This is a genomic window from Pseudomonas sp. D2002 (assembly GCF_013385735.1).
Lineage (GTDB): Bacteria > Pseudomonadota > Gammaproteobacteria > Pseudomonadales > Pseudomonadaceae > Aquipseudomonas.
The window spans coordinates 1009688-1067358 of record NZ_JACAPL010000003.1 but is presented as its reverse complement, the minus strand read 5'-3'; the positions used below and the strand labels follow the sequence as shown (position 1 = coordinate 1067358).

General features: G+C 59.8%; 46 protein-coding genes and 1 pseudogene (1 of these 47 cut by a window edge). 23 read left to right on the top strand and 24 right to left on the bottom strand.

The genetic code is table 11. The features are described from left to right. Positions 1-165: 165 nt before the first annotated feature. The 3 genes and pseudogenes from HX783_RS30225 to HX783_RS08145 form a co-directional block, all read left to right on the top strand. A pseudogene (locus tag HX783_RS30225) lies at positions 166-1257 on the top strand (methyl-accepting chemotaxis protein); the annotation flags it as partial. After that, positions 1234-2163 (top strand): methyl-accepting chemotaxis protein, encoded by a 930-nt coding sequence (locus HX783_RS30220; protein WP_371317666.1) that lies wholly within the window; start codon positions 1234-1236, stop codon positions 2161-2163. The pseudogene HX783_RS30225 and the gene HX783_RS30220, both read left to right, overlap by 24 nt. Before the next feature lie 127 nt (positions 2164-2290). Beyond that, complete coding sequence (locus HX783_RS08145) at positions 2291-2716, top strand: hypothetical protein (protein ID WP_177016542.1); 426 nt, start codon at positions 2291-2293, stop codon at positions 2714-2716. On the opposite strand, the gene HX783_RS08140 is transcribed toward HX783_RS08145, so the two are convergent. Together HX783_RS08140 and cra are read right to left on the bottom strand one after the other, a co-directional pair. Next, entirely contained in the window at positions 2666-3442 is a 777-nt protein-coding gene (locus HX783_RS08140; RefSeq protein WP_177016541.1) for a TatD family hydrolase, read from the bottom strand. The two genes, HX783_RS08145 and HX783_RS08140, sit on opposite strands and share 51 nt — an antisense overlap. Before the next feature lie 2 nt (positions 3443-3444). Next, on the bottom strand, positions 3445-4440 hold the full coding sequence (gene cra, locus HX783_RS08135) for a catabolite repressor/activator (protein WP_177016540.1): 996 nt from the start codon (positions 4438-4440) through the stop codon (positions 3445-3447). A 294-nt stretch (positions 4441-4734) separates the two neighbouring features. Here cra and ptsP point away from each other — a divergent pair, with 294 nt between their 5' ends. The 4 genes from ptsP to HX783_RS08115 all read left to right on the top strand — a co-directional run bounded on the left by ptsP (position 4735) and on the right by HX783_RS08115 (position 11998). Continuing rightward, the gene (ptsP, locus tag HX783_RS08130) at positions 4735-7593 is read left to right on the top strand and encodes a phosphoenolpyruvate--protein phosphotransferase (RefSeq protein WP_177016539.1); all 2859 of its coding nucleotides are present in this window, start codon (positions 4735-4737) and stop codon (positions 7591-7593) included. Continuing rightward, positions 7594-8535: a 1-phosphofructokinase gene (gene pfkB / locus HX783_RS08125; protein ID WP_177016538.1), complete on the top strand. Its 942-nt coding sequence runs from the start codon at positions 7594-7596 to the stop codon at positions 8533-8535. A gap of 11 nt (positions 8536-8546) precedes the next feature. Continuing rightward, positions 8547-10262 (top strand): PTS fructose-like transporter subunit IIB, encoded by a 1716-nt coding sequence (locus HX783_RS08120; RefSeq protein ID WP_177016537.1) that lies wholly within the window; start codon positions 8547-8549, stop codon positions 10260-10262. A 194-nt stretch (positions 10263-10456) separates the two neighbouring features. Then, positions 10457-11998 (top strand): alkaline phosphatase, encoded by a 1542-nt coding sequence (locus HX783_RS08115; protein WP_177016536.1) that lies wholly within the window; start codon positions 10457-10459, stop codon positions 11996-11998. A gap of 171 nt (positions 11999-12169) precedes the next feature. Here HX783_RS08115 and HX783_RS08110 read toward each other — a convergent pair whose 3' ends face one another. Beyond that, positions 12170-14695, bottom strand: a complete 2526-nt coding sequence (locus HX783_RS08110) for a sulfite reductase flavoprotein subunit alpha (RefSeq protein ID WP_177016535.1) — start codon at positions 14693-14695, stop codon at positions 12170-12172. Between the two features lie 208 nt (positions 14696-14903). On the opposite strand from HX783_RS08110, the gene HX783_RS08105 reads away from it, so the two are divergent. Together HX783_RS08105 and HX783_RS08100 are read left to right on the top strand one after the other, a co-directional pair. Then, positions 14904-15584 carry a Fe2+-dependent dioxygenase gene (locus HX783_RS08105; protein ID WP_159954203.1) on the top strand — a complete coding sequence of 227 codons (681 nt, stop codon included), beginning with the start codon at positions 14904-14906 and terminating at the stop codon, positions 15582-15584. 1 nt (position 15585) lies between these two features. Next, positions 15586-16395: a tetratricopeptide repeat protein gene (locus tag HX783_RS08100; protein WP_177016534.1), complete on the top strand. Its 810-nt coding sequence runs from the start codon at positions 15586-15588 to the stop codon at positions 16393-16395. 55 nt (positions 16396-16450) lie between these two features. On the opposite strand, the gene HX783_RS08095 is transcribed toward HX783_RS08100, so the two are convergent. The 5 genes from HX783_RS08095 to HX783_RS08075 all read right to left on the bottom strand — a co-directional run bounded on the left by HX783_RS08095 (position 16451) and on the right by HX783_RS08075 (position 21516). Continuing rightward, entirely contained in the window at positions 16451-17614 is a 1164-nt protein-coding gene (locus HX783_RS08095) for a type III PLP-dependent enzyme (protein WP_053254366.1), read from the bottom strand. A 449-nt stretch (positions 17615-18063) separates the two neighbouring features. Next, positions 18064-19221, bottom strand: coding sequence for a betaine/proline/choline family ABC transporter ATP-binding protein (locus HX783_RS08090; RefSeq protein WP_177016533.1), 1158 nt, complete (start codon positions 19219-19221; stop codon positions 18064-18066). After that, positions 19218-19871 (bottom strand): ABC transporter permease, encoded by a 654-nt coding sequence (locus tag HX783_RS08085; RefSeq protein WP_027604864.1) that lies wholly within the window; start codon positions 19869-19871, stop codon positions 19218-19220. Before HX783_RS08085 ends, HX783_RS08090 begins: the two co-directional genes overlap by 4 nt. Before the next feature lie 11 nt (positions 19872-19882). Beyond that, the gene (locus tag HX783_RS08080) at positions 19883-20779 is read right to left on the bottom strand and encodes a glycine betaine ABC transporter substrate-binding protein (RefSeq protein WP_177016532.1); all 897 of its coding nucleotides are present in this window, start codon (positions 20777-20779) and stop codon (positions 19883-19885) included. 20 nt (positions 20780-20799) lie between these two features. Then, positions 20800-21516, bottom strand: a complete 717-nt coding sequence (locus HX783_RS08075; protein WP_025856261.1) for an ABC transporter permease — start codon at positions 21514-21516, stop codon at positions 20800-20802. A 332-nt stretch (positions 21517-21848) separates the two neighbouring features. On the opposite strand from HX783_RS08075, the gene HX783_RS08070 reads away from it, so the two are divergent. From HX783_RS08070 to HX783_RS08060, 3 genes are all read left to right on the top strand, one after another. Further along, positions 21849-23432, top strand: coding sequence for a peptide chain release factor 3 (locus tag HX783_RS08070; protein WP_177016531.1), 1584 nt, complete (start codon positions 21849-21851; stop codon positions 23430-23432). Positions 23433-23690: 258 nt separating this feature from the next. Further along, entirely contained in the window at positions 23691-23945 is a 255-nt protein-coding gene (locus HX783_RS08065) for a hypothetical protein (RefSeq protein ID WP_177016530.1), read from the top strand. A 97-nt stretch (positions 23946-24042) separates the two neighbouring features. Then, positions 24043-24303, top strand: a complete 261-nt coding sequence (locus tag HX783_RS08060) for a hypothetical protein (RefSeq protein WP_177016529.1) — start codon at positions 24043-24045, stop codon at positions 24301-24303. A gap of 74 nt (positions 24304-24377) precedes the next feature. Here HX783_RS08060 and HX783_RS08055 read toward each other — a convergent pair whose 3' ends face one another. The 12 genes from HX783_RS08055 to HX783_RS08000 form a co-directional block, all read right to left on the bottom strand. Continuing rightward, positions 24378-25514 (bottom strand): hypothetical protein, encoded by a 1137-nt coding sequence (locus HX783_RS08055; RefSeq protein WP_177016528.1) that lies wholly within the window; start codon positions 25512-25514, stop codon positions 24378-24380. A 252-nt stretch (positions 25515-25766) separates the two neighbouring features. Next, positions 25767-26738, bottom strand: coding sequence for a peptide ABC transporter ATP-binding protein (locus HX783_RS08050; RefSeq protein ID WP_064450678.1), 972 nt, complete (start codon positions 26736-26738; stop codon positions 25767-25769). Then, on the bottom strand, positions 26738-27706 hold the full coding sequence (locus tag HX783_RS08045; RefSeq protein WP_017739469.1) for an ABC transporter ATP-binding protein: 969 nt from the start codon (positions 27704-27706) through the stop codon (positions 26738-26740). Before HX783_RS08045 ends, HX783_RS08050 begins: the two co-directional genes overlap by 1 nt. Positions 27707-27716: 10 nt before the next feature. Continuing rightward, positions 27717-28628, bottom strand: a complete 912-nt coding sequence (locus HX783_RS08040; RefSeq protein WP_159954214.1) for an ABC transporter permease subunit — start codon at positions 28626-28628, stop codon at positions 27717-27719. 10 nt (positions 28629-28638) lie between these two features. Then, positions 28639-29649 (bottom strand): ABC transporter permease subunit, encoded by a 1011-nt coding sequence (locus tag HX783_RS08035; RefSeq protein ID WP_078740765.1) that lies wholly within the window; start codon positions 29647-29649, stop codon positions 28639-28641. A 76-nt stretch (positions 29650-29725) separates the two neighbouring features. Continuing rightward, complete coding sequence (locus HX783_RS08030; protein ID WP_177016527.1) at positions 29726-31324, bottom strand: ABC transporter substrate-binding protein; 1599 nt, start codon at positions 31322-31324, stop codon at positions 29726-29728. A gap of 80 nt (positions 31325-31404) precedes the next feature. After that, the gene (locus HX783_RS08025) at positions 31405-32802 is read right to left on the bottom strand and encodes an OprD family outer membrane porin (protein ID WP_177016526.1); all 1398 of its coding nucleotides are present in this window, start codon (positions 32800-32802) and stop codon (positions 31405-31407) included. 170 nt (positions 32803-32972) lie between these two features. Next, complete coding sequence (locus HX783_RS08020) at positions 32973-34517, bottom strand: ABC transporter substrate-binding protein (protein ID WP_371317665.1); 1545 nt, start codon at positions 34515-34517, stop codon at positions 32973-32975. A 363-nt stretch (positions 34518-34880) separates the two neighbouring features. Beyond that, positions 34881-36509: an ABC transporter substrate-binding protein gene (locus HX783_RS08015; RefSeq protein ID WP_159954219.1), complete on the bottom strand. Its 1629-nt coding sequence runs from the start codon at positions 36507-36509 to the stop codon at positions 34881-34883. A gap of 258 nt (positions 36510-36767) precedes the next feature. Further along, positions 36768-38369 carry an ABC transporter substrate-binding protein gene (locus tag HX783_RS08010; RefSeq protein ID WP_177016524.1) on the bottom strand — a complete coding sequence of 534 codons (1602 nt, stop codon included), beginning with the start codon at positions 38367-38369 and terminating at the stop codon, positions 36768-36770. A gap of 100 nt (positions 38370-38469) precedes the next feature. Beyond that, positions 38470-41853, bottom strand: a complete 3384-nt coding sequence (locus HX783_RS08005) for a dermonecrotic toxin domain-containing protein (RefSeq protein WP_177016523.1) — start codon at positions 41851-41853, stop codon at positions 38470-38472. Positions 41854-42045: 192 nt separating this feature from the next. Beyond that, entirely contained in the window at positions 42046-42759 is a 714-nt protein-coding gene (locus tag HX783_RS08000) for an SIMPL domain-containing protein (RefSeq protein ID WP_159954222.1), read from the bottom strand. Between the two features lie 205 nt (positions 42760-42964). Between HX783_RS08000 and HX783_RS07995 the strand changes: the two genes are divergently transcribed. From HX783_RS07995 to HX783_RS07985, 3 genes are all read left to right on the top strand, one after another. After that, a complete protein-coding gene (locus tag HX783_RS07995) occupies positions 42965-44227 on the top strand; it encodes an ATP-binding protein (RefSeq protein WP_159954223.1) in 1263 nt (420 codons plus the stop codon). Then, positions 44220-44780 carry a response regulator transcription factor gene (locus HX783_RS07990; protein WP_003171731.1) on the top strand — a complete coding sequence of 187 codons (561 nt, stop codon included), beginning with the start codon at positions 44220-44222 and terminating at the stop codon, positions 44778-44780. The genes HX783_RS07995 and HX783_RS07990 overlap by 8 nt, the downstream gene beginning before the upstream one ends. A 99-nt stretch (positions 44781-44879) precedes the next feature. After that, a complete protein-coding gene (locus HX783_RS07985) occupies positions 44880-46604 on the top strand; it encodes an ABC transporter ATP-binding protein/permease (protein WP_177016522.1) in 1725 nt (574 codons plus the stop codon). A 194-nt stretch (positions 46605-46798) separates the two neighbouring features. On the opposite strand, the gene HX783_RS07980 is transcribed toward HX783_RS07985, so the two are convergent. After that, complete coding sequence (locus tag HX783_RS07980) at positions 46799-47236, bottom strand: YhcB family protein (RefSeq protein WP_003171734.1); 438 nt, start codon at positions 47234-47236, stop codon at positions 46799-46801. 147 nt (positions 47237-47383) lie between these two features. Between HX783_RS07980 and HX783_RS07975 the strand changes: the two genes are divergently transcribed. From HX783_RS07975 to zapE, 3 genes are all read left to right on the top strand, one after another. Beyond that, positions 47384-48013: an alpha/beta hydrolase gene (locus tag HX783_RS07975; RefSeq protein WP_177016521.1), complete on the top strand. Its 630-nt coding sequence runs from the start codon at positions 47384-47386 to the stop codon at positions 48011-48013. Positions 48014-48037: 24 nt separating this feature from the next. Beyond that, positions 48038-49393: a tryptophan--tRNA ligase gene (locus HX783_RS07970; protein ID WP_177016520.1), complete on the top strand. Its 1356-nt coding sequence runs from the start codon at positions 48038-48040 to the stop codon at positions 49391-49393. Between the two features lie 79 nt (positions 49394-49472). Next, positions 49473-50567, top strand: a complete 1095-nt coding sequence (gene zapE / locus HX783_RS07965; protein WP_177016519.1) for a cell division protein ZapE — start codon at positions 49473-49475, stop codon at positions 50565-50567. Positions 50568-50630: 63 nt separating this feature from the next. Here zapE and HX783_RS07960 read toward each other — a convergent pair whose 3' ends face one another. After that, complete coding sequence (locus HX783_RS07960; RefSeq protein ID WP_177016518.1) at positions 50631-50900, bottom strand: hypothetical protein; 270 nt, start codon at positions 50898-50900, stop codon at positions 50631-50633. A 259-nt stretch (positions 50901-51159) separates the two neighbouring features. Next, positions 51160-52080, bottom strand: coding sequence for a GlxA family transcriptional regulator (locus tag HX783_RS07955; protein WP_174245663.1), 921 nt, complete (start codon positions 52078-52080; stop codon positions 51160-51162). 220 nt (positions 52081-52300) lie between these two features. Here HX783_RS07955 and HX783_RS07950 point away from each other — a divergent pair, with 220 nt between their 5' ends. Further along, complete coding sequence (locus HX783_RS07950; RefSeq protein ID WP_177016517.1) at positions 52301-53437, top strand: acyl-CoA dehydrogenase family protein; 1137 nt, start codon at positions 52301-52303, stop codon at positions 53435-53437. A gap of 127 nt (positions 53438-53564) precedes the next feature. Here the strand turns inward: HX783_RS07950 and HX783_RS07945 are convergent, their stop codons facing one another. After that, a complete protein-coding gene (locus tag HX783_RS07945) occupies positions 53565-54605 on the bottom strand; it encodes an NADP(H)-dependent aldo-keto reductase (protein ID WP_177016516.1) in 1041 nt (346 codons plus the stop codon). Between the two features lie 248 nt (positions 54606-54853). On the opposite strand from HX783_RS07945, the gene rplM reads away from it, so the two are divergent. From rplM to HX783_RS07925, 4 genes are all read left to right on the top strand, one after another. Beyond that, positions 54854-55282, top strand: coding sequence for a 50S ribosomal protein L13 (gene rplM, locus HX783_RS07940; RefSeq protein ID WP_003171742.1), 429 nt, complete (start codon positions 54854-54856; stop codon positions 55280-55282). A 14-nt stretch (positions 55283-55296) separates the two neighbouring features. Continuing rightward, positions 55297-55689, top strand: a complete 393-nt coding sequence (gene rpsI, locus HX783_RS07935) for a 30S ribosomal protein S9 (RefSeq protein WP_003171743.1) — start codon at positions 55297-55299, stop codon at positions 55687-55689. Positions 55690-55954: 265 nt separating this feature from the next. Further along, complete coding sequence (gene petA, locus HX783_RS07930) at positions 55955-56551, top strand: ubiquinol-cytochrome c reductase iron-sulfur subunit (protein ID WP_053254389.1); 597 nt, start codon at positions 55955-55957, stop codon at positions 56549-56551. After that, positions 56551-57671 carry the 5' portion of a cytochrome bc complex cytochrome b subunit gene (locus HX783_RS07925; protein ID WP_159954232.1) on the top strand. 91 nt of this gene lie beyond the right edge of the window, so only the first 1121 of its 1212 coding nucleotides appear in the window; its start codon is at positions 56551-56553; its stop codon lies beyond the right edge, outside the window. The genes petA and HX783_RS07925 overlap by 1 nt, the downstream gene beginning before the upstream one ends.

The following is a 57671-nucleotide window of genomic DNA, read 5'->3' as shown; positions in this document are numbered from 1 at the left end:
GGACCTGAGGTCCGTTAACCTTACGTTACAAAACTCCCTTTCAAATTGAGCTATACAGACAGAGCGCCAAATAGTGGCTATCTGCCGTATTTCCCTGCGCCTCAATAAAAATAATAGAAAGGGAGTTCACCTGTGAAGAGCTTGCTCTATCCCGCCGTCGCGCTGATGAACCGCCTGAGTTTCGGCATGAAATTCAGCCTGATCAGTGTGCTGTTCCTGCTGCCGATGTTGGCGACCAACTACTTCCTGGTGCGCGACTCCTGGTCTGAATTCCAGGGCACGCGGATCGAACTGCAAAGCCTCGACCTGCTGGGCAGCAGCCTGGCGCTGCGCCGCGACCTGGAAACCCTCAATAACCAGGTTCAGATCAACGCGGTGCTCGGCCAATCCGGCAAGGCCGGTGAGCTGGAAGGCAGCATCACCACCCTGGAACAGAGCGTACTGAGCCGCCTGCAAAGCCTTGAAGCAATGGCCGGCGACCCGGAACGCGTCAGCGCGTTTAACGGCAAGCGCGACGAGATGATTACCGCGTTCAAAGCCCAGCAACAGGAAACCTCGCTGCTGAGCAAAAGCGCGTTGATCGGCAAATTGCTTAACCAGGCGCAGATGCTCAGCCAGATCATCGCCAGCCAAGCCGGCTTGAGCCGCGACGCCCAGAGCGATGTGCGGCAACTCAGCGAGTTGGTCACCAGCGTCACCCCGCAGGTCACTCAAACCTTGGGTGAAGGGCGGGCCATGGGCGCGTATTCCCTGGGCCAGGGCTTTCTCAATTCAGCCTCCAGCACGCGCTTTGACGAACTGTTGCAACAGTTGGAAAAACTCCAGGCTGAGTACGCCTTGAAGTTGCAGGATGCACTGGGTGCCAGCCAGGCCGCGCATGCGGCGCTCGACAACCTGGCCAAAGCCAGCAGTGCGAGCCTCAAAAAAGGCAGTGAAGTGTTTGAAGAGCAGGTCGTGATGGTCGATACCCTCGATGCGCCTTGGCAGCCCTTTTACGAAGACGTCAGCAAGTTGATGGCCCAGACCTATCAGCTCAACGAAGCCACCCTGATGTTCATCCAGCAGCAACTCGAGCAACGCCTGGCGCAAAACCGCACGCACATGCTGGTGCTGGTCTGTGCCCTGGCGGCGGTGTTTTTTCTGATCTTCTATTTGTATGCCGGGTTCTATGCCTCCACCCGCACCACCTTGCGCCGCCTGGGGGCGACGATGGACAAGGTCGCGGCCGGCGACATGACCGTGACCTTTGTTGCTCACAGCCGCGATGAACTCGGGGATTTGGGCCAGGTGTTCAACGCCACCGTGGCCAAGATTCATGACTTGATCGAACGTGTCGGGCATACCGTCAGCCAGGTAGAACAGCAGGCCGGGCAGGTGCAGACGGTGTCGGCGCACAGCAATCAGGCGGTGGCCGGGCAGCGCAGCCAGATCGAACAGGTGGCGACGGCCATGAACCAGATGTCATCCACGGCCCAGGAAGTGGCGCGCAGCGCGGCGGCGGCGGTCAGCAGTGCCCACAGCGTGAATGATGAAACCGTGAGCGGCCGTGGCCTGGTGCAGTCCCAGCAGGGCAGCATCGCGCGCCTCGCCACCGAGATTGATGAGTCGGTGCGCGTCATCAATCAATTGGCCATCGACAGCCAGTCGATCAGCAGTGTGCTGGAAGTGATCAAGAGCATCGCCGAACAGACCAACCTGCTGGCGCTGAACGCTGCGATCGAGGCGGCGCGCGCGGGTGAGCAAGGCCGGGGTTTTGCGGTGGTCGCCGACGAGGTGCGCACCCTGGCCCGGCGCACCCAGCATTCCACCGAAGAAATCGAACAGATGATCAGCCGGCTGCACAGCGGAGTCGGCGCAGCGGTAAAAGCCATGGGCACCAGCCATGCCATGGCAAACGGTACGGTTGGGCAGTCGGAGAAGGTCCAGCAGGCCCTGGAAAATATCCTCGGCGCCGTCGGCATGATCGTCGACCAGAACCAGCAGATTGCCGCGGCCGTGGAGCAGCAGACCGCTGTGGCCCACGATATCGACCAGAACATCGTGGCGATCAACCGCGCGGGCGAGCATGCAGCCCAAGGCGCGCATCAGACCGAAACGGCCAGCCGCTTGCTGTCGATGCAGGTCATCGAGTTGAAGCAATTGATCGGAGCGTTTCGCGTGTAGGCCGGGCGCGTAGGAATTTACCCTGGCGTGATGTGGTGCCTGTCCTGATTTACCTGTGGATCTTTTCTGAGTACGTGAATGGGGGAGAATTTGTTTCAACCAGTCACGGACCCGGAGAGGCACGGCGATGACCGCTGTTATCGGCATCAAAGGGCACTGCGCCCATTGCGACATCACGTTTTCACTCAAGCCTTGGCAGCTGAACGCCATTGCCATCCATGAGCCCTTTGGTTGCACGTACTGTCAGCGCATCTTGCAGTTGAGCTGCCCACGACAGCTGCGCCAATTCAAGTCGCTGGACCACTGGGCCATGGTGCACCCGAGCATGATGGTGCTGACCAGTGTGGTGTTGATTGTGGCGATGGTGGCCGAATGGCTTGGGCTGCTCAGCGTGATAGGGCAACTCAATGTGTCACTGGTGGTCGTGCTGGTGCACTTTCTGGTGCTGCGTTATGCCCGGCATCGGCAGCGACTCACCTTGGACTTGCAGGCCGTCAACCCACTACCAATTGAACAACTCGCACGCATTGCGTGTGCTCGCCTCAGCCAATAGCAACGGGCTGATACCCATGCGTTCGGCCAGGGCGGTGCAGATGTCCGGCAAGTGTTGCGGGCTGTTGCGCTGGCCGGGGTACATGGCGGGCGCCATGTCCGGCGAATCGGTTTCCAGCACCACCGCATCAAGGGGCAATTGGGCGAGCACCTTGTGCATGCGCAGCGCCTGGGGCCAGGTGGCAGCGCCGCCCAGGCCCAGCTTGAAGCCGAGCTTGATGTACTCGCGGGCCTCTTCAACGCTGCCGGCGAATGCGTGGATGATGCCGCCGCGCGGCAGGCGGATGCGCTTGAGCGTGGCGATCACCGCTGCGTGGCTGCGGCGCACGTGCAGCAGCGCGGGGAGCTGGAAGTCCACCGCCAGTTTCAGTTGAGCCTCAAACAGGCTTTGCTGGCGCTCGCGGTCCAGATGTTCAAGAAAGTAGTCCAGGCCGATCTCACCCACAGCGCACAGTTGCCGGTGCCCGTGCAGGCGGGTCAGCCAGTCGCCCAACTCAGTCAGGTCGGCGGGGCGATGGTCATCGAGGTACACCGGGTGCAGGCCGAAGGCGGCGAACAAGCCTTCATCGTCTTGCACCAGGTCCCACAGCCGTTGCCAATTTTGCTGATACACGCCCAGCACCACCATGCGCCGCACGCCGAGTTGGCGGCTGTTGGTGAGGACTTCCCAGCGATCATCATCGAAGTCCGGGAAGTCCAGGTGGGTGTGGGTGTCGATCAGCTCCACGCTCAGGCCTCGTGAATACGCCGCTTGAAGGTCCGGCCAATGGCATGCACGCCCGGTTGGTACTGTTCTTCCTCGATGGCGGCCAAGGCCAGGCGCAGGGCGGTGTCGGCAATCAGTTGATGTTGCTGGGCCATGGCGTTGACCGGCAGCGGCAGGAAGTCCAGCAGCTGGGTGTCGCCAAAGGTGCCCAGGCGCAACGGCCGGGACTTGAGCGGGAAGTCATGCAGCGCGTCAAACACGCCCTGCAGCAGCACGTAGGATGTAGTCACCAGGGCGTCAGGCAAATGCCCTAGTTGCTGCAGAAGTTGCTCCATCAGCTGTCGGCCGCAATCACGGCTGAAGGCTTCACCCTGTTCAATGATGACGTCGCCCGTGAAGCCTTGCAGGGCTTCACGGAAACCCGCCGCACGCTCCTGGCTGATGCTCAGCTCAGGCCGTGCGCCGATCAGCACGATCTGCTTGGGCAACGGCTGCAACAGGCTGCTGGTCAGTTGCTGGCAGGCCTGGCGGTCATCGCTGACCACCGAGCAGAATTGCCCAGGCTCCATGACCCGGTCGATGGCGATCACCGGCAGGCCTTTGGCTTGCAGCTCGCGGTAGCTGTCATCGCTGGCCGGCAGGCAGCTGGCGACAAACAACGCATCGCAGCGCCGCGCGCGAAACAGCTGCAGCAACTGGCGCTCGCTGTCGGCCTCGTCGTCGGAGCTGGCAATCAGCAACTGATAGCCGCGCGCTCGTGCACCTTGCTCCAGCAGCTTGGCGATGCGTGCATAACTGGGGTTTTCCAGGTCCGGCAGGATGAAACCCAACGTACGCGTATGCCGGCTGCGCAGCCCGGCTGCCTGAGGGTTGGGCGTAAAACCATGGGCTTCGACCACCGCACGCACCCGCTCGACGGTGGCGTTGCTGATGCGTTGCTGTTCGGCCTTGCCATTGATGACGTAGCTTGCGGTGGTTACGGACACACCGGCCAGACGTGCGATATCACTGAGTTTCAAACCGGGATTTCCTTGTTTTTTAGAGCGTGCCCCGACATTTTGTCCAATCGTAACCGATTCCTGCACACGACTATTGTCTGAGCTCAAGCGCCGAGTGGTTCTTCAAGCTTGCATAATTAGCGCGTAATCTGCCATAAATTCTAGATTAAACGTTTCAGCAGGCGTATTTTTGCGATGTTCGCCACTGAGTGGCTACTGCCAATTGACCACTCGGTCAGTTATTTTTGAACACCGCCACGCTGATTTATTCAAAACAATACCTAGTGCGCACACCGCACTAACTAGGAGAACGGCATGCTTGAGCTCACTGTAGAGCAGATTTCCATGGGCCAGAGGGCTGTGGATAAATCTGCTGCCTTGCACCTGCTCGCTGACAAATTGGTGGCCGATGGCCTGGTCGCCGAGGGTTACCTCAGTGGCTTGCAAGCCCGTGAAGCCCAAGGCTCGACCTTTCTCGGCCAAGGTATTGCCATCCCCCACGGCACCCCGGAAACCCGCGACCAAGTCTTTTCTACCGGCGTGCGTCTGCTGCAGTTCCCCGAAGGCGTGGACTGGGGCGACGGCCAGATCGTCTACCTGGCCATCGGCATTGCCGCCAAATCCGATGAACACTTGCGCCTGCTGCAACTGCTCACCCGCGCCCTCGGCGAAACCGACCTGGGCCAGGCCCTGCGCCGTGCCGGTTCCGCCGAAGCCTTGCTGAAACTGCTGCAAGGCGCGCCGCAGGAACTGGCGCTGGATGCGCAGATGATCAGCCTTGGTGTGTCCGCCGATGATTTTGAAGAGCTGGTCTGGCGTGGCGCTCGCCTGTTGCGCCAGGCCGATTGTGTGAGCAATGGTTTCGCTGCCGTATTGCAGCAAGTCGACGCGCTGCCGCTAGGCGATGGCCTTTGGTGGCTGCACAGCGAGCAGACGGTGAAGCGCCCCGGCCTGGCTTTTGTAACGCCGGATAAACCCATGCGTTACCTCGGCCAGCCCCTCAACGGTTTGTTCTGCCTGGCCAGCCTCGGCGAAGCGCACCAGACCTTGCTGGAACGCCTGTGCGCATTGCTGATTGAGGGCCGCGGCCAGGAGCTCGGCCGCGCCACCAGCAGCCGTGCCGTGCTTGAAGTGCTCGGTGGCGAACTGCCGCCGGACTGGCCGAGTGCGCGCATCACGTTGGCCAACGCCCATGGGTTACATGCGCGGCCGGCGAAGATCCTTGCGCAATTGGCGAAAAGTTTTGACGGCGATATTCGCGTGCGCATCGTCGATGGCCCGGTGGGCGCGGTGTCGGTAAAAAGCCTGAGCAAGTTGCTGAGCCTCGGCGCGCGGCGTGGCCAGGTGCTGGAGTTCGTCGCGGAACCGACGATTGCCGGCGATGCATTGCCGGCTTTATTGGCGGCGGTGGAAGAAGGTCTCGGCGAAGAGGTCGAGCCGCTGCCGACCGTCAGTGCCCAGCCCGCAGCCGTCGACATCGAGCCGGTGATCAGCGCCCCCGCCTCCGGCAGCCAGATCCAGGCCATCGCCGCCGCGCCGGGCATTGCCATCGGTCCGGCGCATATTCAGGTTCAGCAGGTCTTCGATTACCCACTGCGTGGCGAATCCTCAGGCGTTGAACGCCAGCGTCTGCACGCAGCACTCAGCGATGTACGCGGGGATATCCAAGGCCTGATCGAACGCAGTAAATCCAAAGCCATCCGCGAGATTTTCATCACCCACCAGGAAATGCTCGACGACCCGGAACTGACCGACGAAGTCGACACCCGCCTCAAGCAGGGCGAGAGCGCCGAAGCCGCGTGGATGAGCGTGATCGAAGCCGCCGCCAAGCAGCAGGAGTCGCTGCAGGACGCCTTGCTCGCCGAGCGCGCCGCCGACCTGCGCGACATCGGCCGCCGGGTGCTGGCGCAACTGTGCGGCGTCGACACCGCCGAGGAACCGAGCGAACCTTACATTTTGGTGATGGACGAAGTTGGCCCTTCCGACGTTGCGCGTCTGGACCCGGCGCGCGTCGCCGGCATCCTCACCGCGCGTGGCGGCGCCACCGCACACAGCGCCATCGTCGCGCGTGCCCTGGGCATTCCGGCGTTGGTGGGCGCAGGTGCAGCAGTGTTGCTGTTGGCCGCCGGCACGCCGTTGTTGCTCGATGGCCAGCGCGGCCGCCTGCACGTCGACCCCGACGCCGCCACCTTGCAGCGCGCCAGCGTCGAGCGCGACACCCGCGAACAACGCCTGCAAGCCGCCTCGGCCCAGCGCCACGAGCCCGCCCTGACCCGTGACGGTCACGCCGTGGAAGTGTTCGCCAATATCGGCGAAAGCGCCGGTGTTGCCGCGGCGGTGGAGCAGGGCGCGGAAGGCATCGGCCTGCTGCGCACCGAGCTGATTTTCATGGCCCACCCGCAAGCGCCGGATGAAGCCACCCAGGAAGCCGAATACCGCCGCGTGCTCGACGGCCTCGGCGGCCGTCCGCTGGTGGTGCGCACCCTTGACGTCGGTGGCGATAAACCGCTGCCGTATTGGCCGATTGCCGAGGAAGAGAACCCCTTCCTTGGCGTGCGCGGTATCCGCCTGACCTTGCAACGCCCGCAGATCATGGAAGCGCAATTGCGTGCGCTGCTGCGCTCGGCGGATAACCGGCCGCTGCGCATCATGTTTCCCATGGTCGGCAGCGTCGATGAGTGGCGCGCGGCCCGCGATATGACCGAGCGCCTGCGCCTGGAAATCCCGGTGGCCGACTTGCAGCTGGGCATCATGATCGAAGTGCCGTCCGCTGCCCTGCTCGCGCCGGTGCTGGCCAAGGAAGTCGACTTTTTCAGCGTCGGCACCAACGACCTGACCCAGTACACCCTGGCCATCGACCGTGGCCATCCGACCTTGTCGGCCCAGGCTGATGGCCTGCACCCAGCCGTGCTGCAACTGATCGACATCACCGTGCGCGCCGCCCATGCCCATGGCAAATGGGTCGGTGTGTGTGGCGAGTTGGCGGCGGACCCGCTGGCGGTGCCGGTGCTGGTCGGCCTGGGTGTGGATGAGTTGAGTGTGTCGGCCCGCAGCATTCCTGAAGTGAAGGCGCGGGTGCGTGAATTCAGTCTGAGCGAGGCCCAGGGCCTGGCGCAAAAGGCCCTTGCGGTGGGTTCGCCCGCGCAAGTGCGAGCCCTAGTGGAGGCCGTGTAAATGGCGAAGATTCTGACCCTGACGCTGAACCCGGCGTTGGACCTCACCGTACGTCTGGCGCACTTGGAGCCCGGCGCGGTGAACCGTAGCGAAACCCTGCTGACCCACGCCGCCGGCAAGGGCGTGAACGTGGCACAGGTGTTGGCCGATCTCGGCCATTACGTGAGCGTGGGCGGTTTTCTCGGTGGCGCAAACCCCGAGGCTTTTGAAGCATTGATCGCCAGCCGTGGGTTTGGCGACGCGTTCGTCCGCGTGCCCGGCGAAACCCGCAGCAATATCAAGATTGCCGAACAGGATGGCCGGGTCACCGACATCAACGCGCCGGGGCCGGTGGTGAGCGAGCAGGCGCAAAAACAACTGCTGAAGCTGCTGGCGGTGATCGCGCCTGAATTCGATGTGGTGGTGGTCGCCGGCAGCTTGCCGCGTGGCGTCAGCGTGCAGTGGTTCCAGGCATTGCTGGAGCAACTTAAATCGCTCGGTTTGAAAATCGCCCTCGACACCAGCGGCGAAGCCTTGCGTGCAGGCCTCAAGGTGGGCCCGTGGCTGATCAAACCCAACGCTGAAGAACTCGCCGAAGCCCTGGATTGCCCCACCGATTCCATCGCACAACAGGCCCTGGCTGCCGAGCGCTTGCACGCTCAAGGCGTGGAGCATGTGGTGATCTCCCACGGCGCTGACGGTGTGAACTGGTTCAGCCCGGGCACGGCGCTGCATGCCACGCCGCCCAAAGTCAGCGTCGCCAGTACCGTGGGCGCGGGCGACTCGTTGCTGGCCGGGATGCTCCACGGTTTGCTCAGTGCTGATCTGCCGGAAACCACCCTGCGCCGCGCCACGGCGATTGCCGCGATGGCGGTCACGCAAATTGGCTTCGGTATCAGCGATGACGCGCAATTAGCGCGTCTCGAAAGCGGCGTTCACGTGCGCGCGCTGACAGAACAATAAGAGGGTTTGTGATGAAGTTAGCCATTGTTACCGCCTGCCCGAACGGCATGGTCACCAGTGTGCTGTGCGCCCGCTTGTTGGACGCCGCCGCGCAACGCCAAGGCTGGAGCACCAGCGTCGAAGTGGTGGACGTGCAGCGCCCGGAACGCCAGTTGTCCCAGGCCACGCTCGATGACGCCGAATGGGTGTTGCTGGTCAGCAGCACGCCGGTGGACATGCAGCGGTTTGTCGGCAAGCGCGTGTTCCAGAGCACGCCGGCCCAGGCGCTGGCGGATGTCGAAGCCGTGCTGCGTCGGGGCGCTGAAGAGGCTGCGGTGTATGCAGCAACTGAACAGGCGGTGAAAAACGCTCCGCGTATCGTCGCGATCACGGCCTGCCCAACGGGCGTCGCCCACACCTTCATGGCCGCCGAAGCCTTGCAGCAAACCGCCAAGCGCCTGGGCTATGACTTGCAGGTCGAGACCCAAGGCTCGGTCGGCGCACGCACGCCGTTGAGCCCGCAAGCGATTGCCGAGGCCGACGTGGTGTTGCTGGCGGCCGACATTGAAGTCGCCACCGAGCGCTTCGCCGGCAAGAAGATCTACCGTTGCGGCACCGGCATTGCGCTCAAGCAATCCGAAGCCACGCTCAACAAGGCCCTGGCCGAAGGCGCGGTGGAAAGCGCAGCCAGTGGTACGACGGCCAGGAAGTCGGAAAAAACCGGCGTGTACAAACACCTGCTCACTGGCGTGTCGTTCATGTTGCCGATGGTGGTGGCGGGCGGGTTATTGATCGCCTTGTCGTTTGTGTTCGGCATTCACGCCTTTGAAGAAAAAGGCACCCTGGCGGCGGCCCTCAAAACCGTCGGCGACCAGGCCTTTATGCTGATGGTGCCGCTGCTGGCGGGTTACATCGCCTACTCGATTGCTGATCGGCCTGGGCTGGCGCCCGGCATGATCGGCGGGTTGTTGGCGGGTACATTGGGGGCGGGTTTTATCGGCGGCATCCTCGCCGGTTTTCTCGCCGGTTACTGCGTCAAGCTGATCACTCGCGCGGTGAAACTGCCGCAGAGCCTGGAGGCGCTCAAGCCGATCCTGATCATTCCGTTGCTGGCGAGTTTGTTCACGGGCCTGGCGATGATCTACCTGGTCGGCCCACCGGTTGCGCGGTTGCTCACCAGCCTCACGGACTTTCTCAGCACCATGGGCACCACCAACGCGGTGCTGCTGGGCATTCTGTTGGGCGGCATGATGTGCGTCGACTTGGGCGGGCCGATCAACAAAGCGGCGTACGCGTTTTCGGTCGGCTTGCTGGCGGCTTCCAGCGGTGCGCCGATGGCCGCGACCATGGCCGCTGGCATGGTGCCGCCGATTGGCATGGGCATCGCCACGTTTCTGGCGCGCCGCAAGTTTGCGCAGACCGAGCGCGAAGCCGGCAAGGCTGCGATGATTTTGGGGCTGTGCTTTATCTCCGAGGGCGCGATTCCGTTTGCGGCCAAAGACCCGCTGCGCGTCATCCCGGCCAGCATCGCCGGTGGTGCGCTGACCGGCGCATTATCGATGTACTTCGGCTGCAAACTCGCCGCGCCGCACGGTGGCTTGTTTGTGCTGGTGATCCCGAATGCGATGAACCATGCGTTGCTGTACTTGCTGGCGATTGTCGCCGGTAGCCTGTTGACGGGGTTGGTGTATGCGCTGATCAAGCGTCCGGACGCAGTGGAGTTGGCAGTGACGCCAACTCACGCCTGACACCGTTCAAAAATGTGGGAGCGGGCTTGCTCGCGAATGCAATCTGTCAGTCACTCTATTCGGTGACTGACACTGCGCTTTCGCGAGCAAGCCCGCTCCCACATTTGGATCTCCACGGTTGCTGAAACGGGTGTCATCACTGCTTCATCCCGCCATGCTTTAGTTGTCCTTTTGATCCTCAAGAGGGCACCTGCATGAGCCACTTCGATCTCGGCCGTCGCCGTGTGATGCAAGCCGTCGGCGCCGGGTTGTTACTGCCGGGCCTGGCGCCGGCGGTGATCGCCTCGGTCAAGGACCGGCCGCAACTCACCGACGGCGTGCAGTCCGGCGACCTGCTGGGCGACCGCGCGATGATCTGGAGCCGCAGCGACCGCCCGGCAAAAATGGTGGTGGAGTGGGACACTCGCAGCGTATTCAGCAACCCGCGCAAATTCATCTCGCCACTGGCCGACAGCCGCACCGACTTTACCGCCCGCGTCGAACTCACCGGGCTGCCCGTCGACCAGGCGATTTTCTACCGCGTGCATTTCGAAGATGCCCAGACCGGCGTCGCCAGCGAGCCGTGGTTCGGCCACTTGCGCAGCGTGCCGCAGCAACGGCGCGACATCCGTTTTGTGTGGAGCGGCGACACCGTCGGCCAGGGCTTCGGCATCAACCCGGACATCGGCGGCATGCGCATCTACGAAGCCATGCGCCTGCGCCTGCCGGACTTTTTTATCCACAGCGGCGACACCATCTACGCCGACGGCCCGGTGCCGGCCCAGTTGACCGTTGAAGACGGGAGGATTTGGCGCAACATCACCACCGAGGCCAAGAGCAAAGTCGCCGAAACCCTGGACGACTATCGCGGCAATTACCGCTACAACCTGCTTGACGAAAACGTGCGCCGCTTTAATGCCGAGGTGCCGCAGATCTGGCAGTGGGACGACCACGAGGTGGTGAATAACTGGTCGCCGAGCAAGCAGCTTGATGAGCGTTATCAGACCAAAGACATCAACACCCTGGTCGGCCGTGCGCGCCAGGCCTGGCTGGAATATTCACCGATGCGCCGGCAAAGCGCCGACGGCGGCGGGCGGATTTATCGCAAGCTCAGCTACGGGCCATTGCTGGATGTGTTTGTGCTGGATATGCGCAGCTATCGCGGCCCCAACGATGACAACCTGGGCGGCGAAAAGCCCTTTCTCGGTCGTGAGCAATTGGACTGGCTCAAGCGCGAACTCAAGGCCTCCCAGGCGCAATGGAAAGTGATCGCCGCCGACATGCCCATCGGCCTTGGCGTGCCCGACGGTGAGGTCAGCCCCGGCGTGCCGCGCTGGGAAGCCATCGCCAACAATGACCCAGGTCCGGCGCAAGGCCGCGAATTGGAAATTGCCGAGCTGTTGGGCTTTTTGCGTGCCCAGCAGGTGCGCAACCATGTGTGGCTGACGGCGGATGTGCACTACTGCGCGGCGCATCACTACCACCCGGATCGGGCGGCGTTTCAGGATTTCGAGCCGTTCTGGGAGTTTGTGGCCGGGCCGTTGAATGCCGGCAGTTTCGGGCCTAATCCACTGGACAAGACGTTTGGCCCTGAAGTGGTGTTCGAGAAGGCGCCACCTGCGCAAAACACTTCACCGTTCGCCGGATTTCAGTTTTTTGGTGAGGTGCAGATTGATGGGCAGACGGCGGAGATGACCGTGATATTGCGCGACTTGGATGGGGTCTCCGTGTTCGAGCAAAAACTGCAGCCCGTCTGACCTGAAATGCATTCAAACCTGTGGGAGCTGGCTTGCCTGCGAATGCGGTGTGAGACGATCGTTCCCACGCTCTGCGTGGGAATGCCGCTATGGACGCTCTGCGTCCGCTTTTAAAGTCGTGACGCGGAGCGTCACAAGATGCATTCCCACGCAGAGCGTGGGAACGATCAATCAGTAGACGTCGCGACGATAACGCCCTTGCTCGATCAACCGCTCCACCGCCTCGCTGCCCAGCACCTCGTGCAACACCTGATCCACGCCGGTCGCCATGCCCTGCAAACTGCCGCAGACATAAATCGCGGCGCCTTCCGCCAGCCATCGGCGCAGCACGTCCGCCGACTCGCGCAGGCGATCCTGCACATAGATCTTCTCTTCCTGATCCCGCGAAAACGCCAGGTCCAGCAGGGCCAGATCGCCGCTGGCCAGCCAGCCTTGCAGTTCGTCCTGGCACAAGTAGTCATGGGCGATATTGCGCTCGCCGAACAGCAACCAGTTGCGCTGCTGGCCATCGGCAATGCGCGCCTTGAGCAAGCTGCGCAGGCCGGCAAGGCCGGTGCCGTTGCCCAGCAGGATCAGCGGCATCGGCGCGTCCGGCAAATGGAAGCCGCTGTTGCGGCGCAGGCGCAGGCTGATGCTGGAGCCGAGGGCGGCGTGTTCCGTCAGCCAGCCCGAACCCAGGCCCAGGCTGCCGTCGGGGTGCCGTTCCTGGCGCACGATCAGCTCCAGAATGCCGTCGCTGGCAATCGAGGCGATGGAGTATTCGCGCATGCCCAAGGGTACCAAGGCGTCCACCAGTGCTTGGGCATGCAGGCCGACCAAGTGCGCGCGGTTTTCCGGCAGTTGGCGGGTGGCCAGGGCTTGGCTGAGGGTTTGCGCCAGGCCGTCGATCAGCACGCCATCGCTGCCGGCCAGGCCCAGGCCTTCGAGGAAGTGTTCGATGGCCCAGGGGCAATTGCGCGGCAGCACTTCGACCAGGTCACCGGCCAGCCAGCTGTGCGGCGAGGGCGGGGTTAGGCCGAGCAAGTAAATATCTGAACCGACACTGCCACGGTTGAGCAAGCGGCGCTGAGTCAGGGTCCAGTTTTCATACTGGGCGCTCTGCCACGCCGCTGCTGGCGCGTGACCGGTGAGCTGGCCCAGTTGCTGTTGCCAGGTGAGCAAGGCGTCGGTGTCACCGCTGTCGACTTCCACCGGCGCGAACAACGGGTTGCCGCCTTGGTGAGTCAGCCAGAAATGCAGGCGCCGGGCAAAGCCGCAAAAGTGTTGGTATTGGCGATCACCCAGGGCCAGTACCGAGTAGTTCAGGCCTTTGAGCGACAGGTCTTGGCCGAGCACACTGCGCTCAAACCCACGGGCGCTGTCGGGGGCTTCACCGTCGCCGAACGTGCTGACCACGAACAGCGCGTTTTCTGATTGGCGCAGGTCGTCCTGGCTGACAGTGCCCAAGGGCTGCACCTTCACCGGCAAGCCGGCGGCCTGTAATTGCCCTGCCGTCTGCCACGCCAGTTGCTCGGCAAAACCACTCTGGCTGGCAAAGCCGATCAGCCAGGCCGGGGCATCGCCGGGGTTGGCGCCGAGGCCTTTGCGTGCATCGCGTACCTGGCGTTTTTTGCGTCGACGGTCGAGGTACAGCAGCCAGCCGGTGATAAAAAACAGCGGCATGCACAGCGCGCTGACGGTGAGAACGATGCGCCCGATCAGGCCGAAATAACTGCCGGTGTGCAGCGCATAAATACTGGTCAGCCATTGCGACTTGAGGGTCTTGCTGGCGTAGCGGTCGTGGAAGTTGACCTCGCCGGTGGCCGGGTCGAGGTTGATCTGGTTCAGCGCGCGGTCGTGAGGCGAGGTTTTGAGCAGGTAATAGACAATCGCCGGTTGCCCGGCGACGGCCGGCATGCGGATGTTGTAAGCGCTCAAGCCGGGGCCGGCGTTGGCGTAGATGCTGCTCCAGATGGCGTCGTAATTGGCCACCGGCGCAGGGCCTGCGGGTGGTGGGCCGCGTTTGCGCATGCGCTCGTTGTTCGGGGCGTCGGACAACAGCTTGGTCAGGCCCTGGTTGTACCAATCGTAGGACCACGACAAGCCGGTCAGCGCCGCGAACAGATAGAACAGCAGGCACCAGGTGCCGAACACCGAGTGCAAATCCCAGTTGAAGCTGCGGCCCTTTTTGCGCCAGTCCAGGGTCAGCCAGGCGCGCCAGCTTGCCACTTGGCGCGGCCAGCGCAGGTACAGGCCCGAGAGGCAGAAAAACACCAGGATCAGCGTGCAGGCGCCGGTGATTTGCCGGCCGGTGTCGCCCATGGCCAGGAAGCGGTGCAGTTGCAGCACAAAACCGAAGAAGTCCTGGCCGACGGCGTCGCCCAGGTAGTCGCCGGTGTAGGGGTCGAAGTAGCGCATCTGGCCACGACGCTCGCCGGGCGGTGCGGTGAAGAACACGCGCGCGGCGTTGCCGCTTTCGCTTTCCACCCACAGCATTGACACGGTCTTGCCTTCGGTGGCTTCCAGCTTGCGCACCAGCTCCGCAGGCGGCAGCACGCCGGCTTCGCGTTTTTCGACATGCAGTACCGTGGGGTTGAGTGCGCGCAGAATTTCATCCTGAAACGAGACCGTGGCCCCGGTGATCCCCATCAATGCCAACACCAGCCCGGCGGTAATGCCGAAGAACCAGTGCAACTGGAACAGGGTTTTCTTCAACACGTCGGACGGCCTCGCTGAGCTGGATAGTAGGTCACGGCGCGCATTATGCCGTGGGTTAACGAGAAATATTCTGTTTTACATGTAAATCTCTCGCGCATCCGATGCGTGGGTTTGGGCCGGGCGTTTTTGCGCGCGTCTGTCTGCTGTGTTTTACACAGCGGATAGGAATCAATACCATTGGCGCCTCTCTGATTTCAGGTGACGCCCCATGCTGCTGCACATTCCCGGCCTGTTCTCTCGCGAGGAGGTGCTGCGCATTCGCCAAGCCCTGGAAACCACCGAGTGGGCCGACGGTAAAATCACCGCCGGGCACCAGTCCGCCAAAGCCAAACACAACCTGCAATTGCCCGAAGGCCACCCGCTGGCCAAGGAAATCGGCGCGGCGATGCTCGAACGGTTGTGGAAAAACCCCTTGTTCATGTCAGCGGCGCTGCCGCACAAAGTCTTCCCGCCGCTGCTTAATTGCTACACGGCGGGCGGCAGTTTCGACTTCCATATCGATAATGCCGTGCGCCAGGCGCGAGGCAGCCATGAGCGGGTGCGCACTGATCTGTCGTCCACATTGTTTTTCAGCGACCCGGATGAATACGACGGCGGCGAGCTGGAGATCCAGGACACTTTCGGCCTGCAGCGGGTAAAACTGCCGGCCGGCGACATGGTGCTGTACCCAGGCTCCAGCTTGCATAAGGTCAACGCCGTAACCCGCGGTGCGCGCTACGCCTCGTTCTTCTGGACCCAAAGCCTGGTGCGCGAAGACAGCCAGCGCACCTTGCTGTTCGAGATGGACGGCGCGATCCAGCAACTGACTCGCGATGTGCCGGACCACCCGGCGCTGATCCAGCTCACCGGCACCTACCACAACCTGCTGCGCCGCTGGGTTGAGGTCTGACGTGGGCTTTTTATTGCGCCGTGAAGAAGTGCTCAACGTCGAACAATTGCAGTCCATGCTCGACGACTCGCCGGTGCGCGCCGCCCAGGCGATCCTGATGGCGGCGAAGGAGGGCGTGATCGACGCCCAGGCCTTGCTCGGGCAAATCCTGCTGGAAGGGCGCGGCATTGCGCGTGATCAAGCGCTGGCATTGCGCTGGTTCCAGATTGCGGCCCAAGGCGGGCATTTAATTGCGCGCAATATGGCGGGGCGTTGCCTGGAACATGGCTGGGGTTGCGCAGTGGACGAAGCGGCAGCGGCGCGCGAGTTTCGCCTGGCGGCAGAGGCTGGGCTGGATTGGGCGCAATACAACTACGCCAATTTGCTCGCGGCCGGTCGCGGTGTCGCTGAAGACCGACCGCAGGCGCTGGCGCTGTACCGCCAGGCGGCCGAGCAGGGCCACGCCAAGTCGATGAACCTGCTGGGTCGTTATTTGGACGACGGTCAGTATTGCCCAAGGGATCTGGATGCGGCTGTGCAGTGGTACCGACGTTCAGCCGAAGGTGGGGATTTTCGCGGGCAGTTCAGTTATGCGGCGGTGCTGGCCGATAAAGGGCAGGTCGACGATGCCCTGGAGTGGTTGCGCAAAGCCCTGGCAGGCGGGAATTTGAAGTTTTTGCGAACAGCGTATACCGCGCTGGCGGCGGCGGGTGATCCGCAGATTCGGGCAATGGCCGCGGTGTACCAGCAGCGTGCTACCGAACTTGATCGTTCCCACGCTCTGCGTGGGAATGCCGGTCTGGACGCTCTGCGTCCGTACTTGAAGGCGTGACGCGGAGCGTCACCGGATGCGTTCCCACGCAGAGCGTGGGAACGATCACTCAGCGTTAAACGTAGTAGGACTTCAACGGTGGGAAGCCATTGAACTCAACTGCGCTGTAGCTGGTGGTGTAGGCACCGGTCGACAACCAGTACAAACGATCACCAATCGCCAGGTTCAGCGGCAGGCCGTACTTGTAGTTTTCGTACATGATATCGGCGCTGTCGCAGGTTGGGCCGGCGATGACCACTTCTTCCATCTCGCCTTTCTTCTCGGTCCAGATCGGGAACTTGATGGCTTCGTCCATGGTTTCGATCAGGCCGGAGAATTTGCCCACATCGGTGTACACCCAACGCTCGACAGCGGTACGGGATTTACGCGCAACCAATACCACTTCACTGACCAGGATGCCGGCGTTGGCGATCAACGAACGGCCCGGCTCCAGGATGATTTCCGGCAGGTCGTCGCCGAAATCTTCCTTGAGGAAGCGGATGATTTCTTCGGCGTAGGTTTCCAGGCTGTTGGTGCGGGTGATGTAGTTGGCCGGGAAGCCGCCGCCCATGTTGATCAGCTTCAGATGAATGCCATCTTCTTCTTTCAGGCGCTCGAAGATCACTTTGACCTTGGCGATCGCCGCGTCCCACACGCTGATGTCGCGCTGCTGCGAGCCGACGTGGAAGGAGATGCCGTACGGCACCAGGCCCAGGTCGCGGGCAAGGATCAGCAGGTCCATGGCCATGTCGGTCTGGCAACCGAATTTGCGCGACAAAGGCCAGTCAGCCGTGGTCGAGCCTTCGGTGAGGATACGCACGTAGACTTTCGAGCCTGGCGCAGCCTTGGCGATGTTGCGCAGGTCGGCTTCGGAGTCGGTGGAGAACAGACGCACGCCCTTCTCATAGAAGTAGCGGATGTCCTTGGATTTCTTGATGGTGTTGCCGTAGCTGATACGGTCGGGGCTGACGCCGCGATCCATGACCTTGTCCAGCTCGTAGATCGAGGCGATGTCGAAGCTCGAACCCTTGTCTTTCAACAGGTCGATGATCTCGACGGCCGGGTTGGCCTTGACCGCGTAATAGACTTTGGCGAATTCGAAACCGGCGCGCAGGTCATCGTAGGCCTGGCTGATCATCGCGGTGTCGATCACCACGAACGGGGTTTCTTGCTTGTCGGCGAACGCCTTCATTTTGTCAAAAGTGGCGCGCGCGAAATAATCTTCGACGTTGATCGACATGCTGGGAACTCCTAAGGGCAAACTGAATTGATCAATGGGTGCAAATGAACGTCCTCCGTATCCCCACTTTGGTTCGCCTACTTCCCAAGGCATGTCGCCGAAAGCAAAAAGGCCATGGGAATAGACGCTTCCCTTGGCCTTGCTGTCTCGTCGTCAGTACTTGAGCCGGATGGATCGTTTCCAGCATGGACGTTCGGCGCGAACTTTAGGACGTGAGGGGCCATAGATCAACTAAAAATGTCGCGTTTTTGCACGCGTTCGTCGCGGAGCCGCGTGCAGCTACTTATGTAACCGACCGGTGTGACGGATTGATGTTCCCCAGGAGGGGCAAGAATGATCGTTCCCACGCTCTGCGTGGGAACGTATGCGGTGACGCTCTGCGTCACGAAAGGCGGGACGCGGAGCGTCCCAGGCGGCATTCCCACGCGGAGCGCGGGAACGATCATTGGTCAGGCCAGCGCGGTTTCGGCGGGCGAAACGATGCTGGTCTTGCCGCCACGCGACTTACCGGAGCTCAGGTACTCGGCAATCGACTCCTGGGTCACTTCACCCAGGAACACCCGCTCAGCGTCCATCACCGGCAACCACGAGCGGTTGAACTCGTACATGCGCGACAGCAGGATGCGCAAGTGCTCGTCGTACGCCGCCGTGGCGTTGAATTCGCGCAAGTACTGGCCGCAAGTACCGGTCTGACGGTGCAGGTCGCGACGTCGTACATAACCCAGCGCCTTGTTCTCGGCGCAGGTGACCACCACGTAACGACGGTCGGTTTCGTCCATCAGCTCCAGCGCCTCGGCCACTGGGGTTTCCGGGCTCACCGACGGGGCGTTGTCTGCGGCGTCTTCGGCTCTCACCAGCAGCAGGCGCTTGAGGGTGCTGTCCTGGCCGACGAAATTGCTCACAAATTCATCCGCCGGATGCGCCAGCAGCGTGTCCGGGTGGTCAATCTGCAGCAGTTTGCCGGCGCGGAAGATGGCGATTTTGTCGCCCAGCTTGATGGCTTCGTCGATGTCGTGGCTGACCATGATCACGGTCTTGTTCAGCGCGCGCTGCATTTCGAAGAACTCGTTCTGGATCATCTCGCGGTTGATCGGGTCGACTGCGCCGAACGGTTCGTCCATCAACAGCAGCGGCGCATCGGCGGCCAGTGCGCGGATCACACCGATCCGCTGCTGCTGGCCACCCGACAGTTCACGCGGGTAGCGATGCAGGTATTGCTTGGGTTCCAGCTTGATCATGCTCATCAACTCGCGGGCGCGGTCGTGGCATTTCTGTTTGTCCCAACCGAGCAGCTTGGGCACCACCACGATGTTTTCCTCGATGGTCATGTTCGGGAACAGACCAATCTGCTGGATCACATAACCGATGTTGCGACGCAGGGTCACCTCATCCAGGTCGGTGGTGTCTTCGCCGTTGATCAGGATCTTGCCCGAGGTGGGCTTGATCAGGCGGTTGATCATTTTCAGCGTGGTGCTCTTGCCGCAACCCGATGGGCCGAGGAATACGCAAATCTCGCCTTCGTTGACGGTCAGGCTTACGTCGTTCACGGCGGAGACTGTTTTGCCGTTGCTTTGAAAAGTCTTGGTCAGGTTTTGAAGTTCGATCATTTGAGCAGTCCTTTTGGAGTCAGCGAGCGTTGCAGCCATTGCAGAAGCAGGTCGGCGAAGATGGCCAGGAGACTGACCAGCACGGCGCCGACGATCAGCATCGACATGTCGCTGCGGCTGATGGAAGCCAGAATAAGTACACCCAGGCCACCGGCGCCGATGGTGGCGGCGATGGTCATCACACCAATGTTCATCACCACGGCGGTGCGCACACCGGCGAGGATCACCGGTACGGCGATGGGCAGCTCGACCATGCGCAGGCGCTGGCCGAAGGTCATGCCGATGCCTTTGGCGGCTTCGCGAATGCCCGGTTCCACGCCGGTGAGGGCGAGGTAGGTGTTACGCATGATCGGCAGCAGGGAGTAGAGGAACACGGCGGTAATCGCCGGCATCGGCCCCAGGCCCTGGCCGAACTTGGAGTAGAACGGCAGCAGCAGGCCGAATAGGGCGATGGACGGCACGGTCAGCAACACCGTGGCGCTGGCTTGCAACGGGCCGGCGAGCGTTGGGAAGCGCGTCATCAGTACGCCCAGGGGCACGCCGACGACGATTGCCAGGATGACTGCAATGCCGACCAGGGTGATGTGCTGCCAGGTCAGGTGCAGGACTTGTGCCCAATCAAGATGGGAAAAGGCGTTCAGAAATTCCATGTCTTCTCCTCTTATGGGTTGATCGGATGTTGGCGCAGGAAATCTGCGGCCACGGCGGACGGGCTCTCATGGTCGACGTCGACCCGCGCATTGAGCTGGCGCATGGTTGCATCGTCGAACAGCGCGGCCAGAGGCTTGAGGTCAGCTTCCAGCTGCGGGTGAGCATCCAGATAAACCTGACGCACCACGGGCGCGGCGGTGTAGTCCGGGAAGTAATGCTTGTCGTCTTCGAGCAGCTTCAATTTGAAGGCGTTCAAGCGACCGTCGGTGGTGTAGACCAAACCGGCAAACACCTGGCCATTACGCAGCGCGGTGTAGACCAGGCCGGCGTCCATCTGCCGAGTGTTTTTGCGTGTGAGGTTCATGTCGTACAGCTTGACCATGCCGGCCATGCCGTCGGAACGGTTGGCGAACTCGGTGTCCAGGGCCACCAGGCGGGTGCCTTTGGTTTTTTCCGCCAGGGCTTGGGTCAGGTCGCTGATGCTGTTGACCTGCGGGAATTCCTTGGCCACGTTCTCCGGCAATGCCAGCGCATAGGTGTTGCTGAACTTCGACGGGGAGAGCCAGACCAGGCCTTTTTTCGCGTCGAGTTCTTTCACTCGGGCGTAGGACTGTTCACTGTCGAGCTTCTCGTCCACATGGTTGTAGGCCACCAGCGACACACCGGTGTATTCCCAGATCAGGTCCAGTTGCCCGCTTTCCTGGGCACTGCGCGCCAGGTTGCTGCCCAGGCCGCCGGTCACACGGGTGTCGTAACCCTTGGCGCGCAGGTACTGGGAAGTGATTTCGGCGAGCAGGGTCTGTTCGGTGAACACCCGGGCGCCGATGCGGATGACCGGTTTTTCGGCGGCTTGCGCAATGCCTGCAAACAGCAGGACGCAGCTCAATATCAACGTCAGTTTTTTCATGTGATTTCCTTTGCCAAGCCTTAAGACGGACGCAACCCGCGTTCCAGCCAGAGGCGGCTGGCCATGGTCACCAGACCGTCGAGCAGCAATGCCAGCAACGCGGTGCACGCGGCGCCGAGCAGCAATTGCGGCTGATTGTTCAGGGCGATGCCGGGGAAAATCAGGCTGCCCAGGCTGTTGGCGCCAATCAGGAACGCCAGCGGTGCGGTGCCGACGTTGATCGCCAGGGCCACGCGCACGCCGCCGATGATGATCGGCACGGCGTTGGGCAATTCCACGCGAAACAGCACCTGGCGCGGCGTCATGCCGATGCCGGTGGCGGCTTCTTTCAGCGAGCCTTGAACGTTTTTGAGGCCTTCGTAGGTGTTGCGCACGATGGGCAGCAACGAGGCGAGGAACAACGCGAAGATGGCCGGGCCACTGCCAATGCCGAGGACGCCGAGGGCGATGGCCAGTACGGCCAGGGGAGGGACGGTGTTGCCGATGTTGAAGATCTGCATGAAGCGTTCTGCGCGCCCGACCATATTCGGTCGGCTGAGCAGGATACCGGCGGGGATCCCTACAACAAGGGCGGCCAGCATGGAGACTAGAACGAGGATCAGGTGTGCTTGCAGGTAAAACAACAAATCGTCGCGGTACAGTTCGATCGTGTTGATGCCGATCCAGTGGACCAGCAGGGCCAGGAGAGCGACGACAACCGCTCCTCCTATCAGCCCTTTGCCATAGCGAATAGCCACAGGCGGACTCCTTTTTTTCTTTTGTCGGCGAACACATTTCCGAGCGGCAATGCCATTCCTGGCTGTCGGCAAATATGGTCGCGAAATGCAGCTTGTCGATACCGGCAATGCGGTATGCGATCAAGCCATGAGCGCAGCCTCGTCAGGCTAACTTGCTGATTTATCAGCCCCTGTTCCGAGTGCGGTAGCAGGGGAGTGGACGTCTCGACCTTTTAAAAGGTTCCACACTTGGCAGCATTTAGCCACCCCCAATCGGGTGAACGGTGGTCTGGCTCCCTGGGTTTGCGCTATACTCGCCGCCCTTTTTTGACTCACCTGCCAGGCGATTTCCCATGACCCACCAGGCCGCCGAAGTCGCGAAACGCCGCACTTTCGCCATTATTTCCCACCCCGATGCCGGTAAAACTACCATCACCGAGAAGCTCCTGCTGATGGGCAAGGCAATCGCTGTGGCCGGCACGGTGAAATCCCGCAAATCCGACCGCCATGCCACCTCCGACTGGATGGAAATGGAAAAACAACGGGGTATTTCCATTACCACGTCGGTCATGCAGTTCCCGTATCGCGACCACATGGTCAACCTGCTCGACACCCCGGGTCACGAGGACTTCTCCGAAGATACCTACCGCACCCTGACTGCGGTGGACTCGGCCCTGATGGTCCTCGACGGCGGTAAAGGCGTTGAGCCACGCACCATCGCGTTGATGGACGTGTGCCGCCTGCGCGACACGCCCATCGTCAGCTTCATCAACAAACTCGACCGCGATATCCGCGACCCCATCGAGTTGCTGGATGAAATCGAAGCGGTCCTGAAGATCAAGGCTGCGCCGATCACTTGGCCAATCGGTTGCTACCGCGACTTCAAGGGCGTGTACCACCTGGCCGACGACTACATCATTGTCTACACCGCCGGTCACGGCCACGAGCGTACCGACGTCAAGATCATCGAGAAGCTCGATTCCGACGAAGCCCGCGCCCACCTGGGTGACGAGTACGACCGCTTCGTCGATCAGCTGGAACTGGTGCAGGGCGCCTGCCATGAGTTCAACCAGCAGGAATTCCGCGACGGCCAGCTGACGCCGGTGTTCTTCGGTACTGCGCTGGGCAACTTCGGTGTCGACCACGTACTCGACGCCGTCGTGAACTGGGCGCCGAAGCCGTTGGCCCGCGTCGCCAACGAGCGTACGGTGGAACCGGTCGAAGAGAAATTCACCGGTTTCGTGTTCAAGATCCAGGCAAACATGGACCCTAAACACCGCGACCGTATCGCCTTCATGCGTATCTGCTCGGGCAAATACGAAAAAGGCATGAAGATGCGCCACGTGCGCACCGGCAAGGACGTGCGCATCGGCGACGCCCTGACGTTCTTCTCCTCCGAGCGTGAACAGCTCGAAGAAGCCTACGCCGGCGACATCATCGGCCTGCACAACCACGGCACCATCCAGATCGGTGACACCTTCACCGAAGGCGAAGTGCTGGGCTTTACCGGTATCCCGCACTTCGCCCCGGAACTGTTCCGCCGCGTGCGCCTGCGGGACCCGCTCAAGTCCAAGCAACTGCGCCAAGGCCTGCAGCAATTGGCGGAAGAGGGCGCCACCCAGGTGTTCTTCCCCGAGCGCAGCAACGACATCATCCTCGGCGCCGTCGGTGTTCTGCAGTTCGACGTAGTCGCCAGCCGCTTGAAAGAGGAATACAAGGTCGAATGCTCCTACGAGCCGATCACCGTGTACTCCGCGCGCTGGATCGATTGCAGCGATAAGAAGAAGTTGGAGGAGTTCTCCAACAAGGCCGTGGAAAACCTCGCGGTGGACGGCGGCGGTCACCTGACCTACCTGGCGCCGACGCGGGTGAACCTGGCATTGATGGAAGAGCGCTGGCCGGATGTTAAATTCCGCGCGACGCGTGAGCACCATTAAGGTCTGAGCGGTATAAAAAGGGCGAAGCTGTGATGGCTTCGCCCTTTTTTGTGGGCGTATACCGCCGACTATTGTGGGAGCTGGCTTGCCTGCGATTGCGGTGGGCCAGTCACTGATAGGTTGGCTGACGGGCCGCTATCGCAGGCAAGCCAGCTCCCACATGTTGATCTTCATCCGCCTGGGAAATTGGCGCTAACCCAGCATCCGGTCTAGCGTTTCGAATAGTTCACCCTTTCACCGACGGAATAGGAGGCCACCGTGCGTATAACTCAACGTGCCAGCCATTTGCTGCTGGGGGCACTGGCGTTGTCCATCGCCATGGCGCATACGTTGGCGCTGGCTGACACCGGCACACCCCAATGGAAAGACACCGGCCCCGTCACCAAGAAAAAGCACAACGAGGTCAACTCCGGCAGTTGGCAACCCCAAGCCCAACCCGCGCCGAAGGAGGATGCGGAAAACCCCTATAACGAAGGGGAAGACAGTGAAACCTATGACGACGGTGACACCTGAGGCCTGGCGCAAACCGGGCATTGGGACTAGCTTCTAACCTGGCGACGGTAAACGGCTGTCGTGCAGGATTCATCTACTGACTGGACGGAAATCGACCATGAGTATTTTTCAACGTGTAGTGCTGTTGATAAAAGTGCTGGTGCTGTTGTCGTTGGGGATGTCGACGGCCTGGGCGCATAACCCGGTGCAGGGCAGCCAGGCAGGGTTTGTGGCAGCGAAAACGGTACAAACGGGTGGGCTGCAACTGGCCAAGAGCGAGTCGGAAGCCGGTGATGAAGATCAGGGTGGCTCCAAGGATGACGATGACCAGCAAGCCCCGCCAGACGACGATGACAACGAAGGCGACAGCGATACCTGAGTGATCAAAAAGCCCCTTGCACCAGACGCGTGTACCGTTTGGTGGGAGGGGCTGTAGAACACTCACTACGCCCGTCAGCCAATATCTTTAAAGTAGTCGCTGCTCAGGATGTGTTCGATTGAAAGCCCCGCCTCCGGGCTGTAGTCGGCACTGGTAGCTGCAGTAAATTTAATATCCTTACTGCCTTTGGTAATGCTGCGCTCACCTGCCGTTTGCGTACTGGTGGTGTACACCGTACTGCGCATTTTTACATACCCGCCCAGGTCAGCTTTTATCTTCGCGAGCTGTTCATTAATGTGTGCTGGCGAAAGATTAAGTTTCTTTTCCAGGCGCACACCCCAACGCGTCAGGCACACCTCTGCAAAGTGGCGAACAATCTGGCCCGGTTCTGCATAGACCTTTGCACCCTGGTCGCCGTTGGCGGCAGCATTGCCGACTAAGGTCGCGTGGCGGCCGGGCATGGGATAGATATGAACTTTGGTGGTTTTATCACATTCAGGAACCACACACGCGAAGCCCAGTGAGCGTTCATCTCTGGCGTAAAAAGCCACGTATTCTTTGACGTTACAGCCGAGCTTTACCCGACTGTCCTGGAAGTTCAAGAGCCCGGGAACCGGGTCGACGGCGAAGATGTTAACGGGCACTGTCTTTAAGACGCTGTCATTCAACATGGCATTGGCGAGCATATGGCAGCTGATCCCGCCGCGACTCCAACCGACCAGGTTGACCTGGGTCGGAATGATGCCGTCTTTGCGAAAGGTCTTGATGATCTGCTCTTGCAGCGCTTGTTGCGTGACTTTGCGCGTACCGTAATCGTAGGTGCGCCAGTACCAACTGCCGGTGATCTTGACCTCTTCAATGGGCACACCGGCTTTCTGCAGTTGGTTGTAGTTTTCCTCGGTCAGTTTCTCTCGCTGCCAGGTAAACGTGCCTTTCATGATGTTGGCGGCGTGAGTAACGTTGTCTTCCCAGCCGGAACCCAAGGCTGTGCCCTTGAGTTGAGAGTAATTGCCGGACTTCGTGGACATCTCGTCGGCTTGCAGGTTGCCGCTGCCGGGGCCGTCGATAACGATCCATTCGGCAAACTCTTTACTGAGGCTTTGGGTGTTTTGCGCCAGGGTGGAAATCAGCTCGCCGTTCCAGTAATTGGCGTTGCTGTCATCGAATTTAGTTGAGCCGGTGCCACAGAAAAACACAGTGAAGGTTGTCATGAGCGCTTACCCGTCCATTGGATAAAGTGTGTAAGCCCATGAAAGTTTAAATAGGCATGGCTGACTACTGTGAGAACTCACAGGTCGTTAGATTGCTTTCGAATACTCAACGGGAGTTATTAACAAAACCCGTTGCTGGGCGCCCAGAAAAAGAAAGCCCCTCCCGCCAGGCTGATGCGCAACCTGATGGGAAGGGCTGTAGAACGCATGTAATGCCCCGGAGTGAACAACCGGGGCATTTTTATTGCTGGCTCAAGCCACAAACTGCTCCGCGTAGTGGCAAGCCACCTGACGGTTATCCAACGCACGCAACTGCGGCTCTTCGCTGCTGCACCGCGCGGTCGCGTAGGGGCAGCGCTTGTGGAAAGCGCAGCCAGGCGGCGGGTTCAGCGGGTTGGGCAGCTCGCCGACGATCTTGATCTTCGGCTTGTTCGGGTCCGGGTGAATGGTCGGGGTGGCCGACAGCAGCGCCTGGGTGTACGGGTGCAGAGGGCGGGCGTAGATGTCGTCCTTGGGGCCGACTTCCACCGGGCGACCGAGGTACATCACCATCACGTCATCGGCGACGTGTTGCACCACCGCCAGGTTGTGGGAGATGAACACGTAGGCCGTGTTGAATTCCTGCTGCAGGTCCATGAACAGGTTGAGCACCTGAGCCTGGATCGACACGTCGAGTGCAGAAGTAGGCTCATCCGCCACCAGCACTTTGGGTTGCAGCATCATCGCGCGGGCCAGTGCAATACGCTGGCGTTGGCCACCGGAAAACATGTGCGGGTAGCGCTGATAATGCTCAGGGCGCAGGCCCACTTGCTTCATCATTGCCTGCACTTTCTCGCGGCGTTCGGCGGCGGACAGGTTGGTGTTGATCAGCAGCGGCTCGCCGAGTTGATCACCGACCTTCTGGCGCGGGTTCAGCGAGGCATACGGGCTCTGGAACACCATCTGCACGTCTTTGCGCAATTGCTTGCGCTGGGCCTTGTCGGCGCCAGCGACTTCCTGACCGGCGATTTTCAAGGAGCCCGAAGACGGTTCTTCAATCAGCGTCAGCGCGCGGGCCAGGGTGGATTTGCCGCAACCCGATTCGCCAACCACGGCGAGGGTTTTGCCGGCTTCCAGTTCAAACGACACACCATTAAGCGCGCGTACCAGCGCATGGCCCTTGAACAGGCCACGGGACACTTCGTAGTGACGGGTGAGGTCGCGGGCGGTAAGAACGACGGCCATTACGCCACCTCCTGGTTCAAGGGGTAGAAGCAGCGCGCGAGGCTGTTGGTTTTCGGGTCAAGGCCGGGGCGCTGGGCACGGCAGGATTCCTGCACATACGGGCAGCGCGGCGACAGCAGGCAACCCTGCGGGCGGTCGTAGCGACCGGGCACGATGCCCGGCAACGTGGCCAGGCGCGTGGCGCCCAGGCTGTGCTCGGGGATCGCCTTGAGCAGCGCTTCGCTGTACGGGTGCGCCGGGATGTCGAACAACTGCGGCACCTGGCCGACTTCCACGGCTTGGCCGGCGTACATCACGCACACGCGCTGGGCGGTTTCGGCTACCACGGCCAGGTCGTGGGTGATCAGCACCAGGCCCATGTTCTGCTCTTTCTGCAGGGCCAGCAGCAGTTCCATGATCTGCGCCTGGATGGTCACGTCCAAGGCCGTGGTCGGCTCGTCGGCGATCAGCAGTTTCGGTTCGCCGGCAATCGCCATGGCGATTGCAACACGCTGGCTCATACCGCCGGACAGTTGGTGCGGGTAGGCGTCCATACGGCTGGCAGCGCCTGGGATTTCAACCTTTTCGAGCAGTTCGATCGCACGTTTACGCGCTTGCTTGCCGGACATTTTCAGGTGCAGGCGCAGCACTTCTTCAATCTGGAAGCCCACGGTGTAGCTGGGGTTCAACGCGGTCATCGGGTCCTGGAACACCATCGCCAGGTCTTTGCCGACGATTTGGCGGCGCTGACGGTTGCTCAGCTTGAGCATGTCCTTGCCGTCGAAGTTCAGCGCGTCGGCGGTGACAATGCCGGGATGCTCGATAAGGCCCATCAGCGCCATCATGGTCACGGATTTACCCGAGCCCGACTCGCCAACGATGGCCAATACTTCGCCTTTGTCGACGGAAATGTCGAGGCCATCGACCACCGGCACGGCGGTCTTGTCGCCGAAGCGGACGTTGAGATTCTTGATTTCTAACAGTGACATGGGAATCTCCTCAGGCGGCGTTCTTGAGTTTCGGGTCCAGCGCGTCGCGCAGGCCGTCACCCATCAAGTTGATTGCCAGCACGCTGAGCAAAATGGTCAAACCAGGCAAGCTCACCACCCACCAGGCGCGTTCGATGTAGTCACGGGCCGAAGCCAGCATGGTGCCCCACTCAGGGGTTGGCGGTTGTACGCCAAGGCCCAGGAAGCCCAGGGCCGCGGCATCGAGAATCGCCGACGAGAAGCTCAAGGTGGCCTGTACGATCAGCGGCGCCATGCAGTTAGGCAGCACGGTGATGAACATCAGACGCGGCAGGCCGGCGCCGGCAAGGCGGGCGGCGGTCACGTAGTCGCGGTTCAGTTCGCCCATCACCGCCGCGCGGGTCAAACGCACGTAGGACGGCAAGGACACGATGGCGATGGCGATTACGGTGTTGATCAGGCCAGGGCCGAGGATCGCGACAATGGCGACAGCCAGCAGCAGCGACGGCAGGGCCAGCATGATGTCCATCAAACGCATGATGGTTGGGCCAAGCACGCGCGGGAAGAACCCGGCGAACAAGCCGAGCAGGATGCCCGGAATCAGCGACATCACCACCGACGACAAACCGATCAGCAAGGACAGGCGCGAGCCCTGGATCAGGCGCGAGAGCAGGTCACGGCCGAGTTCGTCGGTGCCGAGCAGGAATTGCATCTGCCCACCTTCCAGCCAGGCTGGCGGGGTGAGCAGGAAGTCACGGTATTGCTCGCTGGGGTTATGCGGTGCAACCCACGGGGCGAAGATCGCGCAGAACACGATCAGCAACATGAACAGCAGGCCGGCAACCGCGCCTTTGTTCTTGGAGAAGGCTTGCCAGAATTCTTTGTACGGGGACGGATACAGCAGGCTTTGATCGACTGCTACCGCTTGAGTAGGTGTGCTCATGGTCATGATCTCAGCGCTGGTGACGGATGCGTGGGTTGGCGAAGCCGTAGAGGATATCCACCACGAAGTTCACCAGGATCACCAGGCAGGCGATCAGCAGGATGCCGTTTTGCACCACCGGGTAGTCCCGCGCGCCAATGGCTTCGATCAGCCATTTGCCGATGCCGGGCCACGAGAAGATGGTTTCGGTCAGCACCGCACCGGCCAGCAGGGTGCCGACTTGCAGGCCGACCACGGTGAGTACCGGAATCAGCGCGTTACGCAGGCCGTGTACGAAGACCACGCGCGCCGGCGACAGGCCTTTGGCCTTGGCGGTACGGATGTAGTCTTCGCGCAGCACTTCGAGCATCGACGAACGGGTCATCCGCGCAATAACGGCCAGCGGGATGGTGCCGAGCACGATGGCCGGCAGGATCAGGTGGTGCAGGGCGTCGAAGAAGGCGTCCGGCTCGTCAGCCAGCAGGGTGTCGATCAGCATGAAGCCGGTGCGCGGCTCGATGTCGTAGAGCAGGTCGATACGCCCGGAAACCGGGGTCCAGCCCAGGCTTACGGAGAAGAACATGATCAGGATCAGGCCCCACCAGAAGATCGGCATCGAATATCCCGCGAGGGAGATGCCCATCACCCCATGGTCGAACAGGGATCCTCGTTTCAAGGCCGCGATCACCCCGGCCAACAGGCCCAGGATACCGGCGAACAGCAGGGCGGCCATGGACAGTTCCAGGGTCGCGGGGAAGAGGGCGGTGAATTCGGTCCACACGCTGGTGCGCGTGCGCAGGGATTCGCCGAGGTCGCCGTGGGCGAGCTTGCCTACATAGTCAAAGTATTGCGCGTACAGCGGCTTGTTAAGGCCGAGGCGTTCCATTGCCTGTGCGTGCATCTCGGGGTCGACTCGTCGTTCGCCCATCATGACTTCGACGGGGTCGCCGGGGATCATGCGAATCAACGCAAACGTCAGCAACGTGATGCCGAAAAACGTGGGGATCAATAACCCCAATCGGCGGGCAATAAAACTAAACATCTTGTTGTGTACCTCAATCAGCCGGTTAGGCAGGTTCGGCACCGTCAATGGCGACGGTGCCGAGCGTCTTCTCTTATTACTTCACCTGGGTGGTGGCGAAGTTATTGGTGGTCAGAGGGCTTTGGGTAAAACCCTCGACGTTTTTGCGCATGGCGGTGAACAATTTCGGGTAAGCCATGGGAATCCATGGTTGGTCTTTGTCGAAAACGTCCATGGCTTGTTCATAGAGTGCAGCGCGCTGGGCGGGTTCAGCGAGCGCGCGCGCCTTGTCGATCAAGTCTTGAAACTCTTTGTTACACCAGCGGGCGTAGTTTTCGCCGTTTTTGGCTGCATCGCAACTCAGGTTTGGCGTGAGGAAGTTATCCGGGTCGCCGTTATCGCCTGCCCAGCCGGCGGAAACCATGTCGTGCTCGCCGTTTTTAGCACGCTTGAGCATCTCGCCCCATTCCATAACTTTGATATTGACCTTCAGGCCAATCTGCGCCAGATCCGCCTGCATGCGCTGGGCGCCGAGCATCGGGTTCGGGTTGGTCGGGCCGCCGCCGTTACGGGTGAACAGGGTGAACTCGGTGCCTTCCGGTACACCGGCTTCCTTGAGCAGGGCGCGGGCTTTATCCAGGTCACGCGCCGGGTTTTTCAGTTTGTCGCTGAAGCCCAGCAGTGTTGGCGGATACGGGCCGGTGGCATCGATGGCGTTGCCTTTGCCGTACAGGGACTCGTTGTAGCCTTTTTTGTCGAACGCGATGTTGATCGCGTGACGCACGCGTGCATCGCTCATGTACTTGTGCGTGGTGTTCAGCGCGGTGTAAGCGGTGGTCATCGCCGCCAGTTCCGTGACTTTCAGGTTCGGGTCGGCCTTCATGCTCGGCACGTCATCCGGTTTCGGATACAGCGCGATCTGGCACTCGTTGGCCTTGAGCTTTTGCAGGCGCACGTTGTTGTCGACGGTAATCGCCAGGATCAGCGGGTCAGCTGGCGGCTTGCCACGGAAGTACTCCGGGTTGGCCTTGAAGCGCACTTGGGCGTCTTTGGCGTAGCGGGTGAAGATGAACGGCCCGGTACCGATTGGCTTGGCGTTCAGGTCATCGGTCTTGCCGGACTTGAGCAACTGGTCGGCGTATTCGGCGGAGTGGATCGAGGAAAACGCCATGGCCAGGTCGGCCAGGAATGGGGCTTCAGGACGGGTCAGCGTGAAGACAACGGTGTGGTCGTCGGTCTTCGTGACGCTTTTGAGCAGTTCCTTGAAACCCATGCTTTCAAAGTACGGGTAGCCCACGTTGGACTTTTTGTGCCAAGGGTGATTCGGGTCCAGCTGGCGCTGGAAGCTCCAAAGCACGTCGTCGGCATTCATGTTGCGCGTGGGTTTGAAGTAGTCGGTGGTGTGGAACTTGATGTCGTCACGCAGGTGGAACGTGTAGGTCAACCCATCGGCGCTGATTTGTGGCAGGTCTTTGGCCAGTGCAGGCACGACTTCGGTGGTGCCGGGCTTGAAGTCCACCAGGCGGTTGAACAGGGTCTCGGCGGCGGCGTCAGCGGTGACGGCCGTGGTGTACAGGACCGGGTCGAAACCCTCCGGGCTGGCTTCGGTGCAGACCACCAGCGGTTTGGCCGAAACGCCGATCGCGACGCTCAACAGCGCAGCGGCAATGGCGGCTTGTAGCGGGAGCATTTTCATTCAGAGCCCTCTGCAATCGATTGAACCAGACAAGCGTAGACGGCGGGCTCGTGATGAGCCCGCCGTCTACCTGGCGCTAATTAAAGAATGTTGAACGGGATGGTGGTCACCAGGCGGAACTCACGGATGTTGCCGTCAGCCTGGTTGGCGCTGGCGCGGTGAGTCACGTAAGTACCACGAATAGTGGTGGCCTTGAGTGGACCGCTTTGCAGGGCGTACGACGTGCCGATGCCGTATTCCTGGTGGGTCTCGCCGTCCATCAGGCGCAGGTCACTGCGTGCCACGTTAGCTTCGCCGTAGGCGGTGCCGGTGTAGTGAGTACCGTCGATGCCCCAGCCGCGAGCCGAGTACACGTTGAACTTCAGGCCTGGCACGCCGTATTCGGCCATGTTGAGGCCGTAGGCGATCTGGAAGGACTTCTCGTTCGGTCCGTTAAAGTCGGACGTCAGGGAGTTGGCCAGGTAGATGCCGTTGGTTTCGTGCAGGTAGTCGAAGTACTCGTCACCGTTGATGGCCTGGTAGGAGAAGGTCAGGCTGTGGGCTTGGTGAGTCAGGCCCAGAGACAACGAGTAAGTATCGTTGTCGATTTTGCCCATCTTCTTGCTGCCGGTGTCGGTGGTTTTGTAGTAGTTCAGGCCGGTGGTCAGTGCCAGGGTCTGAGCATCACCCAACTCGTGGGTCGCGCCGACGTAGTACTGGTTCCAGAAGTCTTCGACGTTTGCGGCGAATACGCTGGTTTTCAGGCTCTTGAACGGCTGGTAGTTGAAGCCCAGGGTTTTGACCTTGTCGGTGGTCTGGCCATTACCGTATTCGGAGCGGAATTTCGACAGGCTCTGTTCGGTCCGTGGCGAAACACGGTCGAAGATACCGCCCTGGAACGACAGGTTGCTGAGTTCTTCGCTGTTGAAGCTCACACCCTCAAAGCTCGACGGCAGGGCACGGTTGCCGATGGTGTCGACGATGCCGCTGCTGAAGTTCTGGCGACCGGCGGTCAAGGTGGTGTTCGACACACGGAACTTAACGTTGGCCAGGCCCAGTTTGCTCCACTGATCAACAGCATCGCCGTTGGAGTCGGCCAGTGTGCGGTTAGAACCGCCCTTGATATCGCGCTTGCTGCGGTCCAGAACCAAAGCGTTGTAGACGGCCACTTCAGTGCTCACGCCAACGGTGCCTTGGGTGAAACCCGAGGTCGCGTTGAGGATAGTGCCCTGCACCCAGTTGGTACGGTTGGCGTCAGTTTCTTTCACGCCGTGTTTTTCGTAAGAGAAACGCTGGCCACGGAATTTCTTCTCGGTGGAGTACCAGTTACGGGTCGTACCGCCCAGGCTGAATCCATCGATAAAGCCTTTGGCCTCGCTTTGGGCGCTGGTGCCGGCCAAGGTGGTTGGAACGAAGTCCTGGCTTTGGGTTTCAGCGAAGGCGGTTGCCGTGATGCTGCTGATGGCCAAGGCCAGAAGCGCTTTGCTGCTCAGTTTCATGGGTGGAGCTCCTTTGGTTCTCTTTTTAATGCCGGTCTTTTTAGGTGAACCGGCTATTGGGTGTGTAACTCGTTCAAGCCTTTGCAAACGTTTGCCGTAGGAAATTTCCCAACAAAAGGCTGCACGTTTGCCAGGAAGCCGATTTGGCTCCCTGCAATCCGGTTATAATTTTATGGGGTGATACTGACGCCCGAGAACACGTTGCGGCCGAAGGGGCTCACTTTGAAACCTTCGACTTTGGCGCTTAACGGCTGGTTGACCGTCGAGTGGGCGACTGGCGTGATCGGCACCTGTGCTTTAAGCAGTTGCTGCGCCTGTTTGTACAGAACAGTCCTTTGTTCGCGGTCGGTGACGACCTTGGCTTGCTTGATCAGCTTGTCGTACGCCGGGTCACACCACATGGAGTAGTTGTTCCCGCCGATGGCGTCGCAGCTATAAAGAGTGCCCAGCCAGTTGTCCGGGTCACCGTTGTCGCCGGTCCAGCCGATCAGGCTGATGTCGTGCTCACCGTTCTTGGTGCGCTTGATGTATTCGCCCCACTCGTAGCTGACGATCTTGACCTTGAGGCCGATCTTGGCCCAGTCACTTTGCAGCATCTCGGCCATCAGCTTGGCGTTGGGGTTATACGGACGTTGCACCGGCATCGCCCACAGGGTGATCTCGGTGCCTTCCTTCACGCCTGCCGCCTTGAGCAACTCTTTGGCTTTTTCCGGGTTGTAGGCGGCGTCCTTGATGGTGTCGTCGTAGGACCACTGGGTCGGCGGCATGGCGTTGACTGCCAGCTGGCCGGCGCCCTGGTAGACGGCATTGAGGATGCTTTGCTTGTTCACCGCCATGTCCAGCGCCTGGCGCACTTCGAGCTGGTCGAAGGGCTTGTGGCGCACGTTGTAGGCGATGTAGCCGAGGTTGAAGCCTGGCTTGGTCAGCAGTTGCAGGTTGGGGTCGGCCTTGAGGGCGTCGACGTCGGCCGGGCGTGGGTGCAGGGTTACCTGGCACTCGCCGGCTTTGAGTTTTTGCACCCGCACCGAGGCGTCGGTGTTGATGGCGAAGATCAGTTGGTCCAGCTTGACCCGGCTCGGGTCCCAGTACTGTTTGTTGCCCACATAACGGATCTGCGAGTCTTTCTGGTAGCGCTGGAACACAAACGGGCCAGTGCCGATGGGCTTCTGGTTGATGTCGCTGGGTTTGCCTTCTTTAAGCAATTGCTCGGCGTATTCGGCCGACAGAATCGAGGCAAAGCTCATGGCGATGTTTTGCACGAACGCGGCGTCGACCGTGTTCAGGGTGATCACCACGGTGTGCGGGTCGGTTTTTTCGACCTTGGCAATGTTCTTGTTCAGGCTCATCCCGTTGAAGTACGGAAACTCGGTGGGGTAGGCCTTGCGAAACGGATGGTCGGGGTCAAGCATGCGGTTGAAGGTGAACAGCACGTCGTCGGCGTTGAAGTCGCGCGTCGGCTTGAACTCCTTGTTGCTGTGGAATTTCACCCCTTCACGCAGGTGAAAGGTGTAGGTCAGGCCGTCTTCGGAAATATCCCACTTGGTTGCAAGCCCAGGCACCACATTGGTCGCGCCCTTTTCGAACTCAACCAGTCGGTTGTACAGCGGCTCGGCCGCATCGTTGTCGGTGGCGGTGGTGTATTGCGCGGTGTCAAACCCTGCCGGGCTGCCTTCAGAGCAGAACACCAGGCTCTTCTTGTCGGCGGCTTGGCCCATCGTGGCCACAGCCAGCAGGCTGGTGCCAAAAATTGCGGATAGAACGGTGGTATGGCGCATGACGATCCCGATCCTTGTTTGTAATTGTCATCAGCGAGCAATCACCCAGGCTTTTGCCTGGGAGACATCACTGATCCCACACGCAGCAAGTGCCTTTCCGAGATTGGAGCCTCTGCTGTCCTACGACGTTATGGGTCGCGGACCTCGCAGTAAATGCGCCAAAACGGATTGACCTTGTAGGTAACGGAGCTGTACGTCGCGGCTCATTGCTGTAAGACGCAATGAGTACGGTCGTGGTCTGTTTCCTACGGTCTGGGCGGATGCAATAACGGCGACGTTGTGAAACGTCGCCGTTATCAATCCTTACTTGCCGCTTACGCTCACGCCGTAGAAGGAGTTCAAGCCAAACGGGCTGATCTTGAAGTCCTGCACGGTGTTGCGCATGGGTTGATACACCGTCGAGTGCGCGATAGGTGTCATCGGGACTGCATCTTTGAGGATATGTTGCGCCTGCTTGTACAGCTCGGTGCGTTTGGCGACATCCGATGTGGCCTTGGCTTCTTTCACGATGCCATCGAATTTTTTGTCGCACCATTTGGAGAAGTTGTTACCGGCCAGCGAGTCGCAGCCGAACAGTACGTTCAGCCAGTTGTCCGGGTCACCATTGTCGCCGCTCCAGCCAATGATCATGGCCTGGTTCTCGCCGCCTTTGGAGCGCTTGATGTACTCGCCCCACTCGTAGCTGACGATGTTGACCTTCAGGCCGATCTGTTTCCAGTCGTTCTGCAGCATCTCAGCCATCAGCTTGGCGTTCGGGTTGTACGGACGTTGAACCGGCATCGCCCACAGGGTGATTTCGGTGCCTTCCTTGACGCCTGCTTCCTTGAGCAAAGCCTTGGCTTTGGTCACGTCGTGCGGGGCATCCTTGATGGTGGTGTCGTAGGACCATTGGGTCGGCGGCATGGCGTTGACGGCCAGTTGACCGGCGCCTTGGTACACGGAGTCGATGATCTGCTGCTTGTTCACCGACATGTCCAGGGCTTCACGCACCCGCAGGTCCGACAGCGGGTTAGGCGCGGTCTGGCCTTTGAGTACCGGCATGACGTTGTAGGCGATGTAGCCCAGGTTGAAACCGGCCTGGTGCGGCAGTTTCAGGTCCTTGTCTTCACCCAGCGCCTTGAGGTCGGCCGGACGTGGGAACAGGGTGACCTGGCATTCGTTTTTCTTCAGCTTCTGGATACGCACCGACGGGTCGGTGGTGATGGCGAAGATCAGGTTGTCGATCTTCACGTCCTCAGGCTTCCAGTAATCCTTGTTGCCGGTGTAACGGATGTTGGAGTCTTTCTGGTAGCTCTTGAACACGAACGGGCCAGTGCCGATTGGCTTCTGGTTGATGTCCTGTGCCTTGCCTTCTTTCAACAGTTGGGCGGCGTATTCAGCCGACTGGATCGAGGCGAAGCTCATCGCCAGGTTCTGGATGAACGCTGCGTCCACGGTGCCAAGGGTGAACTTGACGGTGTGGTCATCGACTTTCTCGATGTTCTTGATGTTGGTGTCCATCCCCATGTCCGTGAAGTACGGGAACTCGGTGGGGTAGGCTTTGCGGAACGGATCGTCCTTGTTGATCATGCGGTTGAACGTGAACAGCACGTCATCGGCATTGAAGGTACGGGTCGGCTTGAAGTACGAGGTGGTGTGGAACTTGACGCCGTCACGCAAGTGGAAGGTGTACGTCAGGCCATCCGGGGACACGTCCCAGCTGGTGGCCAGCCCAGGAATCACAGCGGTGCCGCCGCGTTCGAACTGGGTCAGACGGTTGAACATGGTTTCGGCCGAAGCATCGAAGTCTGTTCCGGTGGTGTACTGGCCTGGGTCAAAACCGGCCGGGCTCCCTTCGGAGCAGAACACCAGGTTAGTCGCCGCTTGGGCGAAAGGGGCTGCGGCCATAAGGCCAGCACTAACTAAAAGCGGAATGACTGCGTGTTTAAGCATGTTGGCCTCATGATTTGTTGTCATTTTTGGTGGTGAGGGCGACCTCGTGAGTCGGCCTGCGGATACTTATGCAGGGGCCATACCCATTGCAAGATGCTGAACGGCTACGAAGGGAAAACTGTGGTACGAACGTACAGGAATGTCGCATTTATGAAAGTTTGTACATAAATGCATATATATAGAGGTTTTTTTCGGTGCATTGAGCGCACCAAAAACGCCCAACCGAGCGGTCTAGCGCACTCGGTTGGGGCGTAGCTGTTACTTATCTAGACTGACACCATAAAACGGCGTCAGACCAAAAGGGCTGATCTTGAAGTCCTTTACTTCCTTTCGCAGTGGCTGGAAAACCGTCGAGTTTGCAATAGGCGTTATAGGTACTTGTTCCTTAAGTATTTTCTGCGCCTGTTGATACCACTTGATGCGCTGCTCACGGTCGCTGCTGACCTTCGCCTGCTGCACGAGTTTGTCGTAGGCCGGGTTACACCATTTGGCGTAGTTGCTGCCTTTGACCGCGGCACAACTGTAGAGCACACCGAGCCAGTTATCCGGGTCGCCATTGTCGCCGGTCCAGCCATAAATCATCGCGTCGTGCTCGCCATTTTTGGCGCGCTTGATGTACTCGCCCCACTCATAGCTGACGATGTTGGCTTTGATACCGATTTTTTCCCAATCCTGTTGGATCATTTGCCCCGACATCCGCGCGTTAGGGTTGGAAGCGCGCTGCACGGTCATCGCCCACAAGTTGATGGTGGTACCTGGTGCAACCCCTGCTTCTTTTAGTAGCGCCCGAGCCTTGGCCGGGTCGTACGGCGCGTCCTTGATCGTGGGGTCATAAGACCACTGCGCCGGAGGCAGGGCGTTCTGCGCCAATTGCCCGGCGCTTTGGTACACGGCTTTGATAATTGCCGGTTTGTCGATGGCCATGTCCAGTGCCTGACGCACCTTGAGTTGATCCAGCGGCGGGTGGGTCACGTTGTAGGCGAGAAAGCCCAGGTTGAAGCCCGCTTGTTGCAACACGCGCAGGTTCGGGTCCTGTTTCATCACCTCGATATCGGCCGGGCGCGGGTAACCGCTGACCTGGCATTCGCCGGCCTTGAGTTTCTGCAAGCGCGAGGCGGCGTCCGGGGTGATGGCGAACACCAGGTTGTCGAGCTTCACATCCTCCGGTTTCCAATACTGCTTATTGGCCGCGTAGCGAATCTGCGAGTCTTTCTGGTAACGCTTGAACACAAACGGCCCGGTGCCCACGGGTTTCTGGTTGATCTCCTCGGCCTTGCCTTCTTTTAAAAGTTGGGCGGCGTATTCGGCCGATTGCACCGAGGCGAAGCTCATCGCCAGGTTCTGCACGAACGAGGCATCGACGTTGTTCAGGTTGAAACGCACGGTGTGCTCGTCGAGTTTTTCGACGTTTTTGATCGTGGTGTTCAAGCCCATGTCGGTGAAGTACGGCGACTCGGACGGGTAAGCCTTGCGGAACGGACTGTCGGCATCCAGCAGGCGGTTGAAGGTGAACAGCACGTCATCCGCGTTGAAGTCGCGGGTAGGGGTGAAGTAGTCGGTGGTGTGAAACTTGACGCCATCGCGCAGATGGAAAGTGTAGGTCAGGCCGTCATTGGATACATCCCAGCTCGTCGCCAGGCCGGGTTCGACTTCGGTGCCGCCACGCTTGAACTGGGTCAGGCGATTGAACACGGTTTCGGCGGAGGCATCGAAATCGGTGCCGCTGGTGTACTGGCTGGGGTCGAAACCGGCTGGGCTGGCTTCGGAGCAGTAGACCAGGGTGCTGGCGGCGTGGGCAGCCGGCATTAAGGCCAGGAGGCTTGCGGCGAGCAGCATTGGTTTAAACGCGATTCTTTCCATGGAGTCTCCTGAAGTAGCAGGCATAAAAGGTGCCCAAACGAAAACGGCGGTCACCGAGGTTACCGCCGTTCAAGAGGGGCAGATAGAGGGGCCGTAGTGATCAGTCCAGGTTAGGCGTGATCTCTATACGGATAGGCGCTGATGGGTTTATGACATAAGCGTTGCCGTCAATTTCATTGCTGGCTGTAATAGTTATGGACCTTGACGCTTTGGTATGTATGTCAGTCAGTGTTTCAAGTTCGCCATTACTTTCGTCTAATCGGGTAAGTATAAAGTCAGATTTTCCTGTGACGGTCGTTGTCTCTTTTGCCGGGTCATAATCGATAATGTAGTGAGGGTCTCGACCGCTACCAAATATAGTGCCCTTAAATCGAGATGTCTGAAATTCATCGGGAGCAGCGCCGAGCAACCATTGATTGGCTACTTCAGAAATTCGGGCTCTTAACGCGGGATTCGGTATAGCCGTCTCAAATTTTTCAATATTTTGTTGTATGACGCTATTGAGTTCGGCGGTTGACAACTTGGCGCCTTTTTGCTGCTCAAGCAGTTTCACCTGTTTGGGGATGTCGATTTCCAGCGTGATGCCTTCCGGCGTGTTTATTGTGAACCTGCTGCGGTTAATATCTTTAGTAAATTGCTCACTGTATTCACTCGTACCGAACGTTGATTTTTCAGCCGTCGGGTGTGCTGTGGCGTTTTTTGGGTTCTCGTCAACTGTCCAGGAAATTTGCGGTGTGCTCTCACCTTTATCGTTAATGGCGACACCGTAGGTATATGAGTGCTCCTCACTGTTGAGGTATTTATCCAACGTCGTGGAACCCTTCATTTTTGTCCCGTCTATTTCTAGAAACTGATCCGACATTAACGGGATTTTGGGTTCGATACTTGGGGTTGGCGATTCGGGGCGTTGCCATGGCCAAAGTCGAACGCCGCCATCTCCCGGTGCGCGCGCCCATTCGCCCTCGCGACCGGGTGTGACGACCACCAGCCCTGCACCCTCGCGGTTAATGATTTTGGCAAAGGTATCGCCAGTCCGGTAGCGGCCGGATATCTCAAAGACCCTGCTTGTCCCGGTTTCATCGGTAAGGCGCACGAATTGGCGGAACGCCCCCGTGGCGTCGGTCATTCGATACACCCCCAGTGCGTCACGGGTGGCATTTTTTATCAATGTCTCACCGTTGGGCACGGCATGTTGCGCCAAGGGGATGAGTGACTGGGATTTAGGCTGGGGCAGTGGTACAGGTTCGTTGAGTACGGAAGGTTTACCGGAGGAAGGGTCAGGTTTTGCTTTCTCTATTTCAGTGGGTTTGGGCGGCGCAGGCAACTCCGTGGCGGGTAATTCTGTTTCTGGAGGGCGTGCAAAAGGGTCTTCAGGGATCGCACTGGCCCCGACCGAGAATAGCGTATTCAGCAAGCCGTCAAAAGCCTTGGAAGCACCGTCATTGCGTTCCGCTTCAGTGTCGCCGGAGGCTGATTTTTCCACACCTAGCGCCACCTCGGTCACTCCAGCAATTATCGCAGCGGCGGCAACCGGCGCAGCGATTGGTGCAAGCTTGGCCAGCAACCCGGCGGCGGTGGTGACGTCGTTCAGCCAGGTATCCCGATTCACCTCGGAGTTGGACTTGATAACAACGTCGGCATCACTGTTCATCCGCTCTTTACTGGCCGCTGTTATTTCTTGAAACACGTCCCCTTCAATTTTCGAGTGTTTGTCATTGACCACCGGGTCTTTCAATTTACCGGCGGCCATTTTGTCGAAAAGGGTGTTCAGGCCTTCCTTCTTTTCCCCAACGTGGGTGAACCACAACACCGGGATAATTACTTTTTCCAGGCGTGAAAGAAAGTTGGCGGTTTGGTCCTGGTGATACAGCAACGGAAAACGTGCCAGTAATGCGTCCCGTTTTTTTGGATCTTTGGTTTGGTCAATAACCCATTGATCGAGTTTCTCAAGAGAGTCAAACCTGAGAAAGGCGGGCACGGCTCCAGGAATGTAAAGAGCTTGCCAGCCACCGTCGCCAGCACTGAAACGCATGATGTCGCTGGAGGTATAGCCATGGATGTTGAGGGCGTTCACTTGAACGTTGCCTTTCATCTGCGTCCGGGTTTTGAGTTGTTCGACGGTGAGCGGCGCATTTTCGTCGAGCGGGAGGTTGGACACTGCCCCCATAACCCGTTTGTAGTCTTCGCGGGTGAAGCGCTCCTCGGGTGGTTGCAGCGCGCGCTCAGCCGGTGATCGGGCTTCATTCGCTTTTAATTGCTTGCGAGCCTGGTAGACGAACTCGCCTTTGATGGCGGTCTCGTAGTTACCCGCATGAGTGTTCCAGAAATTGTCGATCTTCTGGGTCATCTGGGCTTGAAAGTCAGTCTTCCAGCTGGCGTGCATGAGCTTGGACGGCTCGAGAGGGAATTCGTTATGGGCGCCGTACCCGCCCTTTGTGCTTTCACCTGCGCCGACGGTGTACAAACCGGCTTGTGCATCCAGGGTGCCCGGTATCCCATCGTGTTCGGAGAAGTTTTTCAGCAGGGCATCCGGCAGGCGTAACGAAGAGTAGGGCTCTTCACCGGGGTGCTCCCAGCCGGTAATCGGTCTCGGGTCACCGGTTGGCGGGGTGTTATAGCTATGGAAGCGGTTAAAATAAATGGTGTCAGCGTCGACGACTTTGCCGGTCAGTTTGAAAATCAGCGCTTCGGCCCACTTTTTGGCTTCTGCCCGCGTGTTAGGCAGGTTGGTGGCAACCTCAACGGCCAAGTGTTTGTAAGCCAATGTTTGGGGGGCGGCACTGTAATACGTGGCAGCATTCTCTTTATGCACTTGCAAGGCATCGGCGGAACGACTGCCGACAGGCCGTAAGCGGTCATCGGGGGAGATGGGGTCGAAGGCAACTTTATGTTCCATCTGCCTGATTTGCGCCCGCCCCTCGGCGAGGGTGGCAGGCAGTGGTACGCCCGCGAAGTTTGCCACTACCTGTGCGCTGACTTGTACGTAGCCATCACGCAAGCTCACTTGCAGTACGCCACTGTCTCCCGGTGCGATGACTTTGGCTGCCGCCAACAGTGGCCCTGAAATCTGCCCCCATCCCGTGGTGTCCGTGAGACTGAAGGTTTTCTCTTCGCCTCTCACCGTGGCCCGTAATGTACCTGTAGAGGGGTTGATCGAGAGCAGGCTGTCGGGGTCGATTTTCTGTTCACGCATCCAGCCTTGAACAACCGGATGCTCCAGTTGGGCTCTATACAGTGCAAGCCACTGGCCTAATGTGCTCTCAGGGGGAACGGTTACCAGTTTGGGGGGCCGGCCCAGTACGATGCTTTGTACCGCTCCCAAGTAAGACTTGAGCAACTCTGTTTCTTCGGGCCGGACCATTTCGCCGGCTGGCGGTTCAGGCGCTTGTGTCTTTGATAGTTGGGGTGGGGAGGCAGAATCGGCAGGAAGGCCGGTCTCTTGTGGCACCTGCACAGAGAGTCTTGGATTAAGCGCTAAGGTCATGATTTCGGTTCTCAGGAAGTGATTGTTGCCTGCGTGTCCCTCCCTGGTGGCGGTGGTAACAGTGAGTTGTGAGAACCGAGTGTTTGATTCCGTAGTGATATGTCACGAAGTAATACATGTGTATGTGACGGCATCTACAAAAAAAAACGGCGCAAACCTACAGGTTGCGCCGTTTTTTCGCTCTTGAAGGGCTTATTGCAGTACTTCAATGACCCCGTCAGCACTCATGTTGACCTGGCTGGTGCCGGCTTCGACTTCAGGCGTCGGTGCGGAATCCGCCATGGCCGCTTTCATCATCATGCCGGCACCGCGCGCGTAAGGCATCGGGTAGCCATTGGTGTTGAAGTTCAGGTTGACGATCTTGTAACCCTTGCCACCGAGCGCATCGGTGGCCAGTTGGGCGCGGGCCTTGAATGCGGTGACGGCGTCTTTGAGCAACGCGTCTTCGCTGGACTTGCGCGTGCTGTCGGCGATGGCGAAGTCCATGTTTTCCATTTTCAGCGTGTTCAGCAGGTCGCCAGTGAGCTTGGACAGGGCCGGGAAGTCGGCGCTTTCCAGGCGCAGCTCGGCGCGCTCACGCCAGCCGGTGATCTTCTGGTTCTTGTTGTCGTAGATCGGGTAGCTGTTACGGCTGCCCTGGCGCAGGGTCACGCCTTTGACTTCGCGCGCCTCGCCCAGGGCCTTGTTCATCGTGTTGGTGATTTCGGCGGCGAGCTTGGCCGGGTCGGTGTTCTGCGACTCGGTGTAGAGGGTGACGATCATCTTGTCGCGAGCCACTTCCTGGCTGACTTCGGCACGCAGGGAAATCTGGTTGTAGTGCAGCTCATCGGCAGCCATCGCCGGAAGGCTGGCCAGGGCGCTGGCGCTGAGGGTCAGAACGGCGGCACTGCGAGTGAAACGAGACATGGAAGCTCCTTGGAATGTTCGTGTTCGGTATGACTGTAGACGGTGCTATCGGGTTCTTCGGGTTTACACATTCGCTACAAGTTGTGGCGACGCCGACGAACGGTTATTTGCCAGGCCTGCGGCAAAGAGCCACACGCGCCGTGCCAGCAGGTCGGCTTCGTTTATACTCCTGCCGATCCGCCTGCAGCGCTCACCGGGAGAGCTCATGCTCGCCGCCGTAAAACTGACTTCCGCCACCCGCCAGAACCTCTGGCGCCTGACGTTTATCCGCACCCTGGTACTGGCCGCACAGGCCGGCTCCGTCGGGCTCGCGTATTGGTTCGACCTGCTGCCGTTGCCGTGGCTGCAACTGGCCGTGACCCTCTGCTTCTCCATCGTCTTGTGTGTGTTCACGGCCATTCGGCTGCGCACCACGTGGCCGGTGACCGAGCTGGAATACGCCCTGCAACTGGCCTGCGACCTGTTTATCCACAGCGTGTTGCTGTATTTCTCCGGTGGTTCCACCAACCCATTCGTTTCGTATTACCTGGTGCCACTGACCATCGCAGCCGTGACGTTGCCGTGGCGCTATTCGGTGGTGCTGTCGGGTATCGCGCTGACCCTGTACACCTTGCTGTTGGCACAGTTCTACCCGTTGCAGACATTCCCCATCGCTCGGGAAAATCTGCAGATCTACGGGATGTGGCTGAGTTTCGCCCTGTCTGCCGCCGTGATCACCTTCTTTGCTGCACGCATGGCCGAAGAGCTGCGCCGCCAGGAAGAACTGCGCGCCATTCGCCGCGAAGAAGGCCTGCGTGACCAGCAATTGCTCGCCGTCGCCACCCAGGCTGCCGGCGCCGCCCATGAATTGGGCACGCCGCTGGCGACCATGAGCGTGCTGCTTAATGAAATGGTCCAGGACCATCACGACCCGGCCCTGCAAGATGACTTGAGTGTGTTGCAGGAACAGGTCAAGCAATGCAAGCAGACCTTGCAGCAACTGGTGCGTGCCGCCGAAGCCAATCGCCGCCTGGCCGTCGAGATGCAGGACGTGACCCAGTGGCTCGATGAAGCCCTGAACCGCTGGCACCTGATGCGCCCCGAGGCCAGCTATCGCTTCAACCTGCTGGGCCAGGGCACGGTGCCGCGCATGGCGCCGCCGCCGGACCTGACCCAAGCCCTGCTCAACCTGCTGAACAACGCCGCCGACGCCTGCCCCGAAGGCCTGGGCGTGCAGTTGGACTGGGACGCGGAAAACGTGACCATCAGCATTCGTGACCACGGCGCGGGCGTGCCGCTGGCGATTGCCGAGCAAATCGGCAAACCCTTCTTTACCACCAAGGGCAAAGGCTTCGGCCTCGGCCTGTTTTTGAGCAAGGCCAGCGTGACCCGCGCGGGCGGCTCAGTGAAGCTCTATAGTCATGAGGAAGGCGGCACGCTCACCGAGCTGCGCCTGCCCCGTGTCGCACGAGGAGATATCGATGAGTGACGAGATCCAAGTCGAAGGCGAAGAACTGCCGCACCTGTTGCTGGTAGATGACGACGCCACCTTTACCCGCGTGATGGCCCGCGCCATGAGCCGCCGTGGTTTCCGCGTCAGCACCGCAGGCTCGGCCGAAGAAGGCCTGACCATCGCCCAGGCCGATCTGCCGGACTACGCCGCGCTCGACCTGAAAATGGACGGCGACTCCGGCCTGGTGCTGCTGCCCAAGCTGCTCGAGCTTGACCCGGAAATGCGCGTGGTGATCCTCACCGGTTACTCCAGCATCGCCACCGCCGTCGAGGCGATCAAGCGCGGCGCCTGCAACTACCTGTGCAAACCGGCGGACGCCGACGACGTGCTGGCCGCCTTGCTGTCCGAGCACGCTGACCTGGATACGCTGGTGCCGGAAAACCCGATGTCGGTGGACCGCCTGCAGTGGGAACACATCCAGCGCGTGCTGACCGAACACGAAGGCAACATCTCCGCCACCGCCCGCGCCCTGGGCATGCACCGGCGTACCTTGCAGCGCAAGCTGCAGAAGCGCCCGGTACGGCGCTGAACAAAGTCTGAACAATCCGCTTCAGGCCGCACGGAGCCCTGAACCGATCGTCTATGATCGGTTCAAACGCCTGTCACATTTTCTTACAGAGCCTGAACGATGAATCAGAACGCTGAGTATTCCGCGGTCAACGACGCGGTGCGTGGGCAATTCTTCCGTCGCACCTGGGCGCTGATCGCGCCCTATTGGCGCAGTGAAGAGAAGGGCAAGGCCTGGTTGTTGCTGGCCGCGGTGATTGGTTTGTCGCTGTTCAGCGTGGCCTTTTCCGTTTGGATCAACCATTGGTACAAGGACTTCTACAACGCCCTTGAGAAGAAGGACACGGCGGCTTTCTGGCAACTGATCGGCTATTTCTGCGTACTTGCCGCCGTGGCCATTGTGGGGGCGGTCTACCGCTTGTACCTGACGCAAATGCTGACCATCCGCTGGCGCGCCTGGCTCACCGAAAAGTATTTTGCGCGCTGGCTCAGCCACAAGAACTACTACCAGCTGGAACAGGGCGGCTACACCGACAACCCGGACCAGCGCATTTCCGAAGACCTCAATAACTTCACCTCCACGACGTTGAGCCTCAGCCTGGGGCTGCTGCGTAACGTGGTCAGCCTGGTGTCGTTCTCCATCATCCTGTGGGGCGTGTCGGGCAGCATCGAAGTCTTTGGCATCTCCATCCCCGGTTACATGTTCTGGTGTGCGCTGCTGTATGCCGCCGTCGGCAGTTGGCTGACGCACCTGATCGGCCGACGCTTGATCGGCTTGAGCAACCAACAACAACGTTTCGAAGCGGACCTGCGTTTCTCCATGATTCGGGTGCGGGAGAATGCCGAGAGCATCGCCCTGTATAACGGCGAGTCAAACGAGAATCAGCGTTTGAGCACGCGGTTCGGCAGGGTCTGGCACAACTACTGGGACATTATGCGAGTGTCCAAGCGCCTGACGTTCTTCACCGCCGGTTACGAGCAGATCGCCATCGTCTTCGCGTTTATCGTGGCTGCACCGCGCTACTTCGCCGGCAAAATCGAGCTCGGCGAGCTGATGCAAATCAACTCGGCGTTCGGCAACGTACAGGGCAACTTCAGTTGGTTTATCACCGCTTACTCCGACCTGGCCAGCTGGCGCGCCACCAGTGATCGTCTGCTGAGTTTCCATCAAGCCATGAGCGAAAACGAGCAGCGTGCGCCAGCCATTGATGTGCGCCCGGAAGGCGAACGTTTGGTGGTGAGCGACTTGGGCATGGACCTGGCCGACGGCCGTCACTTGCTCACCGATGCCGACATGACCGTAGAGCCGGGGCAGCGTGTGATGCTCAGCGGGCGTTCCGGCAGTGGCAAAAGTACGCTGCTGCGGGCGATGGGGCACTTGTGGCCGGCGGGTCATGGCAGCATTCGTTTGCCGGCGGCGCGTTACCTGTTCCTGCCGCAAAAGCCTTATTTGCCGATTGGTACGTTGAAGGCGGTGTTGAGTTATCCACAGGATGACAGCGTTTACCCGGCAGAACGTTATGCACAGGTCCTGGAAACCTTCCGCTTGCCGCATCTGGTCGCGCGTCTGGATGAAGCCAACCACTGGCAACGCTTGCTCTCGCCGGGTGAGCAGCAGCGCCTGGCGTTTGCCCGTGCGTTATTGTTTGCGCCGCAATGGCTGTACATGGACGAAGCCACCTCGGCGATGGATGAAGAGGATGAGGCGACGTTGTATCAGGCGTTGATCGATGAGTTGCCGGGGTTGAGCATCGTCAGCGTCGGCCATCGCAGTAGCCTCAAGCGCTTCCATGGGCGGCATGTGCGGATTGAGGGTGGGGTGTTGCAGGAACAAGCCGTCTCCTGAGGGAACTCGATCAAAATGTGGGAGCGGGCTTGCTCGCGAATGCGGTCTGTCAGTTGTAGATGCATTGCCTGACCCGCCGCTTTCGCGAGCAAGCCCGCTCCCACAGTGGATCTGCAGTGTCCGGGAAAGTGAGCACCCACAAAAAAGCCCGGCTGATCATCGATCAGCCGGGCTTTTTAGTGCTTGAAAATAACTTACTTCTTCAAGCCGTAATGCTCATCCAGCATGCCTGGGGCGTTTGGCGTTTTTGGCGCGTAGTCCCGTGGTGGCTCCTGGTTTTCCCGCGGTGGGGTCAAGCGTTCCCGCGGAGTTTGCGGCGCATCGGAATGCAGCGCAGCCAGCAGACGCTGACGGGTGATGTCGTCGAGGGCCAGGCGGTTGGCGCCATCGGCGAGGTGATCCTGTACTTCCTGGTAGCTCTGGGTGAGCTTCTTGACCAGGGTCGCGGTGCTGTTGAAGTGGGTAACAACCTCGTTCTGATAACTGTCAAAACGTTCCTGAATGTCATCCAGCTGACGTTGCGTGCGGTTAGGCGCGGCATTCGGCAGCAGGCGGGCAACCAGGAATCCAATGGCGACACCGGCAACCAAGGCGAGAGTCGGCAACAACCAAACTAAGAGCGAGTGTTCCACGAGTCCTTCCTCTATAAACGGCTTTGCTTTACGTTAACGGCTCGGACCTGCGCTGTATACCGCGATTAAGCTCGCAATCATGCCAAGCACAGACTTTTAGCTAGACGAGTCGACCCTTTGAGAGGTCACGGAGTTCATTCCTTGCTCATGCGTGAAACCCCCGTTTTGATCGATGGCCCGGTTGGCCAATTGGAAGCCCTGTACCTTGATCACCCCGAGCCACGTGGCCTGGCGCTGATCTGCCACCCGAACCCGGTGCAGGGCGGGACCATGCTTAATAAAGTCGTTTCGACCCTGCAACGCACCGCCCGCGATGCCGGTTTGATTACTTTACGTTTTAACTACCGTGGCGTCGGTGCCAGCGCCGGTACTCACGACATGGCCACGGGTGAAGTGGACGATGCCGAAGCGGCCGCCACCTGGCTGCGGGAAAAACACCCCGACTTGCCAATCACTCTGCTCGGGTTCTCATTCGGCGGTTACGTGGCCGCCAGCCTCGGCGGGCGCCTGGAAGCAAAGGGCGAACAGCTGGCGCACCTGTTCATGGTCGCTGCCGCCGTGATGCGCCTGCGCGATACCGACGTGCTGCCCCAAGGCTGCCCATTGACCCTGATCCAGCCGGAAACCGACGAGGTGGTCGACCCGCAAGTGGTCTACGACTGGTCCGCGGCCCTGAAACGCCCCCATGAGCTGCTGAAAGTGGCAGAATGCGGACACTTTTTTCATGGCAAGCTGACCGATCTCAAGGATCTGGTGCTGCCGCGCCTCTCGAATTGATAGCAGTCTGATAAGCGATTACCCATGACGACTCGTACCCGTATCCTCACCGGCATCACCACCACCGGCACGCCGCACCTGGGCAACTACGCCGGCGCGATCCGCCCGGCGATCCTTGCCAGCCAGGACGCGAATGCCGATTCCTTCTACTTCCTGGCCGACTACCACGCCTTGATCAAGTGCGATGACCCGCAGCGCATTCAGCGCTCGCGCATGGAAATCGCCGCGACCTGGCTGGCCGGTGGCCTGGATGTGAACCGAGTAACCTTCTACCGTCAGTCGGACATCCCGGAAATCCCCGAGCTGACCTGGCTGCTGACCTGCGTTGCCGCCAAGGGCCTGCTTAACCGCGCCCACGCCTACAAGGCCTCGGTGGACAAGAACGTCGAAACCGGCGAAGACCCGGACGCGGGTATCACCATGGGCTTGTACAGCTACCCGGTGCTGATGGCCGCGGACATCCTGATGTTCAACGCGCACAAGGTGCCGGTCGGCCGCGACCAGATCCAGCACGTGGAAATGGCCCGCGACATCGGCCAGCGTTTCAACCATCTGTTCGGCAACGGTAAAGAATTCTTCACCATGCCCGAGGCGTTGATTGAAGAAAGCGTCGCCACCTTGCCGGGCCTGGATGGCCGCAAGATGTCGAAAAGCTACGACAACACCATCCCGTTGTTCACCAGCGCCAAGGACATGAAGGACGCGATCTCGCGGATCGTCACCGATTCGCGCGCGCCTGGCGAAGCCAAAGACCCGGACAATTCGCACCTGTTCACCTTGTTCCAGGCGTTTGCCACCAAAGCCCAGGAAGAAGAGTTCCGCGCCGAATTGCTGCAAGGCCTGGGTTGGGGCGAGGCGAAGAGCCGTCTGTTCCAACTGCTGGACGGCCAGTTGGGTGAGGCGCGCGAGCGTTATCACCAGTTGATGTCGCGCCCGTCGGACATGGAAGACCTGCTGCTGATCGGCGCCAAGAAAGCCCGTGCGGTCGCGGCGCCGTTCCTGGCCGAGTTGCGTGAGGCTGTTGGCCTGCGCTCGTTCGTCAACCAGGCCGCCGCGCCGGTGGCTGCCAAGAAGAAAGCCGCCAAAGCCGCACGCTTTGTGAGCTTCCGCGAAGACGACGGCAGCTTCCGCTTCCGCCTGCTGTCGGCCGAGGGCGAGCAACTGCTGCTGTCGCGCAACTTTGCCGACGGCAAAACGGCGGGCGCGGTGACCAAGCAATTGCAAAACGGTGACGCGCTGGATGTACGCCCCGAGGCCCTGAGCTTCAGCGTATGGCTGGATGGCGCTGTGGTAGCTGACAGTGCCGCGTTCGCCGACGAAACGTCGCGTGACGCCGCCATCGCCGCTCTGCGGGTGGCGTTGACGCCAATCGAGGATTAACCCGACCAAGGGTTGATTGCCATTATCCGGGGCCGTCGTTACAGTGGCGGCCCGTTTTTGTTGCCTTGCTAACGAAATTATGACGCCCCTAGAACGATATCAAGCTGATCTGAAACGCCCTGAATTCTTCCATGACGCCGCCCAGGAAAACGCCGTGCGTCATTTGCAGCGCCTGTACGACGACCTGATCGCGGCCTCGCACAACAAGCCAGGGATGTTCAGCAAGCTGTTTGGCAAGAAAGACCACACACCGGTCAAAGGCCTGTACTTCTGGGGTGGCGTGGGCCGGGGCAAGACTTACCTGGTCGACACCTTCTTCGAAGCGTTGCCGTTCAAGGAAAAGGTCCGTACGCACTTCCACCGCTTCATGAAGCGCGTGCACGAAGAAATGAAGACCCTGCCGGGCGAGAAAAACCCGCTGACCATCATTGCCAAGCGCTTCTCCGAAGAAGCGCGGGTGATCTGCTTCGATGAATTCTTCGTTTCCGACATCACCGACGCCATGATCCTGGGCACGCTGATGGAAGAGCTGTTCAAGAACGGCGTAACCCTGGTCGCCACCTCGAACATCGTGCCCGACGGCCTGTACAAGGACGGCCTGCAGCGCGCACGCTTCCTGCCCGCCATCGCGCTGATCAAGCAGAACACCGAGATCGTCAACGTCGACAGCGGCGTCGACTACCGCCTGCGTCACCTTGAGCAAGCCGAGCTGTTCCACTTCCCGCTGAACGAAGCGGCGCATGAAAGCCTGAAAAAGAGCTTCCGCGCGCTCACGCCGGAATGCACAAAGGCGGTGGAAAACGACAAGCTGATGATCGAGAACCGCGAAATCATCGCGCTGCGCACGTGCGATGACGTGGCCTGGTTCGAGTTCCGCCAACTGTGCGACGGCCCGCGCAGCCAGAATGACTACATCGAACTGGGCAAGATCTTCCACGCGGTGATCTTGAGCGGCGTAGAGCAGATGAGCGTCACCACCGACGACATCGCGCGACGTTTCATCAACATGGTCGACGAGTTCTACGACCGTAACGTGAAGCTGATCATCTCGGCGGAAGTCGAACTCAAGGACCTCTACACCGGCGGTCGCTTGAACTTCGAATTCCAGCGTACGCTGAGCCGCTTGCTGGAAATGCAATCCCACGAGTTCCTGTCGCGCGGGCATAAGCCGTAAGTGAAGTGATCGAACTGTAAAAGGCCCGCAGTCATTACGGGTCTTTTATAGGGTTGGCGCAGGTTAAAAAGTGATCTGGTCGTCGCGCGGCGGCGGCGGTGTCACGGGGATCGTGAGGCCGTCTGGGGTAATCAAATTAACTGCGCCGTCTGGCTCGATCTGGAGTTTGGCCTCCTTCGGTTGATCCTTTGCACCCTTTTTCTTCTTGTTCTTCTCTTCGTCGTTCTGATCGTTCTGCAGCGACTCAGCCTGATTCGCGTCTGGTTTATCGGCGCTGGATGTCTGGTTCAACTGTACAGCCGGGTTGAGCGAGCTGCTTGATATGGATGACATGGTGGAATCTCCGCTCTGGTTTAAGCCAAATGAATTTAGAAAAAGCCTTTCGCGAGTCTGAATTCAATCCGACAGAAACAGCCGACTTCTTCTAGCGCTTAACATGCCAGCCGCACTGGGCGCAGGGGATTCGTCTTCGTCCTGTACTGCTGTAGGAAATGGAGGCCTTGCTTGAGGTGTGGGTAGGGCTCAACGGGTTTTTGGTTCGACCCTGCACCATTGCGGTATGGCAGGGTCGCTTGCATCGTCAGGGGCGGATCTATGCGGCTTGCTGAAATTGCTGCCGGTACTGGTTCGGCGACAACTCCGTGTGCTGCCTGAACAACCGTGCAAAGAAGCTCGCATCGTCGTAACCCACCTCATAACTGATGGTCTTGATGCTCTTGCGGCTGCCCGAAAGCAAGCCCTTGGCGGTCTCGATGCGCAACCGTTGCAGGTAATGCAGCGGCTTGTCGCCGGTGGCGGTCTGGAAGCGTCGCATGAAGTTGCGAATGCTCATGCCGTGCTCCCGCGCGACGTCTTCAAAGCGGAACTTGTCGGCAAAATGCTCTTCGAGCCAGTGCTGGATCTGCAGGATGATCACGTCCTGGTGCAGCTTCTGGCCGCCAAAACCGATGCGCCCCGGCGCGTAGCTGCGCTGCACTTCGTAAAGAATGTCGCGGGCCACGGCCTGGGCGATGTTGGCGCCGCAGAAACGTTCGATCAAATAGATGTAGAGGTCGCAGGCCGAGGTGGTGCCGCCGGCGCAATACAGGTTGTCGGCGTCGGTCAGGTGCTTGTCCTGGTTGAGCTGCACCTTGGGGAAGCGTTCGCTGAAGGCCGTGAAGAATCGCCAATAGGTGGTCGCCTCCTTGCCATCCAGCAGGCCGGCTTCGGCCAACCAGAACACGCCGGTGGCTTCGCCGCAGAGCACTGCGCCACGCGCATGTTGGGCGCGCAACCACGGCAGCACTTGCGGATAGCGTGTGCACAGCGCGTCGAAGTCGTCCCAGAAGGCCGGCAGCACGATGATGTCGGCGTCTTCGAGGCCGCCGTCCACCGGCATGATCACATCACTGAAGCTGCGCACCGATTGCCCGTCGGGGCTGACCAGGCGTGTTTCAAACGCTGGGGTCAGGCCCAGGCCTTGTTGTTTGCCATACCGCAGGCTGGCGAGATGGAAGAAATCCTTGGCTTGCATGAGGGTTGAAGCGAATACCCGATCAATGGCCAAAATGCTGACGCGCCGCAACGGCGTGGAGATTTGGTTAGACATAATTTCATTTATTCTTATAGGGGAAAGTGGTCACCAGACGGCTGGATCGTCTTATTTTTTGTCGCATGTGTCCAGTGTCCTGTGACGCCTTCGCGGCATAGGCTCTGGGGTCTGGCTTTTGTCCGACAATCCACGCAGGTGACCCATGATCCCCAGAACCTTGTTCAGCTCGGAGCACGAACTCTTCCGCGAGAGCGTGCGCACCTTCCTCGAAAAACACGCCGCGCCGTTCCATGCGCAATGGGAGAAACAGGGCTACATCGACCGTGGACTGTGGAGCAAGGCGGGGGAGGCGGGCATGTTGTGTTCGCATCTGCCGGAGGAATATGGCGGCCTGGGCGCGGACTTTTTGTACAGCGCGGTGGTGATCGAAGAGATCAGCCGCCTCGGTTTGACCGGCATCGGGTTTTCCCTGCATTCGGACATCGTCGCGCCGTACATCCTGCATTACGGCAGTGAAGCGCTGAAACAGAAATACCTGCCCAAATTGATTTCGGGCGAGATGGTCACAGCCATCGCCATGACCGAACCGGGCGCCGGCTCCGACTTGCAGGGCGTGAAGACCACGGCGGTGCTGGACGGCGATGAATACGTGATCAACGGCTCCAAGACTTTTATCACCAATGGCTTTCTCGCCGAGCTGGTGATCGTGGTGGCCAAGACCGACCCCAAGGCCGGCGCGAAGGGCACCAGCCTGTTTTTGGTGGAAGCGGATACGCCGGGCTTCGACAAGGGCAAGCGCCTGGAGAAGGTCGGCATGAAGGCCCAGGACACCTCGGAGCTGTTCTTCCAGGACGTGCGCGTGCCCAAGGACAACCTGCTGGGCCAGGCGGGCATGGGCTTCGCGTATTTGATGCAGGAGTTGCCGCAGGAGCGTTTGACCGTGGCGATTGGCGCGCTCTCATCGGCTGAAGCGGCGTTGGCGTGGACGTTGGAATACACCCGCGAGCGCAAGGCGTTCGGCAAGGCGATTGCCGACTTCCAGAACACCCGGTTCAAGCTGGCGGAGATGGCGACCGAGATTCAGATTGGTCGTGTGTTCGTCGACAAATGCATGGCGTTGCACCTGGAAGGCAAGCTCGACGTGCCTACCGCGGCGATGGCCAAGTATTGGGCCACGGACCTGCAATGCAAGGTGCTCGACGAGTGCGTGCAGTTGCACGGCGGCTACGGTTTCATGTGGGAATACCCGATTGCACGGGCTTGGGCGGATGCGCGAGTGCAGCGAATTTATGCGGGGACCAATGAGATCATGAAGGAGATTATTGCGCGGGCGCTCTGATGGTTTTGTAGTGGTGCAGATGGCCCCTTCGCGAGCAAGCCCGCTCCCACATTCGATCGCATTCCAAATGGATGTACTCGGTCAAATGTGGGAGCGGGCTTGCTCGCGAAAGCGGTCTAACTGACGGTCAAGGCGCAGGGTTCGGATGATCCTTCTGAATCGCCTCAATCCCTTCCAACACTTCTTTCGACAGTTTCAGGTCGGCACTGGCAATGTTGCTGTCCAGTTGCTCCAGTGTCGTGGCACCAATAATGTTGCTGGTCACAAACGGCTGTTGCGTCACGAACGCCAGCGCCATCTGCGCCGGGTCCAGGCCGTGCTCGCGCGCCAGTGCCACATAACGGCTGCAGGCGGCCTCCGACTGCGGGTTGAAGTAGCGGCTGAAGCGGCTGTATTCGGTCAGGCGCGCCTTGGCTGGGCGTGCGCCGTTCTCGTACTTGCCGCTGAGCATGCCGAATGCCAGCGGCGAGTAGGCCAGCAGACCGCATTGTTCACGAATCGCAACTTCCGCCAGGCCCACTTCAAAGCTGCGGTTAAGCAGGTTGTAGGGGTTCTGGATCGACACCGCGCGGGTCCAGCCACGGGCTTCGGCCAGGGCCAGGAACTTCATGGTGCCCCACGGGGTTTCGTTGGACAGGCCGATGTGACGGATCTTGCCGGCCTTCACCTGTTCGTCCAGCGCTTCGAGGGTTTCTTCCAGCGGGGTCAGGTCGTCTTCGTCCTTGTGCTTGTAGCTCAGCTGGCCGAAGAAGTTGGTGCTGCGCTCCGGCCAGTGCAACTGGTAGAGGTCGATCCAGTCGGTCTGCAGGCGTTTGAGGCTGGCATCCAGGGCTTCGACGATGTGCTTGCGGTTGTGGCGCAGGTGACCATCACGGATGTAATCGATGGTGTTGCCGGGGCCGGCGATCTTGCTGGCGAGGATCCAGTCGGCACGGTCGCCGCGGCTTTTGAAGTAATTACCGATGTAACGCTCGGTGGTGGCATAGGTGTCGGCCTTGGGCGGCACCGGGTACATTTCGGCTGTGTCGAGGAAGTTGATCCCCGCGGCCTTTGCCCGTTCGATCTGCGCGAAGGCCTCTGCCTCGCTGTTCTGCTCACCCCAGGTCATGGTGCCCAAGGCTATCGCGCTTACGTTCAGATCGGTTCGGCCCAGCTGTCGATAATCCATCGGGTACTCCTTCGGGGAAAACAATCATAAAAGCAGGTTGAATTTTTTTTCGCAATCTGCATAATTGCCCACCTCTTTCTGCAGTGGAAGTGATGCGCCGCCTGCCGAAGAATCTTGCCGTTGAACGGACGCGCCGACCCGAGCCCCCGATAGCGTCTGTATCCGGCTGCCTTTGACTTGTCAAAGTACGCACTATTCAGTAAGATCCGCCGTCTAATTTACAGGGCGGCCCCTGAGGCTATTAAAGAATGACAACTTTTACTGCAAAACCGGAAACAGTTCAGCGCGACTGGTTTGTCGTCGACGCCGCTGGTCAGACCCTGGGTCGTCTGGCCACTGAAGTCGCCAGCCGTCTGCGTGGCAAGCACAAGCCTGAGTACACCCCTCACGTTGACACCGGTGACTACATCGTGATCATCAACGCTGAGCAGGTACGTGTTACCGGCAACAAAGCGCAAGACAAAATGTACTACCGTCACTCCGGTTTCCCAGGCGGTATCAAGTCTTCGAACTTTGAAGGCCTGATTTCCAAGAAGCCTGAAGCCCCGATCGAAATCGCGGTCAAAGGCATGCTGCCGAAGGGCCCACTGGGTCGCGATATGTTTCGCAAGCTGAAAGTCTATGCGGGCGCTGTACACCCTCATGCTGCTCAGCAGCCCCAAGAACTGAAGTTTTAACGGAATAGTTCATTATGTCGGCGACTCAAAATTACGGCACTGGCCGTCGCAAAACCGCAACCGCACGCGTTTTCCTGCGTCCGGGCACTGGTAACATCTCGATCAACAACCGCACTCTGGACAACTTCTTCGGTCGCGAAACTGCCCGCATGGTAGTTCGTCAGCCGCTGGAACTGACCGAGACCGTTGAAAAGTTCGACATCTACGTCACCGTTATCGGTGGCGGTGTAAGTGGTCAAGCTGGCGCAATCCGCCACGGTATCACTCGCGCTCTGATGCAGTACGACGAAACCCTGCGTGGCGCTCTGCGCAAAGCTGGCTTCGTTACTCGCGATGCTCGTGAAGTTGAACGTAAGAAAGTCGGTCTGCGTAAAGCGCGTAAGCGTCCGCAGTACTCGAAGCGTTAATTCGCTTTACGTTCCACAAAAACGCCCAACTCCTCACGGAGCTGGGCGTTTTTTATTGCCTGCGATTTATGCACATTTTTCGCCGTGACAACTTGCCACATCCGTAGACCCCCTATACTACAAGGCCTGGAGGGGCAGCCCCGGGCAATTCCCTTGTCATACGTGGGGCTTTTCATTACCATCCGACAAAATTTTTATAAGTAAAGATTCAACACTTAGTAGACGCCTGATTTAACAGGCCAAAAAGCTGATGGGAGAGGACTGAATGAGCAATGACGGCGTGAATGCAGGCCGGCGTCGCTTCTTGGTAGCAGCCACATCCGTGGTGGGTGCTGCAGGAGCGGTGGGGGCTGCGGTCCCGTTCGTGGGGTCATGGTTTCCCAGTGCCAAGGCGAAAGCCGCAGGTGCACCGGTGAAGGTGAATGTCAGCAAGATCGACCCAGGCCAGCAGATGATTGCTGAGTGGCGCGGTCAGCCGGTCTTCATCGTTCGTCGTACTGAGGAAATCCTGGGGAATCTGAAGAAAATCGAAGGTCAGCTGTCTGATCCCGATTCGAAGAATTCCGAACAACCCGCCTACGTCGATAAGGAAATCCGTTCGATCAAGCCAGAGATCCTGCTGCTGATCGGTATCTGCACCCACTTGGGTTGCTCGCCTACTTTCCGCCCTGAAGTTGCTCCTGCCGACCTGGGCAAAGACTGGGTCGGGGGTTACTTCTGCCCCTGCCACGGCTCCCATTACGACCTGGCCGGTCGCGTCTACAAGTCACAACCCGCACCACTGAACCTGCCAGTTCCGCCACATCACTACGAGACTGACAGTGTCATTGTCATTGGCGTCGACGAGGGGGAGAAAGCCTGATGAGCAAGTTCATGGATTGGGTGGATGCGCGTTTCCCCGCTACCAAGATGTGGGAAGACCATCTCAGCAAATATTACGCACCAAAAAACTTCAACTTCTTCTACTTCTTCGGCTCACTGGCACTCTTGGTGCTGGTCAACCAGCTGGTCACAGGCGTGTGGCTGACGATGAGTTACACGCCGTCGGCCGAAGAGGCCTTCGCCTCCGTTGAAGGGATCATGCGCGACGTCGAGTACGGCTCGATTCTGCGCTTGCTGCACTCCACCGGCGCCTCGGCGTTCTTCATCGTGGTCTACATGCACATGTTCCGTGGCTTGCTCTACGGTTCGTACCAGAAACCCCGCGAGCTGGTGTGGGTGTTCGGCATGCTGATCTACCTGGCGTTGATGGCCGAGGCCTTCATGGGCTACCTGCTGCCGTGGGGCCAGATGTCGTACTGGGGCGCCCAGGTGATCATCTCGCTGTTCGGCGCAATCCCGGTCATCGGCAACGACCTGACCCAGTGGATTCGTGGCGACTACCTGATCTCCGGCATCACCCTGAACCGCTTCTTCGCCCTGCACGTCGTGGCGCTGCCGATCGTGATTCTGGGCCTGGTGGTGCTGCACATTCTGGCGCTGCACGAAGTGGGTTCGAACAACCCGGATGGCGTCGACATCAAGAAGCACAAAGACGAAAACGGCATACCGCTGGACGGCATTCCGTTCCACCCGTACTACACCGTGAAAGACATTGTCGGCGTGGTGGTGTTCCTGTTCATCTTCTGCTCGATCGTGTTCTTTTTCCCGGAGATGGGCGGGTATTTCCTCGAGAAGCCTAACTTCGAACAGGCCAACGCCTTCAAGACACCTGAACACATTGCACCGGTCTGGTACTTCACGCCGTTCTACGCGATCTTGCGGGCGATTCCAGACAAGCTCATGGGCGTTGTTGCCATGGGGGCGTCGATTGCGCTGCTGTTCGTGCTGCCGTGGCTTGACCGCAGCCCGGTCAAGTCGATGCGCTACAAGGGATGGTTGAGCCGGATCTGGCTGGTCGTGTTCTGCATCGCGTTCATGCTGCTGGGCTGGACCGGCGTCAAGGCACCGACGCCTGCGCTGACAGTGCTGTCGCAGGTATG

What these genes read in the sequence shown, in the direction of transcription:
- HX783_RS08010 (WP_177016524.1), bottom strand. Translation starts at nt 38,369, where the DNA reads ATGGAAAGAATCGCGTTTAAACCAATGCTGCTCGCCGCAAGCCTCCTG.
- HX783_RS07975 (WP_177016521.1), top strand. Translation starts at nt 47,384, where the DNA reads ATGCGTGAAACCCCCGTTTTGATCGATGGCCCGGTTGGCCAATTGGAA.
- HX783_RS30220 (WP_371317666.1), top strand. Translation starts at nt 1,234, where the DNA reads ATGACCGTGACCTTTGTTGCTCACAGCCGCGATGAACTCGGGGATTTG.
- HX783_RS08020 (WP_371317665.1), bottom strand. Translation starts at nt 34,517, where the DNA reads ATGGGCCAAGCCGCCGACAAGAAGAGCCTGGTGTTCTGCTCTGAAGGC.
- HX783_RS08090 (WP_177016533.1), bottom strand. Translation starts at nt 19,221, where the DNA reads ATGATCGAACTTCAAAACCTGACCAAGACTTTTCAAAGCAACGGCAAA.
- HX783_RS08095 (WP_053254366.1), bottom strand. Translation starts at nt 17,614, where the DNA reads ATGTCGATCAACGTCGAAGATTATTTCGCGCGCGCCACTTTTGACAAA.
- ptsP (WP_177016539.1), top strand. Translation starts at nt 4,735, where the DNA reads ATGCTTGAGCTCACTGTAGAGCAGATTTCCATGGGCCAGAGGGCTGTG.
- petA (WP_053254389.1), top strand. Translation starts at nt 55,955, where the DNA reads ATGAGCAATGACGGCGTGAATGCAGGCCGGCGTCGCTTCTTGGTAGCA.
- zapE (WP_177016519.1), top strand. Translation starts at nt 49,473, where the DNA reads ATGACGCCCCTAGAACGATATCAAGCTGATCTGAAACGCCCTGAATTC.
- HX783_RS08050 (WP_064450678.1), bottom strand. Translation starts at nt 26,738, where the DNA reads ATGGCCGTCGTTCTTACCGCCCGCGACCTCACCCGTCACTACGAAGTG.
- pfkB (WP_177016538.1), top strand. Translation starts at nt 7,594, where the DNA reads ATGGCGAAGATTCTGACCCTGACGCTGAACCCGGCGTTGGACCTCACC.
- HX783_RS07950 (WP_177016517.1), top strand. Translation starts at nt 52,301, where the DNA reads ATGATCCCCAGAACCTTGTTCAGCTCGGAGCACGAACTCTTCCGCGAG.
- HX783_RS08030 (WP_177016527.1), bottom strand. Translation starts at nt 31,324, where the DNA reads ATGAAAATGCTCCCGCTACAAGCCGCCATTGCCGCTGCGCTGTTGAGC.
- HX783_RS08045 (WP_017739469.1), bottom strand. Translation starts at nt 27,706, where the DNA reads ATGTCACTGTTAGAAATCAAGAATCTCAACGTCCGCTTCGGCGACAAG.
- rpsI (WP_003171743.1), top strand. Translation starts at nt 55,297, where the DNA reads ATGTCGGCGACTCAAAATTACGGCACTGGCCGTCGCAAAACCGCAACC.
- HX783_RS08025 (WP_177016526.1), bottom strand. Translation starts at nt 32,802, where the DNA reads ATGAAACTGAGCAGCAAAGCGCTTCTGGCCTTGGCCATCAGCAGCATC.
- HX783_RS08120 (WP_177016537.1), top strand. Translation starts at nt 8,547, where the DNA reads ATGAAGTTAGCCATTGTTACCGCCTGCCCGAACGGCATGGTCACCAGT.
- HX783_RS08080 (WP_177016532.1), bottom strand. Translation starts at nt 20,779, where the DNA reads ATGAAAAAACTGACGTTGATATTGAGCTGCGTCCTGCTGTTTGCAGGC.
- HX783_RS08070 (WP_177016531.1), top strand. Translation starts at nt 21,849, where the DNA reads ATGACCCACCAGGCCGCCGAAGTCGCGAAACGCCGCACTTTCGCCATT.
- HX783_RS07955 (WP_174245663.1), bottom strand. Translation starts at nt 52,080, where the DNA reads ATGCAAGCCAAGGATTTCTTCCATCTCGCCAGCCTGCGGTATGGCAAA.
- HX783_RS07970 (WP_177016520.1), top strand. Translation starts at nt 48,038, where the DNA reads ATGACGACTCGTACCCGTATCCTCACCGGCATCACCACCACCGGCACG.
- HX783_RS07985 (WP_177016522.1), top strand. Translation starts at nt 44,880, where the DNA reads ATGAATCAGAACGCTGAGTATTCCGCGGTCAACGACGCGGTGCGTGGG.
- HX783_RS08035 (WP_078740765.1), bottom strand. Translation starts at nt 29,649, where the DNA reads ATGTTTAGTTTTATTGCCCGCCGATTGGGGTTATTGATCCCCACGTTT.
- rplM (WP_003171742.1), top strand. Translation starts at nt 54,854, where the DNA reads ATGACAACTTTTACTGCAAAACCGGAAACAGTTCAGCGCGACTGGTTT.
- HX783_RS08055 (WP_177016528.1), bottom strand. Translation starts at nt 25,514, where the DNA reads ATGACAACCTTCACTGTGTTTTTCTGTGGCACCGGCTCAACTAAATTC.
- HX783_RS08085 (WP_027604864.1), bottom strand. Translation starts at nt 19,871, where the DNA reads ATGGAATTTCTGAACGCCTTTTCCCATCTTGATTGGGCACAAGTCCTG.
- HX783_RS08000 (WP_159954222.1), bottom strand. Translation starts at nt 42,759, where the DNA reads ATGTCTCGTTTCACTCGCAGTGCCGCCGTTCTGACCCTCAGCGCCAGC.
- HX783_RS07995 (WP_159954223.1), top strand. Translation starts at nt 42,965, where the DNA reads ATGCTCGCCGCCGTAAAACTGACTTCCGCCACCCGCCAGAACCTCTGG.
- HX783_RS08115 (WP_177016536.1), top strand. Translation starts at nt 10,457, where the DNA reads ATGAGCCACTTCGATCTCGGCCGTCGCCGTGTGATGCAAGCCGTCGGC.
- HX783_RS07960 (WP_177016518.1), bottom strand. Translation starts at nt 50,900, where the DNA reads ATGTCATCCATATCAAGCAGCTCGCTCAACCCGGCTGTACAGTTGAAC.
- HX783_RS08040 (WP_159954214.1), bottom strand. Translation starts at nt 28,628, where the DNA reads ATGAGCACACCTACTCAAGCGGTAGCAGTCGATCAAAGCCTGCTGTAT.
- HX783_RS07945 (WP_177016516.1), bottom strand. Translation starts at nt 54,605, where the DNA reads ATGGATTATCGACAGCTGGGCCGAACCGATCTGAACGTAAGCGCGATA.
- HX783_RS08105 (WP_159954203.1), top strand. Translation starts at nt 14,904, where the DNA reads ATGCTGCTGCACATTCCCGGCCTGTTCTCTCGCGAGGAGGTGCTGCGC.
- HX783_RS08060 (WP_177016529.1), top strand. Translation starts at nt 24,043, where the DNA reads ATGAGTATTTTTCAACGTGTAGTGCTGTTGATAAAAGTGCTGGTGCTG.
- HX783_RS07990 (WP_003171731.1), top strand. Translation starts at nt 44,220, where the DNA reads ATGAGTGACGAGATCCAAGTCGAAGGCGAAGAACTGCCGCACCTGTTG.
- HX783_RS08145 (WP_177016542.1), top strand. Translation starts at nt 2,291, where the DNA reads ATGACCGCTGTTATCGGCATCAAAGGGCACTGCGCCCATTGCGACATC.
- HX783_RS08005 (WP_177016523.1), bottom strand. Translation starts at nt 41,853, where the DNA reads ATGACCTTAGCGCTTAATCCAAGACTCTCTGTGCAGGTGCCACAAGAG.
- HX783_RS08015 (WP_159954219.1), bottom strand. Translation starts at nt 36,509, where the DNA reads ATGCTTAAACACGCAGTCATTCCGCTTTTAGTTAGTGCTGGCCTTATG.